Origin of the sequence: Blastomonas sp. AAP53 (assembly GCF_000331245.1) — a bacterium.
Lineage (GTDB): Bacteria > Pseudomonadota > Alphaproteobacteria > Sphingomonadales > Sphingomonadaceae > Blastomonas.
Window position 1 is genome coordinate 113433 of the sequence record NZ_ANFZ01000011.1, and the last position, 55838, is coordinate 169270.

Here is a 55838-nt window from a genome sequence, read left to right on the forward strand (position 1 = left end):
CGGTGTCGGGGTCGGCGAGGATGTAGCGCGAATTGAAGATGTTGAGACCCTTGTTCTCCATCGCCCCCATGTTGAAATCGCTGACCGCAACGATGTTGAACACCGGCAGGTCGTATTCGAGACCATAGACCTGTTCGTCCCACGCCATCGAGGCTTTCAGCGCCTGCATCGCATGCGCGGTGCGGCCCTCGTCGCCGGCGCGGACATAGATGGCGAGGTCCACCGGCGCGCCGCTCTTGGTGGTGAAATGGTCGCGCGTCGCCACCAGATCGCCCGCGACCAGCGCGAACAGATAGCTCGGCTTGGGGTGCGGATCGTGCCAGCGCGCATAATGGCGGCCATCGTCCAGATCGCCTGTATCGACCAGTGCGCCGTTGGCGAGCAGCACCGGGAAGCGTGCCTTGTCGGCGCGCAGCAGCACCTCATACACCGCCATGTTGTCGGGTCGGTCGATGAACGGGATGATCCGGCGGAAGCCTTCGGCCTCGCATTGGGTGCACAGCATGCCGTTCGAAGCGAACAGCCCCATCAACTGCGTGTTGGTATCGGGCGCGATCTGCGTGGTGAGAGTCAGCGTGGCGGAGGGCTGGCCCACGTCGAACGCGATCTGGCTGCCCTCGCTGCGCCAGAGGACCGGTGCGCCATCCACCTCCAGCGTCAGCGGCAGCGCGCCATCGCAATCGAGTCGGACGGGCCGGTCATGCTCGCCGTTCCGGACCAGGGCCAGCGCTGCGGTGACATGCGTCGCGGACAGGTCGAGGTCGAACTCCAGATGCACCGTTTCCACCCGCCAGTCGGGCGGCAGATAGTCCGCGCGGCGGATCACCGGGGTTTCTTGGTGTGCCGGGGTGGCGGTTGCGGTCTGGATGTCGGCCATGGGGGGACACTAATGCGCGGGCAGGGATTGCACAATGCGGGCTGTGGCTTGGGAAGTCGAGGGCGGTTCGGCGCATGCGTCCCTCGACTTCGCTCGGGAACGCGGAGAGTTTTGGCTTGATCTACTAGTTTGCCAGCCCGTCAAAGGGATCGGGACCGCGGAAAAAGAAGAACCACCTTCCTCCACCGCCTGTCCCGAGCGAAGTCGAGGGACCTGCGCACGCTATCAGCCCCATATGCCAACCGCCTTGCATCCCCCCGGCCCGCCGCTAGGTTCGCGAAAATGAGCAACCTCTTCATCTTCGGCATGGGTTACACCGCCTCTCATCTCGCCCGGCGGCTTCGTTCGCAAGGCTGGCAGGTGCGCGGAACGGGCCGGGCGGGCGATGTCGACTTTGCCGATGGCGCTGCCGTGCACGCCGCGCTGGCCGACGCCACGCATGTCCTCTCCAGTGTGCCGCCCGACCGGGCGAGCGGGCTCGATCCGGTGCTGACGCACTATGGCGAGATCCTGCGCGCCACGCCTGCGCGCTGGATCGGGTATCTCTCGTCCACCGGCGTCTATGGCGATGCGGGCGGGGCGTGGGTGGATGAGGCATCGGTGGTCGGCACCGGGCGGCGCAATGCGCGGACCGAGGCCGATCTCGTCTGGCAGGCGCTCGACAACCGGGTGCGCGTGCTGCGCCTGCCGGGGATCTACGGCCCGGGCCGCAGCGCGCTCGACCGGGTGCGCGATGGTGGCGCAAAGCGGATCGACATGTCGAACCAGGTCTTCAGCCGCGTGCATGTCGAGGATATCGCCGGCGGCATCATCGCGTCGTTCGATGGCCCGGCGGGGGTCTACAACCTCGCCGACGACCTGCCCTGCTCGCAGAACCGCGTGATCGAGGCCGCGTGCCGCCTGCTGAGCGCGCCGCTGCCGCCGCTGCAGTCGCTGGAGGACGCGAACCTGTCGCCGATGGCGCTGGGATTCTATGCAGAGAACCGGCGGGTCGCCAACGGCAAGGCCAAGCGGCTGCTCGGCTGGACCTTGCGCTACCCCGATTACGAGGCCGGACTGTCCGCCATCCTCGCCCAGGGCGGCTGACGCGCCTCAGCGCTCGAAGCGCTCGATGACCCAGGGTTCGGCCTCAGCGGCGGCTGTCCAGTCGGCCATCCATTCATGCTCCATGATGGCATCACTATAGGCGCGGGCAAAGCCGGGCAGCGTGATGCCGTAGGTCTGGAAGCGCGTGATGACCGGCGCGAACATGATGTCCGCCGCGCCAAAGCTGCCGAACAGGAACGGCCCGCCACGTCCCCAGCGCGCGCGCGCCTCTGCCCAGAGCGAGAGGATGCGCATGACATCCTGATGCACTTCGGGGCTGACCGAGAAATCGGTGTAGCGCTGGCGCATGTTCATCCCGCATTCGCGGCGCAGCGGCATGTATCCGGCATGCATTTCCGCTGCCATGGAGCGGGCGAGCGCGGCTGCGACCGGGTCCTTGGGCCAGAAGCGATCACGGTGCGTCCGGTCGGCCAGCCAGTCGATGATGGCCAGCGAATCCCACACCACCGCCTCGCCATCCCACAACACCGGCACCTTGCCCGCAGAGGGCTGGAACTCGGGCTGCTGGCGCGCTTCGGGCCAGGCCTCGTCATACAGCGGCACGACGATCTCTTCGAACGGCAGGCCCGATTGCTTGCACGCCAGCCAGCCGCGCAGCGACCAGCTCGAATAGTTCTTGTTGCCAATGTACAGTTTCATAGCTGCCCCTCGGAAGACTGCGCAGAAAGGCTCTGCAAGGTCCTTCGCGTCTTCGTGTCTTCGCGTGAACCAAAATGAGATGTCACACGAAGACACGAAGGCACGAAGAAGAAGGTGTTCGCGCCTTCGCCTGCATGGTGTCCAGCGCGAACCTTATTCGCTGATCGAATCCATCACAAAGCCGCGCAGTTCGTCAATGCCCATGCGCTTTTCGGACGAGGTGATGATCACATCGGGGAAGGCCGCAGCGTGCTTGCGCGCTTCGGCGCGGGTCGCATTGGCCACCTTTTCCAGATCGCTCGCCTTGATCTTGTCCGCCTTGGTCAGCACCAGCCGGTAGCTCACGGCCGCCTCGTCGAGCATCTTCATGACGTCGAGGTCGACCTCCTTGATGCCGTGGCGGCTGTCGATCAGCACCAGGGTGCGCTTGAGCACCGCGCGACCGCGCAGGTAATCGTTGATCAGGAAGCGCCATTTCTTGACGACATCCTTGGGCGCCTTGGCATAGCCATAGCCCGGCATGTCGACCACGCGGAAGCGCGGCGGATCGCCGATGTCGAAGAAGTTCAGCTCTTGCGTGCGCCCCGGCGTCACCGAGGTGCGCGCGATCGCCCTGCGCCCGACAAGCGCGTTGAGCAGCGAGGACTTGCCCACGTTCGAGCGCCCGGCAAACGCGATTTCGGGCACGCTGGGCGGCGGCAGGAATTCGAGCGCAGGCGCGGACTTGAGGAAGGTCACCGAACCGGAGAACAGCCGGTTGGCCTCCTGCAGCAGCGGGTGGATGATCGGCTGGTCTTCTTCGGTCACGCCTTGCTCTTGTCTTTCTCGGCCTTGGCCGCCTTGGCTGCCGCCTCTTGCGCGGCCAGCTCCTTCAATTGCGGATGGCGGCTGTAGAGCCACTTCTGCTGCGCGATGGTGAGCACGTTCGACATCGCCCAGTACAGCTGCAAGCCGGCGGCAAACGGTGCCATCACGAACATCAGCACCCAGGGCATGATCGAGAAGACCTGCTGCTGGACCGGGTCCATCGGCGCGGGATTGAGCTTGAACTGCAGCCACATCGTGACGCCCAGGATGATCGGCAGGATGCCGATGGCGATCATGCTCGGCGGATCGAAGGGCAGCAGGCCGAACAGGTTGACCGGGGTCAGCGGATCGGGCGCGGACAGATCCTTGATCCACAAAACGAACGGCTGGTGCCGCATTTCGATCGCCAGCAGCAGCACCTTGTAGAGCGCGAAGAATACGGGGATCTGCAGGAACATCGGCAGGCATCCGGCGAGCGGATTGACCTTTTCCTTGCGGTACAGCTCCATCATCTCGGTCTGGAGCTTCTGTTTGTCGTCCTTGTAGCGTTCCTGCAGCGCCTTCATCTTGGGCTGCACCGCGCGCATCTGCGCCATCGATGCGAACTGCTTCTGCGCGATCGGGAACATCAGGCCGCGGATGATGATGGTCAAAAGGATGATCGCGACGCCGAAATTGCCGACCTGTTCGAACAGCCAGTTGAGCAGCTTGAAGATCGGCTTTTCGAACCAGATGAACCAGCCCCAGTCGACCGCACGGTCGAGCAGCTTGATATCCTTGGCATCGACATAATCGTCGAGCAGTTCGGTTTCCTTGGCCCCTGCAAACAGCATCGACCTGGTCTCGATCTGCTTGCCCGGCGCGACCACAGTCGTGTCGAACAGCAGTTCGGACTGATACAGCTTGCCGCCCAGGCTGCGGAAATTGCCCGCCATCGCGCCCTTGGCACCCGGTGCGGGGATCAGCGCTGACAGCCAGTAATGGTCGGTGAAGCCCAGCCAGTCGATGTTGCCGGTATATTCGACCAGCTTCTTGGGGTTCTCGTCGAGGTCGTCATAATGCACGTCGAAATCGGCGACATCGTCAAACACGCCGAGCGGTCCGTTGCGGACGGTCCAGGTGCTGGGGTCGGCATTGGCGCTGGTTCGGTTGATCAGGCCCAAAGGCCGCACGATCGCAGGCGTGGTACCGGCATTGACGAAGCGCTGGGTGACGGTGATCAGGTAGTTGGCGTCGATCGCATAGACGATCTCGAAACGCTGGCCTGCCGCATTGGTCCAGCTCAGCGTCACCGGCGTCGCGGGTGTCAGCTTCGTTCCATTGGGCGTCCACACGGTCTGGCTGGTGGGGGTGACGACACCCTCGCCGATCCAGCCGAACTGCGCGAAATACTGGTCCTCGGTGCCGGCGGGCGAGAACAGGTGTACAAGGTCGCTGTCCTTGTCGAGCTTCTCGCGATAATCCTTGAGCACGATGTCGTCGAGACGCGCACCGGTGAGGTTGATCGATCCGGCGACGCGCGGTGCGTCGATGGCGACGCGCGCAGAGCTTGCGAGCACCACCTTGCGGGTGCGGATCACCTTGGGCGCGGTGCCGGTGTCGGGCACCGCATTGCGGTTGTCGAGACCGGGGCGTGGCGCTTCGATCGCATCCTCGATCGTCGCCGGGCGCGCTGGATACAGGATCTCCAGCGCATAGGGCCATCCGAACAGAACCAGAGCCATCAAACCGATGGCCAGGATGACGTTACGCTGATTCTCCACGCTTCAAACCTCGTTCCGGTAATTCATATAGGGGGCGCATATGTGCATCAGGGCACTGGATCATGGCCGTGCCCGCCCCATGGGTGACAGCGCAATAGCCGCTTCATCGCCAGCCAGCCACCCTTAATCGCACCATGGCGTTTGAGCGCCTGGATGGCGTATTCCGAACAGCTGGGGCTGTACCGGCACATCGGCGGCAGGACGCGCGATGGGCCCAGCTGCCAGCCTCTGGCGATCAGGATCAGGATCTGGCGCATGGGGTTTCCATAGCCGCCAGGGAGATCACGGCAGCGCGCAGCGATCCAGTATCTTTGGACCGGCATCCGACAGCAGCCGACCAGATGCACATGTCAGCGGCGTTTCGGCTTGCCGCGCGGCGGGCGGCGGTCAGCGGAAGCCTTGCCATCGCGCACCCTGGCGAGCGCGCGTTCGAAATCGGCCCGCATCGCTGAAAAGTCGCGGGTCAGCGCCTCAGTCCGCCCGATCAGCACATGATCGGCTCCGGCCAGGCCATGCTCGCCCAGCACCTGATGGGCGAGCGCACGGAAGCGGCGCTTGATGCGGTTGCGCACCACCGCGTTGCCGGTCTTCTTGGTGACGGTATAGCCGATGCGCCGAGTCTCGTCGGCATCCTGGCGCTGCTTGACCAGCAGCACGAACGCCGGCGTTCCCACGCGCAGGCCACCGTTGGCCGCCAGAAAATCGGACCGCTGGCGCAGCACAACGGGCGTTCCGGATCGTTCCGGAACGCCCGTGTGTGGAATATCGCTGCTGTCGTCCGCGCCCGCAATCACGGGCGGCGGGCCGATCAGGCGCTCAGGCGCTTGCGGCCACGGGCGCGACGCGCACGCAGAACGGCGCGGCCGCCGACAGTCGCAGTACGCGAACGGAATCCGTGACGACGAGCGCGCACAAGGTTGCTGGGCTGAAATGTGCGCTTCATGCGGCACTCCTGAAAAATACGGGTTCAAATGATTCGCCGCGCACCTCGTCTGACACGAAGCCCGCGAAAGCAGGGCGCATACGGTCGAGGGGGGGCAAAGTCAAGCAACGAGCGGCTGGCGCCTGCCATTTAGGGCCGGGCCATGCCCGCGCCGGTCAGCTGGCGGCCGCCTCGCAGGCTTCCAGAACCTTCATCGGATTGCCCGCAGGGCCGATGTCTCGCAGCGAGCGTCCGAACTGGCGCTGCATCGCGTCGGGCTCGGTGATGCCTGCCGCCTTGGCGCGGTCTTCGGTCAGCCGTGCGGACAGCCTGTCTGCCAGCGCGCCGACACGCTGGCCGAACGGGCTTTCGCCTGCATCCTCCAGTTCGCTTTCCGCCATGCCGGCCAGATAGCTGGCCAGCGCAAAGCACTGCATGTCGCGGGTGAACGGATCGCTGGGCAAAGTGATGGCCCGCTTCGAGCTGATCTGCGGATAGCGCCCGGCGCACAGCGGCAGCAATTGGGGCGCATCGGCTGCCAGCGTATCGAGATTGGGCGGTGGCAGGCCCGCTACCTCTTCCAGCCGCTCGAAGAACGTGTCGGGTGCGGCCTCGGTCTTCTGCCGGGCGATCTCGAACAGAAACCAGCTGGCTTCGGCCAGGGCCTCGGTCTTGCCGCCGCCGGTGACGACCGCAGAATAGAAGCAGGTGAGCCCTGCCTCCTGCGGATCGACCGGCAATGCGACGGGTGCGGACGACGCTTGCGCTGCCGCCTGCGGGGCCGCGCCAAGGGCCATGGATGCGCCGATCAGCGCAGCCATGGCCGATGACAGGACCGGGTTCATGCAGCCAGTTTGCGCAGCACGTAGTGCAGGATGCCGCCGTTCATGAAATACTCGATTTCATTGGCGGTATCGATGCGACAAAGCGCTTCGAAGCTGAAGGTGGAGCCATCGGCGCGGGTCACCTTGACGGTGACCTGCTGGCGCGGCTTGAGGTCCGCCACGCCTTCGATGGTGAAGCTGTCGTCGCCGGTCAGGCCCAGGGTTTCGCGCGTGTCGCCGTTCTGGAACTGCAGCGGCAGAACGCCCATGCCGACCAGGTTCGAACGGTGGATACGCTCGAAGCTTTCGACGATCACCGCCTTGACGCCCAGCAGGTTGGTACCCTTGGCCGCCCAGTCGCGCGACGATCCGGTGCCGTATTCCTTGCCCGCGATGACCACCAGCGGCGTGCCATCGGCCTTGTGGCGCATCGCGGCGTCATAGATCGGCATCACTTCCTGGCCATAGCGGCTCATGCCGCCCTCGATGCCGGGGACCATTTCGTTCTTGATGCGGATGTTGGCAAAGGTGCCGCGCATCATCACGTCATGATGGCCACGGCGCGCGCCATAGCTGTTGAAGTCCGACTTGGCGACCTGATGCTCCATCAGCCATTTGCCTGCGGGGCTGTCAGCCTTGATCGAGCCTGCGGGCGAGATGTGGTCGGTGGTGATCGAATCGCCCAGGATCGCGAGCGGCTTGGCTTCGATGATGTCGCTCACCGGGGCAGGCGTCATGCTCATGCCCTCGAAATACGGCGGGTTGGCGACATAGGTGGAGCCTGCGCGCCAGCTGTAGGTGTCCGAACCTTCGACATTGATCGCCTGCCAATGCTCGTCGCCCAGATACACGTTGGCATAGCGCGCCTGGAACATTTCGCGGTCCATGCACGATGCCATCGTGTCGGCGACTTCGAGGTTGGTCGGCCAGATGTCCTTGAGGAACACGTCCTGCCCGGCGCTGCCGGTGCCGATCGGGGTGGTGGTGAAGTCTTCGATCACCGTGCCCTTGAGCGCATAGGCGACGACCAGCGGCGGCGAGGCAAGGAAGTTGGCGCGCACGTCGGGCGACACGCGGCCTTCGAAGTTGCGGTTGCCCGAGATCACGGCAGCGGCGACCAGGCCGTTCTCGTTGATCGCCTTGCTGATCGGCTCGGCGAGCGGGCCGGAGTTGCCGATGCAGGTGGTGCAGCCATAGCCGACCAGGTTGAAGCCGACGGCATCGAGATGCGTCTGCAGCCCGGCCTTGTTGAAATAGTCGGTGACCACCTGCGATCCGGGTGCGAGCGAGGTCTTGACCCAGGGCTTGGGCTTGAGGCCCAGCTCGTTCGCCTTCTTGGCGACGAGGCCGGCGGCGACCATCACGCCGGGGTTCGAGGTGTTGGTGCAGCTGGTGATCGCCGCGATCATCACATCGCCATCGCCGATGTCGAAGTCCTTGCCGTCCACCGCGACGCGGGTGTTGGCGCGCTTGTAGGTCTCGGCCATGTCCTTGGCGAAGACATCATCGACTTCCGTCAGATCGACGCGGTCCTGCGGACGCTTCGGGCCGGCGAGCGAGGGGACGACGGTCGACATGTCGAGTTCGAGCGTGCTGGTGAACACAGGGTCGACGGCATCGGCCTCGATCCAGAAGCCCTGCTCCTTGGCATAGGCTTCGACCAGGGCCAGCGCTTCTTCATCGCGGCCGGTGAGGCGCATGTAGTCGAGCGTCTTGTCGTCGATGCCGAAGAAGCCGCAGGTCGCGCCATATTCGGGTGCCATGTTGGCGAGCGTCGCGCGGTCGGCAAGGCTCAGCGAGGCGAGGCCCGGGCCGAAATACTCGACGAATCGGCCGACCACGCCGTGCTTGCGCAGCATGTTGGTGCAGGTCAGCACCAGATCGGTGGCGGTGACGCCCTCGTTCAGCGTGCCGGTGAGCTTGAAGCCGACGACTTCGGGGATCAGCATCGAGACCGGCTGGCCGAGCATCGCAGCTTCCGCCTCGATCCCGCCGACGCCCCAGCCCAGAACGCCCAGGCCGTTGATCATCGTGGTGTGGCTGTCGGTGCCGACGCAGGTGTCGGGATAGGCGACGGTCGCACCCGATGCATCGGTGCTGGTCCAAACCGCCTGTGCGATGTTCTCGAGGTTCACCTGATGGCAGATGCCGGTGCCCGGAGGAACCGCCTTGAAATTGTCGAGGCTCTTGGAGCCCCATTTCAGGAAGTCATAGCGCTCGCCGTTGCGGTAATATTCGATTTCCACATTCTGCTCGAACGCCTTGGGGTGGCCGAATTCGTCGACCATCACCGAGTGGTCGATGACGAGGTGGACGGGGACGAGCGGGTTGATCTTGCTGGTGTCACCGCCGAGCGTGGCGATGGCATCGCGCATCGCGGCGAGATCGACGACGCAAGGCACGCCGGTGAAATCCTGCAGCAGCACGCGCGCGGGGCGATACTGGATTTCCGCGTCCGACGAGGGGTTCTTCTGCCAGTCGACGATCGCCTGCGCATCGGCTACCGAAACGGTAAAGCCGCCGTCCTCGAAGCGCAGCATGTTTTCGAGCAGCACCTTCATGCTGAACGGCAACCGCGAGATATCGCCGAGCTTTTCGGCGGCCTTGGCGAGCGAATAATAAGCGATGGACTTGCCGCCCACCTCCATCGTCGCGCGGGTGCCGAGCGTGTCCTGTCCAACAGCGGTCATGTGGAGTCCCTTCCAGTAGTAACAGTTATGCGTGTAGCGCCGCAGCGACGCCGGGTGTGTGACGGTTCGCACCAAGGGCCGGAATGGGGACGCGCGCGACCATTTACTGCGCGAAACCGGCGGGCCGATGCGTAAACCGTTATGCCGGGGCAGGCCTTAGCGCAAGCTTGTGCGGGGGGGAAGGGGGGATGGGGGTGCGGCGGCGGTTGAATAACCCAGCCTGTTGGGTTTACGATGCTGTCGTCAAATCGACGCTTCGCTTCGGGAGTGAGTGACATGACGGCTGATCCCCATTGGTCCGATAGCCAGGCAGGCGTGGCCATTGAGCGCGGCAAGGCCAAGCTTATGGCCGAGCCTCGAGCGGTGGCCGCACGCTATGACGCTGCAGCAGGCCGCATCATCGTCGATCTGACCAGCGGCGCCACCTTCGCCTTCCCGCCCTCCTTGGTCGAGTTCCTGCAGGACGCCACCCTCGAGCAACTCACCGAGGTCGAGGTGCAGGGAGCGGGATTCGGTCTGCACTGGGAGACGCTAGGCGTGGACCATACCGTGCCCGGCTTGATGAACGGCATATTCGGCACGGCACGCTGGATGGCCGCGCGGGCGGGTCAGGCGACATCAAGCGCTAAGGCGCAGGCATCGCGTGAGAATGGGCAGAAGGGCGGGAAGCCGAGGAAGGCGGGGTAAGGGGTTAAGTACAACGTCTTCGGAATTCACTATTGCCTCATAATTCACCTCGGCGGAATATCGTTTATTGTAGTACCTCTTCTACCGATGGATGGTTTGCGCTTCTGGTCAGGCATGTGAAGGTCCGAACGGACTGGGAACGATGCGTCGTTGTACGAAAAAATCCACGGAGGAATTTTCGGTAGCTTTAATTTCTCGCCCAGATGTGTCGGCGAGCATACCTCAACCGAGATTCCAGCTGTCACAAGCTTACTGTGGTGCTGCTGGCAGAGATGAATGAATTTCTGATCCATCGTCAAAATGTATCTGCACCCATGCACCTGCGCCGTTCGCAGATGCCAAGCATCTTGGCTGTGCTTCTGGTACTTGAAGTAAGACATGATTACTTTGTACAATTCGTCACCGCTGGTCTCAATCCTCTCCTGCTGAGCGTCCTTTAATCCATGACTTTCTCCAAAAAGCTTACCCATGGTGATGAAATCATATCTCTCGCCATCGACCGAATCTATTTCGACCATGTCGAGTATGCTGTAATCGCTGTAGCCCACCGTCTGAAAGCGGGCGGGAGGGTGCCTTAGCTGTTCCGACATCAGTTCGGATGAAGTGAAAAATTTCATCGTTCCGAAGCGAGCGAGTGCGATCAGCGATCCGATATAGCAGATATCGCGATAGTCTTCCGAAGTGTTGCTCGCGGCGTGGACCGGGACACGCGCCATGTAGCCCGTGTTAATGGGATGAACGCCTCCCCAAAGCACCGTGCCCGTGTCGATCCAAGCCTCCTCATGTGTGACCGCGTGACGTCGAATACAGCTATCAATCAGAACGCCAACCGGCTTGGCCTCATCAGCCAACGAACCTTTGGCTGACATTGCTACACGCCGCATCATCCAATCTGCAAAGCGGGGCATATACTTGAAGGCGAGGCTTTCCCTTTTAGATCGGATCCTTTCCTTTGCTCGCTGCAACATTGGCATCGATTGCCTTCGATCTCCGCCATATGTTTACAGCCGTGTTCCACGCTAAGGCAATAAGTGTACGCAGGCAACGAAGTGCGAATTTTGGAGGCACGATACTCAAACCTGCAGGAGTGTGGCGGCCGCCCTCCAATCCCCACCATATGCCAGCTAATCAGCAAGCTCTGCTGACCCATGCCTATTGGCACACTTTGTCGTAGATCGCCGCATCTCCGACGACAGAACTGCGCCATTGACGTATATGCCATTGACGTATACAAAGTGCAAGTGAGTACCTTGCAGACCATCGTTGAACTTCCCGAGTTCCTCCGGCGCGCCAAGGCGATCATGAGTGATGCAGAGCGCATGGCACTGGTGGATTACGTCGCTGCCAACCCCGAAACCGGAATCTCGCTGGGCGGTGGGCTGCGCAAGGTTCGCATCCCACGCGAGGGTGGCGGGAAAAGCGGTGGTTATCGGACGATCTATGTGTTCGGTGGCAGGGAGATTCCGATCTTCCTCATCACTGTGTTCGCCAAGAACGAGAAAGACAATCTGACCAAAGCCGAGCAGGCCGCCGCCGTGGGCCTCGCAAAGACTTTGGTTGCAACCTATGGAGACAGCCGATGAGCGCTTATGACAGCATCATGCAGGGATTGAACGAGGCCCTCGCCCATGCGCAGGGCGAGGATGTTGGCGCGCGGGTGCATCAGATCGTAGTACCCACAGTCGATGTCGCCGCGATCCGGGCCAGCACCGGCCTATCGCAAAGTGCGTTTGCTCAGTCGATCGGCGTGGCCAAGGGAACTTTGCTCAACTGGGAGCATGGCCGCAGGCAGCCGACCGGTCCGGCACAGGTTTTGCTCGCGATGATCGCCAAGAAGCCCTCGCTGGTGCGCGAATTGCTGCAATAGGCGGAGGTTACCCCCCAGTCCCCCCAACCGTCAGCCCGCTGACCAGCAACGTCGGTTGCCCCACGCCTGCGGGTACGCCCTGGCCGCCCTTGCCGCACATGCCGACGCCTTCGTCGAGCGCGAAGTCGTTGCCGATGCCGGTGACCTTGGTGAGCACGGTGGGGCCGTCGCCGATCAAAGTGGCGCCCTTGATCGGCGCGCCGAGCTTGCCGTTTTCGACGCGGTACGCCTCGGTGCACGAGAAGACGAACTTGCCCGAAACGATATCGACCTGGCCGCCGCCGAAGCTCTTGGCGTAGATGCCGTTTTTCACGCGCGACAACAGTTCCGCTGGATCGTCATTGCCTGCGCGCATGAAAGTGTTGGTCATGCGCGGCATCGGGGCGTGGGCATAGGACTGGCGGCGGCCGTTGCCGGTGGGGGCGACCCCCATCAGCCGGGCGTTCAAGCGGTCCTGCATGTATCCGCGCAGGATGCCGTTTTCGATCAGCACGTTTTCCTGGGTCGGCGTGCCCTCGTCATCGATTGAGAGCGATCCGCGCCGGTCTTGAATCGAGCCATCGTCGACCACGGTGACGCCATCGGCGGCGACGCGCTGGCCGATGCGGCCCGAAAACGCGCTGGTGCCCTTGCGGTTGAAATCGCCCTCGAGCCCGTGCCCGATCGCCTCGTGCAGGATGATGCCGGGCCAGCCGGGGCCGAGCAGCACGGTCATTTCGCCGGCTGGCGCGGCGACGCTTTCGAGGTTGGTCAGCGCCTGTGCCAGCGCCTCGTCGATCGCGCGGTTCCAGGTCGCATCGTCGAACAGGCCATCATACAGATAGCGCCCGCCCATGCCGAAGCTGCCGACCTCGCGCCGCTCGCCGCTCTGCGCGACGATCGACACATTGAGGCGCACTAGAGGCCGCACATCGGTGGCGATGAAGCCGTCGGCGCGCACCACTTCGATTACCGACCAGCTGCCGATCAGGCTCGCGGTGACCTGCGCGACGCGCGGGTCGCGGGCGCGCGCGGCGGCATCGATCTTTTCGAGCAAGGCGATCTTGGTCTCGAACGGAATGCTCTCGAGCGGGTTGCCGTCGGTATAGAGGTGGCGGTTGTTCTGCCGGGGCGGCGGGGCTGCTTCGCCATTGGCGGGATCGAGCAGTTTCAGCGTCTCGGCGGCGCGGCGGATGCCGGCTTCGCTGACGTCGTTGGCATGCGCAAAGCCGGTCATCTCGCCCGAAACTCCGCGCAGCCCGAAGCCCGAATCGGTGGAGTAATCGGCGGTTTTCAGCCGACCATCGTCGAACACGAAGCTCTCGCTCGCAGCGTATTGCAGGTACAATTCGCCGTCATCGCACGCGCTGAGCGCATCGCGGGTAAGCCGCTGCGCGGCGTCGGGATCGAGCGCGTCGGGGCGATAGAGGAACGAACGGGGGTCTGCGGTGGCGATTTGTGTCATGCCAGACATATGCGCGTTCAAGGTGCATTATGGAAGGGCAAGCGTCGTGCATACGTCCCTCGACTTCGCTCGGGAACGCGGAGAGTTTTACCCTGGGCGGCTGGCTTGCCAGCCAGCCGAAGGGCTCAAGAACTCGAGAGGATGGACTGCCTCCCCTCACCGTCTGTCCCGAGCGAAGTCGAGGGACGTATGCGCAAACCTCAGCCCGCCAGCCGCTCCAGCGCCCGTTCGCGCCCGATCAAGGGCAGCAGCTCGCCCATGTCCGGGCCATGGTCCATCCCGGTGAGTGCACGGCGGAGCGGCAGGAACAGGCCCTTGCCCTTGCGCCCGGTGCTGGCCTTGAGCACCTCGGTCCAGTCCTTCCAGACCGTCGGCCCAAAGTCGATCGGCTCGAGCGCGGCACGGGCCTCTGCCAGAAACGCGGCATCCTCGGCTTCGGGCGCAGGCGCATGAACCGGCCCCTCGATGATCCGCCAGTAATCGGCAACCTCGCCGAGATGCGCGATGTTTGGGCGGATCGCGTGCCAGCCGGCCTCGTCGACCTGCGGCGGGAGTTGCTCTGCCACCATCGCGAAATCGGCGGTGTGGACCAGCTGGCGGTTAATCCGTTCCAGATCCTCCTCGGCAAAGCGCGCGGGCGCACGGCCGAAGCGGGCAAAGTCGAAGCTGTCGAGCAGCGCGGCGCGATCGTGCAATGGCTCGACCGGGTCGGACGTGCCCAATCGCGCCAGCAACGCGACAATCGCCTGCGGCAATATGTGCTTCTCGCGCAATTCGCCCACGCCCAGCGAGCCCAGCCGCTTGGAGAGCTTGCCCTCCGCGCCCACCAGCAGCGCCTCATGCGCGAAAGCGGGCGGCGGGCTGCCCAGCGCGGTGAACATTTGCAGCTGGACGGCGGTGTTCGAGACGTGATCCTCGCCGCGCACGACATGCGTGATTCCCATGTCGACGTCATCGATCGCCGAGGGCAGCATGTACAGCCAGCTGCCATCGGCGCGGCGGATGACGGGGTCGGACAGGCTCGACGCGTCGAACTTCTGCGGCCCCCGGATGAGGTCGTCCCAGGCGACCGGTTCGGCGTGGTCGAGTTTGAACCGCCAGTGCGGCTTGATCCCCTGTGCCTCCAATTCGGCGCGCTGGGCATCAGTGAGGTTGAGCGCGGCGCGGTCATACACCGGCGGCAGGCCGCGGCCCAGCGCGATCTTGCGCTTGAGATCGAGCTCCTGCGAGGTCTCATAACAGGCATAGACCCGGCCCGCGTCGCGCAGCTTTGCAAACGCCGCGTCATACAGCGCCGCGCGCTCCGACTGGCGATACTCGGCATCAGGCGCGAGCCCCAGCCAGGCGAGATCGGCGCGGATGCCCTCGACATACTCCTCCCGGCTGCGCTCGGCATCGGTGTCGTCGATCCGCAGGATGAAGCGCCCGCCGCTCTTTTTCGCCCACATCCAGTTGTGCAACGCGGTGCGGATGTTGCCGATGTGCAGATGCCCGGTGGGGGACGGGGCGAAACGGGTGGTGGTCATGGTTTACAATCTTGTTGGGGAACGCTGCAGGCTGAAAAGCACGTGCAGCTCGCTTTGGCGGGTTCACGCTGCTGTCTGCAACGGTTCCACAGCCGGTTGGCCGTGCTCGCGGGCCATGGCAAGATCATAGTTCGCCTGCAAGCCCATCCAGAACCGGGCGGTGCTCACCCCTGCGCTTTCCAACCGGATAGCAAGGTCAGGGCTGATCGCTGCACGGCCATTGATAACGCGCGACAAAGCCACCCGCGACATGCCCAGCTTGCGGGCTGTTTCGGTTACGCCAAGGCCGAGCGGGACGATAACGTCATCGCGCAGCATGGTTCCGGGGTGGGGAGGGGCTTTCATCATCTCAATCTGCCTCAATGATAATCCTGATAATCGACGAGTTCCACATCCGACCCGACAAACCGAAATGTCACGCGCCAGTTGCCGTTTACCCATATCGACCAATGACCTGCCATATCGCCCTTGAGCGGATGCAGCCGGTACGACGGCAAAGAGAGTTCGTTCGGCGACATCGCAACATCCAGCGCAGCCAGAATGCTCAGCAACTTCGCCTTGTGCGCCGCCTGAACCCCTTTGGTCGATGCGGTCTCGTAAAGCAGGCGCAGGCACTTGTGGCGGAGCTGATGATCCCGAGCCACCTTGTATCGCGTAACGATACGAGATGCAAATGGTCTACCCCGTCCGGAACCGATTGGTGATCGGATAGCGCCGGTCGCGGCCGAAGTTGCGGATGCCCAGTTTCACGCCCGGCGGGGCCTGGCGGCGCTTGTATTCGGCGAGGTACAGCAGCCGCTCGATGCGTGCGACGGTATCGTGCTCGAAGCCGCGCGCGACGATCTGGGCGACGCTCAGCTCCTCCTCGATCAGCGCGTGCAGGATCGGGTCGAGGATTTCGTATGGCGGCAGGCTGTCGTCGTCGCGCTGGTCGGGGCGTAGTTCGGCGCTCGGCGGCTTGGTAATGACGCTTTCGGGCATCACCGGGCCATCGGGGCCGAGCCCCAGCGGCGGCTTGTGCGCATTGCGCCAGCGCGACAGGTCGAACACGGTGAGCTTGTAGGCGTCTTTCAGCACATTGTAGCCGCCCGACATGTCGCCATAGATGGTGGCATAGCCGACGCTCATCTCGCTCTTGTTGCCGGTGGTGAGCAGCATCGGTCCGAACTTGTTGCTCAGCCCCATCAGCGTCACCGCGCGGATGCGCGACTGGATGTTTTCTTCGGCAATGTCCGGCGCGCGTTCGGCAAAGCTGGGGGCGAGCATCGCATCGAACGCCTCGACCGCGGGCTGGATGGGGATGCTGTCGAGCCTGCAGTTCAACAGGCGCGCGCATTCCGCCGCATCGTCGAGGCTCTCCTGGCTGGTATAGCGGCTGGGCAGCATGACGCACCACACCCGGTCGGCCCCCAGCGCGTCGACGGCCACGGCAGCCGACAGCGCGCTGTCGATGCCGCCCGACAAGCCCAGCACCACGCCGGGAAAGCCGTTGGCGTTCACATAATCGCGCAAGGCAACGATCATCGCGTGATAGACATCCTGCGGTTCGGGATCGAGCGCGTGGATATCGCCGGGCGCGCAGCTCCAGCCGCGTTCGCCCCTGGTCCACTCGGTGCGAACGGTGGCTGCCTCCCAATCGGGCAGCTGATGCGCCAGCGAGCCATCGGCGTTGACCACGAACGAGGCGCCATCGAACACCAGTTCGTCCTGCCCGCCGATGCGGTTGAGGAAGACAAGCGGCAGCCCGGTTTCGGCGACGCGGGCGCGTGCGACCGTATGCAGGCGGCGGTCATCCTTCGCGATCTCGTAAGGGCTGCCGTGCGGCGCGATCAGCAGCTGCGCCCCCATCGCCTTGAGGTGTCCGCACACGGTGGGGAACCAGATATCCTCGCACAAAGGCAGACCCAGCATCGTTCCCCGGAACGGCACCGGCGGCTGCAGCGGGGCCGAGGCGAACAGGCGCTTTTCATCGAACGTGCCGTAATTGGGCAATTCGTGCTTCAGGCGGATGGCGGTGATCTGGCCGCCGTCGAGCAAGGCCAGCCCGTTATACAGCGCCCCCTCGCGCTGGAAGACGCTGCCCACCAGCATCGCCGGACCGCCATCGCCGGTCGCGGCCGCCATCCGCTCCAGCTCGGCTCCGGCGCGCGCGATCAATGCGGGTTTCAGCACCAGATCCTCGGGCGGATAGCCGATCAGTTGCAGCTCGGGAAAGACGATCAGGTCGCTGTCGGTCGCCGCCGCGCGCGCGGCGAGCATGGCATCGGCATTGCCGGACAGGTCGCCAATGGTCTGCGAACACTGGACGAGGGTGATGATAAGCCGGTCGGTCATCGCTGCGGAATAGGGGCTGGCCACAGGGGCGGCAACCAATTTTGCCTTGGCTGACGGTCACTTGGGCCTTTCATCAAAGTTTCATCTTCCGGTTTGCGGGGCATCTGGCTAAGGCGACCCCGTTCGAGCAGGGCAAGGGGAAGCACGGTCACATGAAAATTCTTTCTGGCAACAGCAATCTGCCGCTGGCACGCGCCGTGGGCGCCTATCTTGAAATTCCGCTCACCGATGCCTCTGTGCGGCGGTTTGCCGATGAGGAAATCTTCGTCGAAATCCACGAAAATGTGCGCGGCGAAGATGTGTTCGTCATCCAGTCGACCGGTTATCCGGCCAATGACAACCTGATGGAACTGCTGATCTGCATCGATGCACTGAAGCGCGCCTCGGCTCGCCGCATCACCGCAGTGATCCCCTATTTCGGCTATGCCCGGCAGGACCGCAAGCCCGGCCCGCGCACGCCGATCTCAGCCAAGCTGGTCGCCAACCTGATCACCACCGCGGGCGCCGATCGCGTGCTGTCGGTCGATCTGCATGCCGGCCAGATCCAGGGCTTTTTCGATATTCCGACCGACAACCTCTATGCTGCGCCGGTAATGGCTGCGGACATCCAGGCGCGCTTCGGCGAGCACCAGCTGATGGTCGTCTCGCCCGATGTCGGCGGCGTGGTGCGCGCGCGCGCGCTGGCCAAGCGGCTCGACAACGCTCCGCTGGCCATCGTCGACAAGCGTCGCGAACGGCCCGGCGAATCGGAAGTGATGAACATCATCGGCAATGTCGAAGGCCGATTCTGCATCCTGATCGATGATATCGTCGATTCGGGCGGCACCCTGTGCAACGCGGCTGAGGCGCTGAAGAATGCCGGCGCGGTCGATGTCGTATCCTATGTCACGCATGGCGTGCTGTCGGGCGGCGCGGTGGCGCGGGTCAACAACAGCGCGCTCAAGGAACTGGTGATCACCGATTCGATCCAGTCGACCGATGCTGTGGCGTCATCCGACCGGATCCGCACGCTGCCGATGGCGGCGCTGATCGGTGAAGCCATCCGCCGCATCGCTGATGAAAGCTCGGTCTCCAGCCTGTTCGATTGACGACCAGCCTTGGCCGGCTTTCTGGAACGCTATCTGGCGCGGGTTGGACTGTCCGAAAGGCCGGATGCCAACCTCGCCGGATTGAACGCGCTGCTATGGGCGCAGCGGCTCGCGATCCCCTATGATGCGCTCGACCCCCGGCTCGGGCGCGGAGTCGACATCGAACCGGATGCCGTTGCCGACAAGCTGCTTTCGGGTACGCGCGGCGGCTATTGCTTCGAGCTCAACCAGATTTTCGCTCGCGCGCTGACCGACACCGGTTTCCAGGTCGAGCCGCTGCTTGCGCGGGTCTGGTTCCGGCAGCAACCGGACGATCCGGTGCCGCCGCGGACTCACATCGTGCTGGCGGTCCTCATCGATGGCGAACGCTGGCTGGCCGATGCCGGGTTCGGTGGCGGGCATGTCCCGGCGATGAGGTTGGCCGAGGGCACGCAAGCTGCGGGCAATGACGGTGCGGTCCACCGCCTGCGCCGCGACCCTGCATTCGGCTGGATGCTCGAACGGCATTTTAACGGTCAATGCCGCGCGCAATACAGCTTTACCGATGATGTGGCGATGCCAGCCGATATCGCCATGTCGAACCACTGGACGGCCACCGCCCCGCAATCCCGCTTCATCCAGAACGTGCTGGTCAGCCAGGTCGTGCGCGATGGCCTGAAATCGATCACCAACGACCTGTTCAGCATCCAGCGCGCGGACGGGACCGAAAAGGTGCAGATTGCAGGGCCGGAGGCGATGCGCACATTGCTGGCCGATGCTTTCGGCATCGTGCTGTCGGCGCAAGAGGTCAGGGCGCTCGCCGCATTCCGACCCTGATCAGTCTGGCCAATCGCGCTGCGACGCGATAGCACCGCAGCCATGATTCACAGCAAAGACATAGCGCTGGCCGAACGGCTGGCCGAAGCGGCGGGGGAGGCGATACGGCCCTTCTACCGTTCCAGTTTCACGACCGACCGCAAGGCCGATGCCTCGCCGGTGACCGAGGCGGATCGCGCGGCGGAAGCGGCGATGCGCGCGATCCTCGACGCCGAAGCGCCGCGCGACGGCGTGATCGGTGAGGAATATGGCGAAAAGCCGGGCTCGACGGGCCGCGTGTGGGTGCTCGATCCGATCGACGGCACCACCAGCTTCATCGCCGGGCGGCCGATCTTCGGAACGCTGATCGCGCTGATCGCCGAGGAATGGCCGGTATTGGGCGTGATCGACCAGCCGATCGGGCGCGAACGCTGGGTCGGCGCGACGGGGCGCGGCACCACCTTCAATGGCCAGCCGGTCAAGGCGCGGCTCTGCCCCGATATCGAGGATGCCGTGCTCGCCACCACCAGCCCGCATTTGTTCAGCGATCATGACGCGATGCACTTCATGGCGCTGGCCAAGCAGTGCGACACGCGCCGTCTGATCTGGGGCGGGGATTGCTACAATTACGCGCTGGTCGCGCAAGGCTCGGTCGATCTGGTGTGCGAGAGCGGCCTGAAGCTGCATGATTTTGCGGCGCTGGTTCCCGTCGTCGAGGGCGCGGGCGGGCATATGTGCGACTGGAACGGTGATCCGCTGCACAAGGGCAGCGATGGCCGCGTCATTGCGATGGGTGATCCGGCGCGGCTGGAGGATGTGCTCGCCGCACTCGCACAGCACGATCATTGAACCATCATCCCCTGCCCTGCCATGTCCAGTGAACAGGGCAGGGGAATGACGGCGCTCCGCCCGGCAATTGGCGGAGCGCCGACCCTTATTGACCGGTGCTCGCGACCCGCCGTGCACCTGCCATCCGGGTATTTTCGTCGATCAGTTTGAGCGCTTCGGCCGTTGCCTTGCCTACCGTCAGTCTGCCCTCGACAATCTCGTCGGCCATGGTCAGCAGGCGGGCGCTGATGACCGTCCCGGCCTGCGCCTCTTCCTGGATCGCAATGCCTCCCTTGCTGGTGGCCACCCTGTCCCACGCCGCGCGCACGGCCGCCCAATAGTCGTTGGTCGCGGCCCAGTAATCATCCGCCGCCTTGACGTTGTAGCCATCGAACTTGACGTAGCTGTTGAGCACATATTCCTGCACGATCGGCTGGAGCGCGCCGTCCTTCAGGCCCATCTTGATATTGTCCTGCCAATGGACCCAGCCATCGGGCGTGGGCTGGTGGCGGTTGATCGCGTAATAGCGGTCGTACGCGGGGTTGCGAACCGCATCGCGCCGGGCGAGCGGACGCCAGGTCCAGTTGGACCGCCAGCGGCGCAGGCCGCCCTGCTGCTCGAACTGGCCCCAACCGGCATAGCGCGGGCTGTCATCGACCTGCCACACGGTCTGCGACCAGCGGCCGCGCCGCATCTTTTCGGGCACGTCCTCCCAGGTCCAGGCATTGCGATCGGAATAGACCAGCACCTTGGCGGGCTCATATTCCCAATCCTGCCGCCAGTGTTTGGTGATGTGCGGCTTGCCCTCGTGCTCGGACACCAGAATGTGCTGCAGCACGATCCGGCGACCGGTGTCCTCGATCACGCGGACGACCTCGTGACCGCCGGAGATCTTGCGGTCGAGCGGGGTATAGTCCGGCTGCCAGGGCGTTGCTTCCTGCATGTCGAACCGCACCTTGAAATTGCCTGCCATCGCCAGAATGTCGGCGCGGTCGGCTGCGAAGGCGGCATCCTCTTCCTGCGCGGGGCGCTCGGCGATTGGCGGGTGAGCGAGGGCGGCGGTGGAGGCCAGGGCGAACAGGCTGGCGGTGGCAAGCGAGACGATCTTCAGGTTCATGTCAAAACCTCTCCTTGTATTGCTAACAGTTTTGCGAATCAAAAGCGATAAGTCAACGAAACACTTCCGTTGCGCCCCGGCTGGGTGAAGGCGTCGGCAATCGTGGTGGTGCTGGCAAGGCCGCGCACATCGGCCCACCAGGCGTATGTGGCGTTGGTGAGGTTGAACAGGCCCGCGCGCAGCGTCACCGGTCCGAGGGTTACGAAGGCGGTGGCATCGAGGATGGTGAACGCATCGGGACGCAAGCACGATGGCGTGCAGACGCCTGCGCTGCGCGCTTCGGACTTGCGGGCGCTGTGCGTGGCGATCAGCTGTCCGCCAAAGCGCCCCTGCGGGTCGCGCCAGCCGATCCCGGCGACAAGCTTGAACGGATCGACCGTGGCCAGCGGCACCTGTGTCCCCGCCTGCGGATCGATGACATCGCCCTTGGCGTAGGACAGTGCCACCTGACCGTTGAGGCCGCTTGCATCACGCAGTTCCAGCCGAGCCTCGGCGCCTTCGACCTTCACCCGGTCGAGATTGATGAATTGGAAGATCGCCGGATTGGCGGGGGTGAAGGCGCCGCCGACCACTTCCTGACTGATGAAATCCTTGTAGCGCGCGCTGAATGCCGTGGCGCTGAGACTGACGGAATCGCTGACAAACCGGATGCCGCCCTCGATGCTCTCGCTGCGCTCCGGCCCCAGATCGGCATTGGGGCGCGAGGTATAGCCCTGCGCGAGATTCTCGAAGAACTGGTTGATCTGGCTGGGCTCGGGCGCGCGGAAGCCCTGGGCATAATTGGCAAACAGCCGCACCTCTGGCGTCAGGTTGAGCACTGCGCCCATCTTGGGGCTGACCCGCTCACCCGACTGGCCGGTGGTGACAAAGCTTGCGGGCAGCAGCGCATCGGCCTGCGGGCTCAGCGTATAATGGTCAAAGCGCAGCGCTGGAAACAGCGTGAGCGGCCCGACGCTGATTTCATCACCCACGAACAGCCCGGCCAGCGTATAATCGGTCACCGGAAAGGCGCTGGAGGGAAAGGTCTCACCGGCAGGCGGGACCGTACCATCGCGCACACCCTGCTGCCGGGTCCAGCTGGCATCGCCGCCGAACACCAGCTTGTGCTGCAAGGGCCCGGTGGCGAAGCGCAGCCGGGCCTCGGCGGCGAGGCCATAGACGCGGTTGTCGAAGCTGTTGTCGCGGGTGCGGTCGGCCAGCGGCGTGCGGTCTTCCTGGGTGAACTGGCGGTCCTTGGCCGATTGCCAATAGGCATTGACCCGCGCCATCTCGAGCGCGCCGGTTCCCTCCCAGATCCAGTCGCCCGCGATGCGCCAGCGCTTGCCAGTATCGCGCGCCACCAGATTGTCGATGGTGGCAGACCGGCCCGAAAGCAGATCGGTCACCATCGCATTGTCGAGATATTCGCCGGTCAGTCGCAGCTTGTGGCCACCGGCGGGATCCCAGACGATGCGCGCGGTGGCGGCATTGCTGTGCCCGTCCTGCGGATTGGGGGTCGTGCGATTGGCGCCCAGCACGTCGTTGGTGCCCCGGTTTTCCAGCTCCTGGAAATCGCGGCGGCTGTAAGAGACGAGAGCGGACACGTCGTCCGTGCGGCCCGCCAGAATCGCAGTCTGGGCGAATTCCTCGTCCGCGCTCGAATATTGGCTGCGCACCAGCCCTGCGACCTGCTGGCCCTTGAGGATGTCCTCGGGGTCGCTCAGCGTGAAGCTGACGGCCCCGGCAAGGCCATCGCTGCCATACAGTGCCGAAGCTGGGCCGCGAAGGATCTCGACCGACTTGACCAGGCCGATATCGACCGAATCGCCCCGGCCCACGCTTTGGGCGCCGAAATTGAAGCCCATGGGGACGCGCACGCCATCGACCTGGATCAGCACGCGGTTGCCGCCGATTCCGCGGATGGTGAAATCCTCGTTGCCCGCCCGGCCTGTCGTTCCCAGCGCCGCGCCAAAGCGCGCCGGCTGGCGGCGAACGCTGACCCCCGGCTCGAACCGCACCAGATCCTTGATGTCGGTCGCCAGTTCGTCGGCAATCTCCTCGTCGGTCTTTGCAGACACAGTGGCGGGAGCATCGTCGATGGTGATCGGGGTGCGCGTTGCCGAGACGATGATGGTTCGCCCGTCGGCCCCGGCGGCATCGTCCAGCGCTTCGGTTTCGGCGCGCGGCATGGTCTGTGCGCCGACCGAAACCTGCGCCGCGCACAAGCCGATCACGGCTGCCGAACTCAACCAACGTGTCATGGCATCCCCTCTAATGATAATGCAAGCGATTCGCATTAGCCTATGGGGCGTTTTTTCTGTGCGGTCAACTGCCTGCACGCGCACAGGCCGTGTCGATTACGCGATCCCGAGCGCGGCCCTGCGCGCATGTTGGCCCGATGGGCCAAAGCCAGGGGGAGGGGTTGAGAGGGCGCGAGCGATGCTGGCTGCGCGATGAAACTCAGCGCGCCTTGAACGGCTCGCCGCTGCTCCGCCGTTTGTCGCCGCCACCAAATTCATGCATGTCGACATCGGGATAATGGCACGGGCCATTAACGCTCTGGCCGATGACGACAAACACGCAGTCGGCATCGCTTTCGTTGATCAGGCAGTGGCCGTTGCCGTCGTTCTTGGGAAAGGCGGCGATATCGCCTGCAACGAGCGGCGTGCGGCCCGAATCGTCGACCAGCACCGCGCTGCCCGAGACGATCACCAGCAGTTCGTCCTCGCGTTCGTGCCAGTGGCGGTGCGCCGACCATGCGCCCGGCTTCAGCACGACATGGCTGGCGGCGAAGTCGGTGAGGCCCGTGGCGGGGGCAAGGCGGCGGTACCAGCGGTTCTCCACGACATCGGCGAGGTGCTCGGGATAGCCGGTGGCGTTGGTCTGGGGCACGGCTTGCAGGTCGACTTTGGGCATGTCGCGATGCTAATGCGCTACGAACCGAATGGAAAGCTGCCATGACCGATACCGCACTCCTCGCCGCATCCCCTCTCGACTTCGCCAGCCGCCTGATCGCCTGCGAAAGCGTGACGCCTGCCACTGGCAGCGTGTTCGCCTGCCTGGAGGCGATGCTGGAACCGCTGGGCTTTGCGGTGACGCGCTTCGTCTGTGGCGAGGCGCCCGATGGGCCGGTGGAGAACCTGCACGCCATCCGGCGGCCTGCGGGCGATCCGGGGCGGCACTTCGCCTTTGCCGGGCATCTGGATGTCGTGCCGCCGGGCCTGGGCTGGGCGAGCGATCCGTTCGAACCGCAAGTGCGTGGGGACCTGCTGCACGGCCGCGGCGCGGTCGACATGAAGGGTTCGATCGCGAGCTTCGTTGCAGCCGTCGCCGACATTCCGCGCGAGGCCGGCACGATCAGCCTGATCATCACCGGCGACGAGGAAGGCCCCGCGATCTACGGCACGCGCGCGCTGATCGACCTGATGCAGGCGCAGGGCCATGTGCCCGACCTGTGCCTGGTGGGCGAGCCGACATCGGTCGCGCGGCTGGGCGACATGGTCAAGATCGGGCGGCGTGGCAGCGTCAACATGTGGATTCGCGTGGCAGGCCAGCAGGGCCATGTCGCCTATCCGCATCTGGCCGACAACCCGATCCCGAAGCTGGTCGCGATCCTGTCCGAGATCGAACGAATCACATTGGACACGGGCACCGACTGGTTCCAGCCGAGCAACATCGAGATCACCGATCTGGCGGTGGGCAACCCTGCGCACAACGTCATCCCCGCTGCGGCCGAAGCGCGGATTTCGATCCGCTTCAACGACCTGCACAGCGGTGCATCGCTGACCGAGCTGATCAGCAGCGTTGCCGAAGCGATGGGGGGCACGGTGGAGGCGAAAATCTCGGGCGAGGCGTTCCTCACCCCGCCGGGCGAGCTATCTGCGATGATCGTGGACGCCATCCGCGCCGAAACCGGGCTGGAGGCAGAGCTTTCGACCACCGGCGGCACGTCCGACGCGCGCTTCCTCTCGCGGATATGCCCGGTGGTGGAATTCGGCCTGTGCAACGCGACGATGCATAAGCTCGATGAGGCTGTGGCGATTGCGGACCTTGATGCCCTCGCGCGAATTTATCGGCGCGTGGTGCTGGGGGCTTTGGTGGGGACGAGCTGACTTAGGGCGCGCGCGACGTCCCTCGACTTCGCTCGGGAACTCGGGGAGGTAGGCGCAAGTCTGCCCAATGGTCGGAGAGCTTTACACTTCCGTCTGTCCCGAGCGAAGTCGAGGGACGTGTGCGCCAACCTTGGTGTCTAGCGCAAACCCTCAATGCGCGGCGTCGCCGCTCACCCATTCGACCCATTCGGGGAAGAACACCGGTGCGCGCAGCGACCAGCCCGGAGCGGTGGCGGCAGCCTCGCTGATCGACTGGAGCAGGATCTTGCGGCGATCGGGCTGGATTTGCGGCAGTGCAGCAGCGGCGCAATAGGCCGACGGCAGCCAGGGGCGCACGTCCGCGCCCAACAGGCGTTCGTATAGAAAACGGAAGGTCGAGAAGCTCTCGATCCGTCCTTGCGCCAGATCGAAGGCGGCGAGCCTTACGAGCAGCGCCATGAAATGTTCGAAGCCGTCCTCGTGCGGCGCATCGGGCACATTGCCGCGCAGCAGCTTCAGGTCCTGATAGACCAGATAGTGCATACGGATCGAGGCGGTTTCCTCGGCATTGCGCGCCCAGCGCTTGAAAGCATCCTCGCGCGCGAGGCCAATGTCGAGCGCGCGCTTGATGTAACGCTGCGCTGCGGGCGAGAAGCTCGCAAATTCACGAAGTTCTGCGAGCGTCAATGCCGCTGCGGAATTGCCGGACGCTGCGCTGGGATGGCTGGCCATGCCCCATTCTCCTTGCCTTCCCGCGACGGAGGACCCGCAGCGGAATGGGGAAGGATGGTCACAATAGGGTTATCATCCGGTTAACCATAAGCCGCGTGTCGAACCCGCTGACACGCCGGAGAGCGGATTGTGCGTTATTCCACCTGTCCGGAAAGCGCATCGAGCATCGGGCGGATGGGGCTGAGGTCATAGCCGGCATTGGCCGCCACCTTCGTCAGCTCGGCAGGGTTAGCGCCCTGCTTGGCCTGGGCCAGCGACCACAACAGCGTCGAGCGCGTGCCCGAGCGGCAATAGGCCAGCACCTTTCCGCCATCGGCCTCAGCCTTGTCCAGCGCCGCGATCATCGCGGTCACCTGCGGGGCGGAAAATCCTGCGTGCGTGACGGGAATGGACACATAATCGATGCCCGCCGCCTTGGCGGCCGCCTCGATCTCGTCACCCTGCGGTGCGCTGGGATCTTCGCCATCGGGGCGGTTGTTGATAATCAGCGTCACGCCCTGCGCCTTGGCAACGGCAATCTGGTCGACCGAAATCTGCGGAGAAACCTGAATATCGTCGGTGAGCGGTGTGAACATGGGCTTCTCTTTCGTGGTCATTGAGGCAGGGGTCAGGGGAGCAGATGCGGACGATGCCAGGATGGGCGGCATCTGCACGGGGGATCGTTCGGACTGGCTGCGGTCCTTGCAGCCGCCCAGCGCCAGCGCGACACCGGCCAGCGTCCATGCCATCCATCGCGGTTCAATCACGCAAAGGCTCCCAGTGTCGTTCGACCAGCGCGCGCGAGAGCGCATCGGTCGCAGGATCGGCCAGGATCGCGCGATAGCGTTGCTCCAGACCGGCGCATGTCTCGTCCATCATGGCATTGAGGAACGCCGCGCGCTGTGCGTCATACGCCTCTTCGCCGGCAAAATGAAGACAGGCCTGCGCGGCATGCACGAACAGCCGCACCCGGTAGGACGCGCCGGGGTGCTGGGCATCGCCGTACATGTCGGTCCACGCGCCGGTGGGTGCAGGGCCCCGCGGCTCGCTGCCATCGCCCTGCGACGACGCGAACAGCAGCGCCGCAGCGGCAATCGATGCGGCCAGGCCCGTCATGACACGACCGCCTCTTCCTTTTCCTTTTCGCGCTCCTGTGCCTGGCGTTCCCACATGGCGGCATACAGCCCGCCGCGCCGCAGCAGTTCGCGGTGCGAGCCCTGTTCGGCAACGCGGCCCTGCTCCAGCACGAGGATGCTGTCGGCATGCGTCACGGTGGACAGGCGGTGCGCAATGACCAGCGTGGTGCGGCCTTCCGCCAGCGTCCCCAGGGTGCCCAGGATTTCGGCCTCCGTGGCGCTATCCAGCGCCGAGGTGGCTTCGTCAAAGATCGTCAGCGGCGGGTTCTTGAGCAACGTGCGCGCAATCGCGACGCGCTGCTTTTCGCCGCCCGAAAGCTTGAGCCCGCGTTCGCCGACCTCGGTATCATAGCCGCGCGGCAGCGATTCGATGAAGGTGCCGATCGCCGCGCCGTGCGCCGCACGCACGATCTCTTCCTGGCTCGCACCTTCGCGGCCATAGCCGATATTATAGCCGATGGTGTCGTTGAACAGCACCGTGTCCTGCGGAACGATGCCCAGCGATTTGCGCAGCGAGGCCTGGCTGACCTTGGCGATATCCTGCCCGCCGATCAGGATGCGCCCGCCCTGCGGATCGTAGAAGCGGAACAGCAACCGCGCGATCGTCGATTTGCCCGCGCCCGAGGGCCCAACCAGCGCCAGCGTCTGGCCCGGTTCGACCTTGAAGCTCAGTCCGTGCAGGATCTGCCGGTCGGGATCATAGCCGAAGTCGACATTCTGGAATTCGACCGAGGGGAGCGCAATGTTGAGCGCGGGGGCACCGGGTATGTCGACGATCTCGGCGGGCGTGTCGATCAGGTCGAACATCGCGGCCATGTCGACTAGGCCCTGGCGGATGGTGCGGTACACCATGCCCAGCAGATCGAGCGGGCGAAACAGCTGCATCAGCAAAGTGTTGACCAGCACCAGGTCGCCCACGGTGAACTGGCCGCGGCTCCAGCCCCAGATGGTATAGGCCATTGCGCCGGCCATCATCAGGTTGGTGATCAGCGACTGGCCGACGTTGAGCAGCGCCAGCGAGTTTTCGGATTTCACCGCCGCATTGGCATAGGTGCGCGCGGCATCGCCATAGCGCTTGGCTTCGCGCTCCTCGGCGGTGAAATATTTCACCGTCTCGTAGTTCAGCAGCGAATCGACCGCGCGCGCCAGCTGCTTGCCGTCGAGCGTGTTCATCGTCTCGCGCAGATGGTTGCGCCAGTCGGTCACGATCCGCGTGAACGCGATATAGGCTGCGACCATCGCGATCGTCGCCAGCACCAGCCCGACGCCGAAGTTGATCCAGAAGATCACCAGCACCGCGATCAGCTCGAGCACGGTCGGGGCGATGTTGAACAGCAGGAAATACAGCATCACATCGATGCTCTTGGTGCCGCGCTCGATCACCTTGGTGACCTCGCCGGTGCGCCGCGCCAGATGGAAGCGCAGCGACAGCTTGTGCAGCTGCACGAACACGTTCTCGGCCAGCGTGCGTGTCGCTTCCTGGCCGACCCGTTCGAACACCACGTTGCGCAGATTATCAAACAGCACCGATCCCAGCCGGGCCGCGCCATAGGCCAGCACCGCGATCATTGCCGCCATCGCCATCGTGGTGCCGTCGATCGTCATCCGGTCGACGGCGGCCTTGTAGGCAAAGGGCATGGACAGCACGGCTGCCTTGCCGAGCAGCACCATCACCATCGCCCCGCAGATGCGCAGCTTCAGGTCGGGTCGATCCGCCGGCCATAGATAGGGCAGAAACCGCGCCAGGGTCTGCCGCATCGCGGGCTGGGTGGCGCTCGCCGCTGGGGGCGGGTGATGGGGGGAATGCATGATCCACCCTCGATAGGGTGGAAGGCGCAAGGTTCCAAGCCCCCTTGGCAAAAACCCGGAAGCTTCATTCTGCCGAAATGTTACGGGTAAAATGCAGGGTTTGTCGCAAGAATTTGTATTTTCATGTCACGTTTGATTGCAATGTTACATTGGTGTCTATATCTTTATACATATCACAGACGGATAGGATAACGGTTCCGGGCGCTTCATCCGTTGCTGTCTACGAGCAGCCAACCCTGAAGGGATTTGAACCAGGTGAGCGCGCCACCCGATAGAAGCGCATTGCATGACGAACTCGCCCTGGTGATGGTATCGCCGGAATTCGTTCGTTCACCCGTGCTGCGGCGGTTGCTCGAATATCTGGTCGAGCAGACGCTGGCGGGGAACGGCGATCGGCTGAAGGCCTATCAGATCGCGGTCGAGGGTCTGGGTCGTGATGACAGCTTCGATCCCCAAAGCGACAGCTATCCCCGCGTTCAGGTCGGGCGCCTGCGCAAGATGCTCGACCTGCATTATGCCGGACTGTCACCGGAACAGGCATCGGGTCGCCAGCGGATCGTCATTCCCGTCGGCCATTACAACGTCACGCTTGAAGCCCTTGCCAGCGAGCCGGTTGCGGCCGTTGACGTGGCTGCGCATTCGGATGCATCGCAGCAGCCGCCGCGCGCTGACACCGACACTGGCAACGATCCTGCACAACGGGCTCAACTTCCCGCACCCGGCCTGTCTGCGTCCGGCCCAGCAGCCGGCGCGGTGCCGCCCATGGCGGGCAGTCGTGGGTGGATCATCGGGGCAGCGGGCGTGCTGGTGCTGCTTGGCCTTGCCTATGTACTCTGGCAATTCTTGGCATCGAATTCCAGCGAAGAGGCCGCGCGGCGCGACATGCGGACGCAACTGGCGCATGTGAGCATCATCACCGATCCTGCGGGGGGCAGTGACGATCTAAACACGGCCGCGCAGATGGCCGAAATGCATCTGCAGCGGTTCGAGATGCTGGCTGTCAGCACCGGCGGGCACAATGACATCGAAAATGGCAATGGTCCGCGCGAATATCAGTTGCTGGTGCGCGGTGGTCGCCGCGACGGCGAGCGGCCAGGCGGGCCCATCTACATGACGCTTCGCCATATCGGTAGTGGCACCACATTATGGTCCTACGAGATCGCCCAGAGCGGCAGCAACATCGCGGCGCCCGATATCGAGCAGGCGATCGGCAACGGCATCTCCATCATCGCCCGCTCCGGCGGGGTCATCGTGCAGCATCAGCGCAAGCTGATCGGGCAGGACATGTCGGCCGGCTATCCCTGCCTGATCCATTACGACGGCTTTCGGCAGCGTCGCGAAGCCGAAAGACGCCCGGCGCTGCGGCAGTGCCTCGCCCGCTCGCTGAAGATGTATCCCAACGAGCCGCTGCTGCTGCAGGCGCTGTCGTATATGGAACTGTCCAATCCCGAACGCGGACGACGGGCGCCGCTGGTGGCGACGCAACGTGGACGCGAACTGGCGGAGGCGGCGCTGGAGTTCGACAGCAAGTCCTCGCTGGCCCAGATCGCTGTCGCGCGCTCGGCGCTGGTGCGCGGCAATTGCCCCCGGTCGCTCGCCTTTTCGCGCCGCGCGGTGGAGAGCAATCCGCTGGAACCCGACACACTGGGGCTGGCGGGCACGTTCCTGTTGTCGTGTGGCGATTATGCCGGTGCAGAACCGGTGCTGGAACGGGCGCGGGAGCTCAACGAACAACCCGGTGGCTATCAGACCGCATCGCTCGTGATTGCCCGGGTGATCAACGGGAAGCCCAAGGAAGCGCTGGACCTCGCGCAGCGGGCGGATTCGCCCGAACTTGACCTGCAGCCCAATTTCCTGCTCGCCAAGGCCCTGGCGTTTGGTGCCAACGGCCGCCTGGGCGAGGCGCGCCAGACCTGGCGGGCGCTGGAGCAGGCGGTCGGTGCACAGCCCGGTACTGCTCCGGTAGACGTGCTGGAAAGCTTCACCATTTCGCCGTTTTTCACACGCCGCATGTTGGCTGAAGTCGAAGCGACGGGAATCGTGCCCCTCCCCAACTGACCTGAAGGTCTCACCTGCGAAGTACGGATGCTGATTAATGGGATATTTTCCCAATAGTCAGCATCTGTTCATATGGGTGTTTGCGCCCCAACAATGCAAGCTACTGAAAATAAGCGTTTTTTCAAATTGGCACGCCCTGTGCAGTGCTTCTGGCATCTCCGGACACACGGTTCGGAACTAACAGAAACACTTGAAAGGACCCTGCCATGACCATGTTCTCGAACGTTCAGAGCCAGCTCTTCGCCGCCGCTCTCGCCATCCTGACCTCCAGCGTCTTCATCGCTGCCAGCGTCGCTCCCGGCACGATCGTCTGATCACGCCCAGCCCAACCAACCCCAATTCGAAAGGACCACCATCATGAACATTCTCGCCACCGCCCTCGCCACCGTCTGCTCGGTCATCGTGATCGCCACCAGCGTCGTTCCCGGCATCATCGTCTGATCCACCGCTCATCCATTTCCAGCCACTGATTCAACAAAGGACCCAAGACATGAACTTCGTAGCTTCCGCACTCGCCGCCATCTCGTCGATCGTTCTGGTCGCCGCCAGTGTCCTGCCCGGCGTGATCGTCTGATCGCTGCACTCTCCAACCCCGAGCATCCAGAAAGACAAGACCATGTTCGTCCAGCTCTACAGCCAGATCGGTGCCGCCGCTCTTGCCATCATGACCTCGGCGTTGTTCATCGCCGCCAGCGTTGCCCCAGGCACGATTGTCTGATCAACGCTCGACAATCGCTGCCGCGAGCGCCCGGCCAGAGGCCCAGGCGCTCTCGATCCGGGGCCCGATGAGCCAGTCACCGCACACCCCGAGTTTCGCCTCTGAATCCCACATCACCGACTGCCCCGCCGCGCCCGACAGCGCATAGCGCCAGCGATGCGCCTGCACGACAAGCGTTGGCGGCAGTGCCGATCCGATGGCGGTTTCCAGTGCTTCCATCAGCGCCGCGATCACCATATCGGCCTCGTCTTCCAGATGCGCCTGCGACCAGGCAGGCGACCCCTGGATCACCCAGCTTTCAGGCCCGCTGCGCCCCGGCTTGGCGCTATTGCGCGCAGCCCAGCCGATCGCGCCCGTATCCCGCAGGCAGTCTGCACCATGGCCGACAGGCTCGGCAAACGCCGCCATCACCGTCCAGCACGGCTGCGAGAGGGTGGCTGCTGCACAATCGGCCCAGGTGGGAGCAATGTCCGCCAGCAGCGGCGCGACTTGTTCTGCCGGAACCGCGACCAGCACCGCATCGAAGCTGTCTGCGCCATCGGCATAAGTCAGCTGCCAGCCTGCGCCGTCATGGGCGATGTGTTCGATCCGGCAATTCCAGCGCACGTCGAGGTCGGCCGCCTGCGCCTTGATGATCGCGTTCATGCCGGGGGTGCCGACCCAGGCATTGTCGCCGGCGGCGGGCCAGCGCGCGGCTGCACCCAGCGCCTCCCATCGGGCGACATCCTGCGCGAACGCCGGATCGCGGACGTTGAAATACTGCGCGCCATGGTCGAAGAACGCCATGCCCTGCGTGGTCTCCACGCGCCGGGTCGACATGCGCCCGCCGGGCCCGCGCGCCTTGTCGTACAGCGCGATCGTGTGCCCCGCTGCAGCCAGCGCCCGCGCCGCCGTGAGCCCGGCCAGGCCCGCTCCGATGATACCGATCCTCATGAGTTGGCCTTTCAACGCCGCAGCAGGAATACCGCGTGCTCGGCCAGCAGATTGGCGAGGCCACGCGAGGTGGGCTTGCCGCCCGAAAGAAACCATTCGCCATCGCAGGTCCAGCCGCGCTGCGCGATCAGGTCTCGGAAATCGTCGATGCTGACATGGTGGATGTTGGGCGTGTTGTACCAGTTTTCAGGCAGCAGCCTGGTCACCGGCATCCGCCCGCGCGTCAGCAGCGACGCGCGGATGCGCCAATGCGCGAAATTCGGAAAGCTGACAAACGCCTGCCGCCCGATGCGCAACAGCTCTTCCAGCACCAGATGCGGCGCGCGCGTCGTCTGCAGCGTCTGGCTGAGGATCGCGTAATCGACGCTGTCCGATGGATAATCGGCAAGATCGGTATCGGCATCGCCCTGGATGACCGAAAGCCCGCGCGTCACGGCGGCGCTGACATTGCCGGGGTTCAGCTCCAGCCCGCGCGCGCGCACCTGGCGGCCGTCGCGCAATGCCGCCATCAACGCACCATCGCCGCAGCCGACATCGAGCACGCGCGCGCCATGCGACACGTTTTCGGCAATGATCTGCAGGTCGGGGCGCAGCGTGGTCAAGCGTTCGACCCCGCGCGCAGGAACCCATCGACGATGCGGTTCATCTCGGGGCATTCCAGCAGAAAGGCGTCATGGCCGAACGGCGAGGACAGTTCGACAAAGCTGACTTCGGCGCCTGCGGCATTGAGCGCATGGACGATCCTGCGGGATTCTGCCGTAGGATACAGCCAGTCGGTATCGAAGCTGATCAGGCAGAAACGCGTCTTCGTGCCCATGAACGCGTTGGCCAGCACGCCGTCATACGGTTGCGCCAGGTCGAAATAGTCCATCGCGCGGGTGATATACAGATAGCTGTTGGCATCGAACCGGTCGACGAAGCTGATCCCCTGGTGACGCAGATAGCTCTGAATCTGGAAGTCGGCATCGAAGCCGAAGCTGCTGCCGTCACAGTCTGCCCCGCTCTTGTCCTGCAGGCGGCGTCCGAATTTCTCGGTCAGCCCTGCTTCGGACAGATAGGTGATGTGCGCGGCCATGCGCGCGACGGCCAGGCCCGATGCGGGAACCTCGCCATCGGCGTAATACGCCCCCTTGCGCCAGCGCGGATCGGCCATGATCGCCTGGCGTCCGACCTCGTGAAACGCGATGTTCTGCGCCGAATGCCGCGCGGTCGAGGCGATGATCAGCGCGGCGCGCACCCGGTCGGGATACAGCACCGGCCAGCTCAGCGCCTGCATGCCGCCCATCGACCCGCCGATGACCGCCGCCAGCGTGCCGATGCCCAGATAATCGAGCAGAAGTGCCTGTGCGCGCACCATGTCGGCGATCGACAGCACCGGAAAGTCCATGCCCCAGGCCTCGCCTGTGGCAGGGTTGATCGTCGCCGGACCCGAAGAGCCCATGCAGCTGCCGATCACATTGGCGCAGATGATGAAGTCGCGGTCCGGATCGACCGGCTTGCCCTGGCCCACCAGCCGCTGCCACCAGCCCGGCTTGCCGGTGATCGGGTGGGTGGAGGCGACATACTGGTCGCCGGTCAGCGCATGGCAGATCAGCACCGCGTTGCTCTTGTCGGCGTTCAGGCTGCCATAGGTCTCGTACGCGATCTGCACCGGAGCGAGCGCCGCGCCGCAATCGAGCGGCAATGGCCCGAGCAGCGTGATCCTGCGGTCCAGCCCGAAGCGTTCATCAGAGTGAGGGGCGATTGCGCTGGCCATGGGCGGTCGGATTGGCGGCAAGCCGTGCGGCTGTCAATGGGGGCACGATTTGCGCGCCGTCACCCTGCGAAGAAATTGAGCTCCAGCAGTACGCCATCGGGGTCCAGCGTGAAGATCTGCCTGAGGCCATTCGCTTTGATGTCGCTGGCCGAATAGTCCGCACCGCGCGCCTTGAGCTTGGCCTCCATGGCCTCGAAGCCCTGGCAGCGGAATGCGACATGATGGATCGCCCCGGTGGGGCCGGGCGATACATCGCGGTCGAACCGGCGCGGGCAATCGACACTGTTGATATGGATCACCGCCTGACCATTGCGGTCGAACGCCCATCGCGCGTTCTGCGGCGTCAGCGGCGGCGGCGCATCGCGAATGTCGAGGTCGAGTAGCTCGGCATAAAACGCGGCGGTGGCGGCCAGATCCTGCGCGATGATGTTGACATGATCGAGCCGCTCCACCGTCACCGGGCGATTACTCCCACACCGCTTCGGGCGGCAGGCTCATCAGGATGGCGTCGATATTGCCGCCGGTCTTGAGGCCGAACAAGGTGCCGCGATCGTGGATCAGGTTGAATTCGGCATAGCGGCCGCGCCACACCAGCTGCTGGTGCTTTTCTTGCGGAGTGAACTCCTGGCCCATCCGCCGCCGCACCAGCGCGGGGAAAATGTCCAGAAACGCGCGGCCGACGTCCTGCGTAAAAGCGAAATTCGCATCGAATGTCGCCTGATCGGTGCACTCGAGATGATCGTAGAAAATGCCGCCAACGCCGCGATGCACGCCGCGATGCGGGATATAGAAATACTCGTCGGCCCATTTCTTGAACCTGGCGTGATAGTCCGGATTATGCGCATCGCATGCCGCCTGCATCCGGGCATGAAAATCGTCCGTATCTTGATCGTAAGGCAGCGGCGGGTTGAGATCGGCTCCCCCGCCGAACCATGCCTTGGTGGTCACTAGAAAACGGGTGTTCATATGCACCGCAGGAACGTGCGGATTGGCCATATGTGCGACCAGGCTTATTCCGGTTGCAAAGAAGCGCGGGTCTTCCCCTGCGCCATTGATCGATTTGGCGAACTCCTCGCTGAATCGACCCTCGACGGTCGACACGTTGACGCCCGCCTTTTCGAACACCTTGCCCTTGATCAGCCCGCGAACGCCGCCGCCGCCATGCGATCCATCGGCTTCGGTCCGTTCCCAGGGGCTGTATTCGAAGCTCGCATCGCTGCCCGCTTCGCGCTCGATTGCGGTGAATTCGGCGCAGATCGCATCGCGCAGGCTTTCGAACCAGGCCCTTGCGGCAGGCTTCTGTTCACTCCAATCGGTCATCATGCTCCCCTTGTAGGTGGCAGGCCTTCAAGCCTCGCCCAGATATCGTGTCTGCCGCAGCGCCTCGCCAAGCGCAATCCCGGTGGCGACCGATATGTTCAGCGATCGAACGCCAGGCGCCATCGGAATGGTCGTCAAAAGGTCGCAGGCATCGCGCACATGCGCCGGAACGCCGGCACTTTCCGACCCCATCAGCAAAATGTCATTATCGGCAAAAGCGGTGCGATAGACGCTCTCGGTCGCCTTGGAGCTCATCAGCACCAGCCGCGCGCCCTGTTCCTGTACGAACGCCTGAAACGCCGCCCAGTCGGCATGGCGCCGCATTTCGGCGAGCGCACCATAATCCATCGCGGCACGTTTGAGGCGCTTGTCGTCAAAAACGAAGCCGCACGGTTCGATGATCTCCACCGGAACCGCCATGCAGGCGGCAAGGCGCAGGATCGCGCCGACGTTTCCGGCAATTTCGGGCTGATAAAGGGCAATACGCATGGCGCTGCTTTAGCGCGCCGTACGGTCAAGTCACCCGGGCAATGGCATGGACAGGCAATTTTGCCGGAGGCCTGCGCGGCCATTCGAAAAAACTATGCTGCGACGCGCCAATTTCGTTGTTGGCAAAATGACGGTTTTGCGTCTATCAGGCGCGCAATCATGCGGACGGGCCAGGGGCAAAGCCGTGCCATGCCGCTTCCAAAATCTAAAATAAGCTTTTATTTTTCAATAGCTTGAGGGTCAGGTTAGCGACATGGCAGAACAAGTCACGATGAATCAGGATGGCACTGCAGCGATCGAATCCGATGGCGTGCGTCGCCGCGATTTCATCAACATCGCCGCAGTCAGCTTCGCGGGCGTGGGCGGCGCCACGGTACTCATCCCGCTCATCACGCAGATGGCGCCCAGCAAGGACGTTCTGGCGCAGGCCTCGACCGAAGTCGATGTGTCGGCGGTTGAACCGGGCCAGGCGATCAAGACCGTATGGCGCAAACAGCCGATGTTCATCCGCAACCTGACGCCGGCGGAAATCGACGCTGCCAACAAGGTGGACGTGGGCTCGCTGCGCGATCCGCAGACGCTGGCTGAACGTACGCTGGAAGGCAAGACCAACTGGCTGGTTACCCTGGGCGTCTGCACCCATCTGGGCTGCGTGCCCCTGGGTGCGGCACAGGGCGAAGTGAAAGGCGAATTCGGGGGCTATTTCTGCCCCTGCCACGGTTCGCATTACGATACCGCTGCACGGATCCGCAAAGGTCCGGCCCCGACCAACCTTGTCGTGCCGGAATATGAATTCCTGTCAGACACTGTCATCAAGATCGGTTGAGGAGCATAGAATATGAGCTTTTCCTGGGCCAAGCATTACGAACCGAAGTCCGATCTGACCAAATGGCTGGATCAACGCCTGCCGCTGCCGCGGCTGGTCTACGGGGCTATCGGCGGCGGTTATCCCGTACCGCGCAACCTGAACTATTTCTGGAACTTCGGCGTTCTCGCCGGGGTCGCGCTGGTCATGCAGATCGTGACCGGCATCATCATGGCGATGCACTATGCGCCCAACGCATTGGTCGCCTTTGATTCGACCGAACATATCATGCGCGATGTGAACTGGGGCTGGATGCTGCGCTATGCGCATGCCAATGGCGCCAGCTTCTTCTTCATCGTCGTCTATATCCACATCTTCCGAGGGCTGTATTTCAGCTCGTACAAGGCGCCGCGCGAAATGATCTGGCTGCTCGGCCTGGTCATCTTCCTGCTGATGATGGCAACCGCCTTCATGGGCTATGTGCTTCCCTGGGGCCAGATGAGCTTCTGGGGTGCCAAGGTGATCACCGGCCTGTTCGGCGCCATTCCCCTGGTCGGCGAGCCGATCCAGACTTGGCTGCTGGGCGGATTTGCGCCGGACAACGCCGCGCTGAACCGCTTCTTCTCGCTCCACTATCTGCTGCCGTTCGTGACTGCCGGTGTCATCATCCTGCACATCTGGGCGCTGCACATCCCCGGCTCGTCGAACCCGACCGGCGTGGAAGTGAAGTCGGAATCGGACACCGTGCCGTTCCACCCCTATTACACCGCCAAGGACGGCTTCGGCCTGGGCGTGTTCCTGATCCTGTTCTGCTCGGTGCTGTTCTTCGCGCCGAACTTCCTGGGCCATGCGGACAACTACATCCCCGCCAACCCGCTCTCGACGCCCGCACACATCGTTCCCGAATGGTACTTCTGGCCGTTCTACGCGATCCTGCGCGCCTTCACCTTCGACTTCTTCATCGTGCCTGCCAAGCTGCTGGGCGTGCTGGCGATGTTCGCTTCGATCCTGCTGCTGTTCTTCCTGCCCTGGCTGGACCGTTCACCGGTGCGTTCGGGCAACTATCGTCCGCTGTTCAAGATCTTCTTCGGCATTCTGGTCGCAGACGTTCTGCTGCTCGGCTATCTGGGCGGTGCACCGGCTGAAGAACCCTATGTGATGCTCAGCCAGCTGGGTTCGGCTTATTATTTCGCCCACTTCCTGATCATCCTGCCGATCATCTCGAAGATCGAAAAGCCCAAGCCGCTGCCTTACTCGATCACCGAAAGCGTGCTCGGCAAGGACAGCTCCGGCATGGCAGGCGGCCCCGTGCTGCAGCCCGCCGAGTAACGCCAGAACCCATAAGGAAAGTCATTCGACATGATTCGCATTGGTGCATTTTTGGTGGGGCTGTTCTTCAGCGGCTGGCTCATCGTTTCGTTTGGCGTAGGCGCAGTCGCCTATGTCAGCGAGCCGCCGCAGGAAACGGCGGAGCACGCCTTCCACCTCGAACCCAAGAAACTGTCGCTCGCCAGCGATGGCCCGATGGGCAAGTTCGACCGCCAGCAGCTGCAGCGTGGCTTCCAGGTGTACAAGGAAGTGTGCTCGGCCTGCCACTCGATGCGGCTGGTCTCGTTCCGCAACCTGGCGGAACTGGGCTATACCGAAGACGAAGTGAAGGCGATTGCTGCCAACTGGCCCGCGCAGACCCCGTCGATCGATCCGGCTACCGGAGAGGCGACGACGCGCAAGCCGCTGCCCGCCGACTACATCCCTTCGCCGCATGCCAACGAAACCGCAGCGCGCGCAGCCAACAACAACGCCCTGCCGCCTGATCTTTCGCTGATCACCAAGGCGCGTCATGGCGGTGCACCCTATGTGTACTCGCTGCTGACCGGCTATCAGGAACCGCCGGCAGAACTCGCCAAGCGCTTCCCCGATGCGATGCCGGGACCGGGCCTCAACTATAACCCGTACTTCGCGAACCTGAACATCGCGATGGCAAACCCCTTGGGCAGCGATGGCATCGTTACCTATTCGGATGGCACCAACGCCACCACCGACCAGATGGCCAAGGACGTTTCGGCGTTTCTGGTGTGGACCGCAGAGCCCACGCTGGAAAAGCGCCACCAGACCGGCTGGGCCGTGCTGATCTTCCTGATCATCGCAACGGGCCTGGGCTATATGGCCTATCGCAACGTCTGGGCGGGCGTGAAGCACTAAGCTTCCAGCCTCTCAGGACCTGACACACGATCCGGCCCGGAAGTGCGAACTTCCGGGCCGGAATGCGTTTGGGGGTCGCAGGCCTGATCACGCCTGGCTGGCGCGAGGTTCGTGCAGGACCGCCGTCATTGCTGCACGGTCAGGCCCGGCACGAGCGGCACCGGTCCTGCAGGCACGACGCCGGTCGGGTTGATGTGCCGGTGGCTTTCATAATAATGACGCCGGATGTGTTCGAAATTCACCGTTTCGGACAGATCGTCCAGCGCATAGAGCCGCCGGGTGAAGGCGGAGAGGTTGGGATAATCGGCGATCCGGCGGATGTTGCATTTGAAATGCCCGTGATAGACCGGATCGAAGCGAATAAGGGTCGTCCAGAGCCGGATATCGGCTTCGGTGAGCTGATCGCCCACCAGCCAGTCGTGACCCACCAACCGCTCTTCCAGTTCATCCAGCATGGCGAACAGCGGAACCACCGCTTCGTCATACGCCTCTTGCGACGTGCCAAACCCGGCCCTGTATACGCCGTTGTTGACGGCATCGTAGACCCGGTCGTTCAGAGCATCGATCTCCCTGCGAAACGCTGCGGGATACAGATCGAGTTCCTTGGCGCCGCAGTCATCGAACGAACTGCCCAGCATGCGCAGGATATCGGCACTTTCGTTGTTCACGATTGTGCCGGTCTTGGTATCCCACAGCACCGGTACGGTGACATGGCCGGAATAGTCGGGCTTGGCCACAGTATAGACCTGATGCAGATTGTCTGCGCCGCACAGCGGATCGGGCGTGACGCACTCGCCTTCCCGGAACGACCAGCCTCCCTCCCGCATCAGCCAGTGGACCACCACCAGTTCGATCGCGCCGGTCAGACCTTTCAGATGTCGCGCAATATTGGCGCGGTGTGCCCAAGGACAGGCCAGGCTGATGTAAAGCCGATACCGGCCGGGTTCTGCTGCAAAACCGCCGTCGCCGGTAGGTCCCGGCGCACCATCGGGCGTTACCCAATTGCGAAAGGCGCTCTCGTCGCGCTCGAACGCGCCGCTCTCGTCGTCGTTATAATCCCATCCGTCATGCCATTTGCCGTCTTTCAGAAAACCCATGGTCGCGTGCTCCTTTCGCATTGTGTATCCACACAGAGCGAAGCGCACGCGTTTGCGTTCCCGCCCGGGCGCGGCTTTCGCGCTGTGCCGGGCGGCGAACAGAACGGACATGGCTGACTTCAGCCCCGCAGGAGCTTGCGCCTGCGGAGCAGGCAGACGCGCGGTAGCCCATTGCCCCTCGGTCCGCATCATTGCAAGGCGTTGGCGTGCAGTGTATGCCCGGCAGATGAGTTGGTCTAACCGTGTCCGCCTCGCGCCCATCATTCTTGCGGCCGGACTTGCCACGTCTGCAGATGCCTCCAGCATCGAAGTTTCTGCAGGCCACACGTTTCTGATCACGAAGCGATACGAGACGCGCCAGCAGTCCAGCAATGGCAATAGTGGCAGCTCGAACGGAACCGACAGGATAGTCGAAAAAGTGATCGCGGTGCGCGATGATGGCATCGAGCTTGAATATGATCTGCCAAACGATGCGGACGCCGGAGCTCGCGCACGTGAGTGGACCATGCCGGCAAGAGTCTTCTTGGCAAGCAGGGCGGAATGCGCCTGATCAACGGTAGCGAGTTGAATGCTCGGCTAGATCGTTGGCTGACCTCGGCCAACTGGGACCGGACGGTTTGCGGGCGTTGGATATTCACATGGAATGCGTTCAAGATCGAATGCGATCCCGAAACTGTGCTCAAGACGATCGATTCCTATGAACTCAGATCAATCGAAGCGATTGAAGGCGCGGAACTCCACGATTCCGCCGCTTCCGCCCCAGCACGCCTTGAACGCAAGACATCGGGCGCTGGCAACCAGATGTTTGAGGCTCGGCTGGTCATCGACCCAGTCAAATTTCATCGCGCCGAGGCGGAATCAGAGGTGGTTGCTGGCGAAATCACCGGCCACCCCATCCCCTTCGACGAGGCACTGGCCAAGAGCTCCAAAGACAAGGTGGAAGGGACAATCCGCGTCGTGCTAAATACGAACGCTGCTGGCGAGGTGATTGAAAAAGCCCGCACAACCAAGGTCAAGATCACGCATCACGACGGAACTACACAAGTCCGAGAGGCCGTTGAAACCGTTCAACGCACCAGAGTCACCGGCGCAGCAAGTTCAAGCGATACCGTCTAACCCAGACGACTCTGGCGCCCCGGTAGAGGTAGCTGGCTGGGGACCAGGAAGTCCCCCTAAGATTCAGTTCTGTTCTTCGTCCCGCAACCCCGGTGCAAAGCGCTGTTCCTGGGGATTGGGTGGCGGTCTGCGCACCGGCGGGCGGGGTTCGGCCTGGCGGACCTGCGGGCGCTGAGGTTGCGTGTCCCGGCCCAGCGCGCGATCGATGAAATTCTCGTCGAGCCGTTCGGGCTGTTGCGGGTCCGCAGGCGGCAGGCCGATCGGCGGAGGTCCGCCCGCACCCTGGTCGACCGGATTGCCGTTCTCGTCGATGAAGATCACATCATCGGGTGAGCCGAAATAGGCCTCGTCATCGGGTTCCAGCTGCCATTCGGGCAGCTTCAATTCGGTATCGAACGGCTCGACCTTGCGCTTGGCGACCGCCACCTTCATGAACGACGCGAACGCGCGGGCGGGCGCGGTGCCGCCCTGCAGTCCGCCCACGGCGCGGGCATCGTCGCGGCCCATCCAAACGCCGGTGGTGATGCCGCTGGAAAAGCCCAGGAACCAGCCATCCTTGTTGCTGTTGGTGGTGCCGGTCTTGCCCGCAACCGGCCTGCCGATCTGCGCCGCGCGGCCGGTGCCGACATTCACCGCAGTCTGCAGCAGGTCGGTCATGCCGGCCGTCACGTAGGGCGGTACCAGCACCTGGCTCATGTCCGCCTCGTGCTGGTAGAGCAGCTCGCCCTTGCTGGTCGTCACTTTGGTGATGCCATAAGGCGCAATGGCGACGCCGCCGGCGCTCACTCCGGCAAAGGCGCGGACCATGTCGATCACGCGCACCTCGGACGATCCCAGCACCATCGAGGGCAGGGTGGTGATCGGGGTGGTGATGCCGAAGCGGCGTGCCATGTTGGCGATCGTGCTGGTGCCGACATCCTCGCCGATGCGCGCGGCGACGGTGTTCTTCGAATAGGCAAAGGCGGTGCGCAGCGAAATGTCGCCGGCATAGCTTCCGCCGCTGTTGCGCGGGGTCCAGCCGGCGATGGTTACAGGCGCATCGGTGACGATGTCCTCGGGGGTGTAGCCTGCCTCGAGCGCTGCGAGATAGACGAACAGCTTCCAGGCCGATCCCGGCTGGCGCAGCGCGCTGGTCGCGCGGTTATAGTTCGAGGTGACGTAATCGGTGCCGCCGACCATCGCGCGCACCGCGCCGTCGCGGTCGAGCGCGACCAGCGCGCCTTGCGCGCCGCCGGGCACATGCGCCTGGATGGCGTTGGTGCCAGCGCGCTGCATATTGAGGTCGAGCGTCGTCCACACCACGATCGGCTCGCCATTGTCCTCGATCAGCGTGTCGAGCTGCGGCAGCGCCCAGTCGGTGAAATAGCGCACCGAATTCTGCGCCTTTTCAGGGGCGAACTCGACGCCCTTGAGATTGGCCTCGGCGGCCTGGGCCGGGGTGATCGTGCCGACATCCTGCATCACCATCAGGACCACGCCGGCGCGGCCGATGGCGGCCTCGCTGTCGGCGGTGGGCGAATAGCGCGAGGGCGCCTTGACCAGCCCGGCGATGATGGCGGCCTCGGCCAGCGAGAGCGTGGTGCCATCATGGTTGAAGAACTTGCGCGCGGCCGAATCCACGCCATAGGCGCCGCCGCCGAAATAGACCTTGTTGAGGTACAGCTCGAGAATCTGGTCCTTGCTGAACTTCTGTTCGAGCGCCAGCGCGAGCACGCCTTCGCGAATCTTGCGGGTGTACGAGCGGCTGTTGGTGAGGAAGATGTTGCGCGCGAGCTGCTGGGTGATCGTCGATGTCGCGCGCACGCGGCCACCGCCTGCAAAGCTGTTGTAGATCGCGCGACCGATGCCGATCGGATCTACGCCGGGGTGATACTGGTAGCGCCGGTCCTCGACCGAGACCATCGCGTCCTTCATCACCTGCGGGATATCCTCGATATCCAGCCATTCGCCGAAGCTGGGGCCCAGCTGCATGATCTCGGTGCCGTCCGCCGCGCGCACCAGGATCATCTGGCCGTTGGGGGACGATTTCATGTCCTGGAAGCTGGGCAGCGAGCCCATCACGGTGACCACCGCGACAACCAGCGCGATGATGCCGAACACCGACACAGCCGCGCCGATCTTGACGATCCGCCAGAACCACAGGCGCGCGCCGCCCTGGGCTCCGGCCTTGCCGCCCTTGTCTTTCACCGCCATGCCTTATGGGCCCCTGTCATCCCTGCCACGTCATCTGTGCCACGCACTGGTCAGTCCCTCTCGTGGCAAAGTGCCGCGTCTTGCAGTCTGCGGCTTTCGCTATGCTGAATATCGTGTCCACCCCGCTGCGCCAAGCCGTTTCACTTCTGCCCTGCGGCGCGCCGCTGCGCCTCGGCCAGATCGTTCGGCGTGTTGACGTTCATCAGCGCGTCGGGATCGTCGAACGCGATGCGCACAACGCCCACCGCCTCGCCCAGCCGTTGCAGCGACCAGCGTTCGCCGCAGCGGTCTGCCGGTAGTGCCGCCAGCACGGCGTGCGCGCGCCACAGCGCGAACACCGGTTGCAGCGCGCCGCCCGCCTCGGCCATCGCTGACACAGGCGAGGCGGTCAGCCGCGCGACGAGATCGAGCGGCACGAACGGCGCATCGACCGGGCAGGTGACAAAGCGGTCATCGCCGCCCGCAGGAATCGTTGTCGCCAGCTGCGCTGCGATGGCGCGGATAGCGCCGACCGGCCCCTGGGGTCCCAGGGGACCATCGGCGATGGCGACGAGCCCGGTCGCATAATCGTGCGGGGCCGACAGCATGACCGCACCGGCCTGTGGGTGCAGCCGTTCGAGCACCCGGTCGATCATCCGCTCTCCGCCGATATCGGCAAGCGCCTTGTCCTGCCCCGCCATCCGCCGCGACTGGCCGCCGGCCAGCAGCACGACGAGCGGCAGCGGCGGGGGTATCAGACTCAAGGTCGGTTCAGTTCGCGCCTGGCTGGGACGAAAGCGGAGAGGGCTGGCCGATCATCTGGCCATTGGCATCGCGCAGGCCGCGCGGTTCGAGGATGGCGGCGCTTTCGATGATGTCGAGCGCGCGCCGCGCCTCGGCATACAACCGGGCCTTCGCCACCCAGGCAGCGGCCTTGTCGCGGCCCGGCAGCCGTTCGATCTCGCCCAGCGCAGCCTCGACCCGGCCTGCTTCCAGATAGCGCTTGGCGCGCTGCATCCGCTGCGTCGGCGTCTGCGATACGGTGCCTTCCTGCTCGATGACGAACAGCTCGCTCGCCTCGCGGGTCAGCGTATCCCAGAACCCCTCGCCATCGGCACTGCCCGAGACGATCGTCGGGCCGATATCTTCCAGCTGGGTGCGCAGCTGGTCCATCGTCACCGGGCTTTTGGAGGCGCGGATGATCGTTGCCACCGCATTCGGCTGTGCCGCACCGAAGCGAAGCTGCAACTGGCCTTCCAGATAGCCCAGCGCCGATGCCCGGTCGAGCGCGCGGCGCGCGGCAAAGGCGATCAGCAGCCCTTCGGCACGCCCGGCATTGCCCGATGCGGCCTGCGCCTGCACGTTGATCAGCGACAGCCGGTTTTCCAGCTCTGCCACCCGGTCGTTCAGCGCGGAGTTGGGCACTGGCCCGGCCAGCATCCCGGCCGCCATCTGCGGCGGAGGCGCGCCCGGCGGGGGGGTAGCGGGGTCGACGGTAATGACGTTGCTGTCCAGCGCGGCCTGAGGCGAGGAAGCGGGTTCGTCGAACCAGCCCGAACGCGTGATCAGCCAGCCCGACAGCGTCGCTCCGCCGACAAAGGCCAGCGCTAGCATGATCAGCAGCGTTTTGCCGCTGGCCCCGCGCGATTCGCGTGTATCAACGTTCATCATGTCTCCGGCGTTGCTGCCTGTTGCGTTGCCCCGCCATGCTGACACAGCGCGGCTGCGGCGTCCAGCAAGGCACGGTCGTCGGTCGTTGCGGCCACGCGGACCGCAGCCCAGCCCTCGCCCGCTGCATCGACCAGCGCCGGGGCGAACAGCGCCAGGCTGATATGCGCGCGGCTGATGCCTGCGGCATCGACCAGCTGCGCGAAATGCTGCGCCGCGCGCGCCGAATGCAGCAGCACGATTCCGGGCGTTTGCAGCGCCCCTGCCAGCGCCTCGGGCATCGGCAGCGCACGCGATCGGTAGACGATCCTGGTATCGATGGCGAGCGGGGTCGCAGGCAGGTCGACATGATCTTCGCCTGCCAGCCGCAGGATGTGCAGATGTCCATCCTCGGCCAGCATCGGCAGCAGCGCGGCAAGGCCTCCCTGGCCCTGGCCGCGCACGCGAAAGCCCAGGTCCATCGCCATCCGCGCGGTCTTGCCGCCCACGGCATAGACCGGCAGGCCCTTGAGATCGGCGAGCGCCGGGCCGCCGTGGCGAAACACATTGGCACTGCCCACCAGCAGCGCATCATAGGCATTGGCGTCGGCGGGCGACCAGGCGACCTGCTCGATGGTGAACAGGGGGCAGATCAGCGGATCATGGCCTGCCGCGCGCAAGGCTTGCGCGGTGGCGGTTGCTCCCGGCTGGGGGCGCAGCACGATGATCCGCGGCTGCGTCATCAGCCGGCTTTGAACAGCCGCGTGATCGTTTCGGGCGCTCTGCCGAGCAGATCGGCGGCGAGCTGCGCAGGGGCGCCCGGATCGCTCGCTTCAAACCGGATCTCGCCTGCGACATGCTCAGCGCCGTCTTCCGAATACAGCACCGCGCGCAGGTGGATCGTCCGGTCCGCAATGCGCGCCAGCGCCGCGATCGCCGAGTGGCAATCGCCGCCCAGCGCTTCGAGCAGAGCGCGCTCGGCCATTACGCAGGCCGATGTCGGCGCGTCGTCGATCCCGGCGATCAGCGCACGCATCGGCGCATCGTCCCTGCGCACCTCGATGCCCACCGCGCCCTGCGATGGGGCAGGCAGCCATAGGTCAGTATCGAGGTGCACCGAGGCTATCCCCGGCAAGGTCTCGCCCAGCCGGTCGAGCCCGGCGGCGGCAAGCAAGGTCGCATCCGCCTCGCCGCTCTGCAGCTTGCCGATGCGCGTGGCAACATTGCCGCGAAACAGCACGGGCACGACATCGGGCCGGATCTGGCGGATCTGCGCGGCGCGGCGCGGCGAACTGGTTCCGAAGCGCGCGCCGTGCGGCAGCGCATCGATGCTGGTGGCGCCCAGCAGCACATCGCGCACATCAGCGCGTGGCAGCATCGCGGCGAGCACGAAGGCCTCGGGGCGGATCGTCTCGACATCCTTCATCGAATGCACCGACAGGTCGATCGTGCCGCCACCCAGCGACCAGTCGAGCTCGCGCGTCCACAGCGCCTTGCCGCCGACATCGGCAAGCGGACGGTCGGTGATCCGGTCGCCGCTGGCCACGACGGGCGAAAGCTCGACCTGTTCATCGGTCAGCCCCCAGCGCGCGCGCAGCGCGGCGGCGGTCATATGTGCCTGCGCCATCGCCAGCGGTGAGGCGCGGGTGCCCAGCCGGATCGGCCGTTCGGCCAGTATGTCGGAAATCCCCTCGGGCAGGCCGGTCGAGGCTATCGTGTGCGTGTTATCAGCCATGCACCTTGTGCTAGCGGCGTATGGCGATAAGGGAAAGCCCCATGGCAATCATCCTGGGCATCGAATCGAGCTGCGATGAAAGCGCAGCTGCACTCATCGGGTCGGACCGGACCATCCTGGCGCACCGGCTGGCGGGGCAGGAGGACGCGCACCGCCCCTATGGCGGCGTTGTGCCCGAGATCGCGGCGCGCGCGCATGTGCAGATCCTCTCGCCGCTGATCGAGGCGGCGCTGAAGGATGCCAAGCTGACGCTCGACGATGTCGATGCCATCGCGGCGACGGCGGGGCCGGGGCTGATCGGCGGGGTGATGGTCGGGCTGGTCACCGCCAAGGCGCTGGCGATGGCGGCGGGCAAGCCGCTCATTGCGGTCAACCATCTCGAAGGCCATGCGCTCTCGCCGCGGCTGGCCGATGCGAGTCTCGAATTCCCCTATCTGCTGCTGCTGGTCTCGGGCGGGCACTGCCAGATATTGCGCGTTGACGGCGTGGGGCAATATCGGCGGCTGGCGACGACCATTGACGACGCGGCGGGCGAGGCGTTCGACAAGACCGCCAAGATCCTGGGGCTGGGCTATCCCGGAGGGCCCAAAGTGGAGGCGCTGGCGAAGACCGGCGATGCCAAGGCGGTCCCGCTGCCCAGGCCGCTGCTGGGGAGCGCGGAGCCGCATTTTTCGTTCGCCGGGCTGAAGAGCGCGGTGCTGCGCGCAAGCCAGAGCGGGACCTACCGGCGAGAGGATATCGCTGCGAGCTTTCAGCAGGCAGTGGTGGATTGCCTGATCGACCGGCTGGAAAAGGCTCTTTCCGCATCCGCTCAAGAGAGTGAAATGCCTCGCACCCTCGTGGTCGCAGGCGGTGTGGCCGCGAATGGCGCGATCCGTGCGGCGCTGGAGGCGCTCGCCAGCCGCCATGCCATGGGCTTTGTCGCTCCGCCCTTGTGGCTGTGCACCGATAATGCCGCGATGATCGGCTGGGCGGGCGCAGAGCGGTTTGCTCTGGGGCTCACCGATCCGCTCGATATCGCAGCGCGTCCGCGCTGGCCGCTCGATCCTGCGGCAGAGGCGGCGCGCGGCGCGGGGGTGAAGGCATGAGCGCGACCCGTGCCACGCTCGGCGTCATCGGCGGCGGCGCCTGGGGCACTGCGCTGGCGCAGATGCTGGCGAGCGATGGCAGCGCGGTAACGCTCTGGGCGTTCGAACAACCCGTGGTCGAAGAGATCAACGGCCACCACCGCAACAGCGCCTATCTCGCGGGGATCGACCTCAACCCCGGTATCACGGCGACCACCGATCTGGCAGACCTAGCCGATTGCGCGCTGCTGCTGGTGGTCACGCCCGCGCAGCACATGCGCCGGGTGCTGGCGCAACTGCCGCCGGGCAGCGCCGATCTGGTTTTGTGCTGCAAGGGGATCGAAGAGGCGAGCGGCGACCTGATGGTCGATGCCGCGCGCGCCGCCGCACCGGGCAGGCCGCTGGCGGTGCTGTCTGGACCCACGTTCGCGCATGAGGTCGCCAACGGCCTGCCGACTGCGGTCACGCTCGCCTGTCAGGAAGGCGCGCAATGGGAGCGGATTGCGCCGCGCATCGCGCGCGCCACGTTTCGCCCGTACTTCACGACCGACATTACCGGCGCGGAGATTGGCGGTGCGGTCAAGAATGTGCTCGCCATCGCCTGCGGCGTGGTCGACGGACTGGGGCTGGGCCAGAACGCGCGCGCCGCATTGATCGCACGCGGCTTTGCCGAGATGACGCGCTTCGGCCTGGCGTGCGGCGCGCAGGCGGAAACCTTGTCGGGCCTGTCGGGGCTGGGCGATCTGGTGCTGACCTGCTCGTCGGTGAGCTCGCGCAACTTCTCGCTCGGCAAGGCGCTGGGCGAGGGGCGCAAGGCCGCTGACATACTGGCCGACCGCGCGACCGTGGCCGAAGGGGCGTTCACCGCGCCGGTGCTGCAGCGGGTGGCGCGCGCGCGGGGCGTCGCGATGCCGATCGTCGATACCGTCTGCGCGCTGCTGGCGGGCGAGGTTGCCGCAGGTGACGCCGTCGCCGCCCTGCTTGCCCGCCCGCTCACGTCGGAGTGACCCTCAGGGCGGAGTGACCCTCAGGGCGTGACCACCGCGAACGCCGGGTCGAACGGCGGGTGCAGCATCAGCCAGCGCAGGAACAGCCCCGAATCGCCATCGATTTTCATCGCGCCCGATTTCATCAGCGTCGGGAAATCGGTTTCGCCCAACACGATCGCGTCGAAATCCTTGCGGTTGAGCGTCACCGTGGCGTTGGCATCGGCCAGCGTCGCGCCATAGCGCGGGATCTCGACATCGCCATTGACCATGATGCCCAGAGTTTCGCTGGTATCGGGCAGGATGAAGTTGATCTTTGCTCGCATGTTGCCCGATCGTTCGGCCGCAAAGCGCGTGGCGAGCGCGTCGAAGAATTCCGCCGTCGGGATGGCGCTGATGAAGCTGCGGCTCTGCGTGCTCGCGCCGTTGCGGGGCAGCTCCGTGCCGCGCAACGTCGCGGCGCCTGCAAGATAGTAATTGCGCCAGATGCCCGATTCGGCGGCAAAGCCAAGCGCCTCGTAGCTGTCGGCAAGCGCGGCCTTGGCGGCGGCATTGTTCGGCTCGGCGAAGACCAGGTGGTTGAGCAGCTCGGCGGCCCAGCGGTGGTTGCCCGCACCTTGCGCCTTTCTGCCCGCCGCGAGCAGCGCCTCGCCGCCGCCTGCCAGCTCGACATAACCCTTGCCCGCCGCCACCGGGGGCAGGGGATTGAAATTGGCGGGCACCCCATCCCACCAGCCATAATAGCGCTGATAGGTCGCCTTCATGTTGTGGTTGATCGTGCCGTAATAGCCGCGCGAGGCATAGGCCTGCTGCTGCGCGGAGGGTTCGGCGATGCCTTCGGCGACCTCGTGCAGAGTCATCCCCGCATTCGCCCGGCCCAAAGTGCGGTCGTGGACATAGCGATAGGCGTCGCGCTGGTTTTCCAGATAGCTGGCGACGCGCGCCTGGCCCCAGGTCGGCCAGTTGTGCGAGGCGATCTGGATATCGGCCTCACCGCCCCATTTGACCAGCGCCTTGTCGATGATCTTCGACCAGCGCAGTGCATCGCGCACCTGCGCGCCGCGCAACGTCAGGATGTTGTGCAGCGTCTTCACCGACACCTCGGTGGTGTGCAGCACCTTGAAATCGGGCAGATAGAACAGGAACTCGGCCGGCGCCTCGGTGCCGGCGGCATCCATGAAGTCGAACTTCACCCCGTCGATCACTTTCAGCCCGCCTTTGGGTCCGATCAGCATGTTGGGGGCGAGATAGCCGGTGGTGCCGATCGACAGCCCGGTGCCCAGGCCGTTGTCGACGCGGCCCTCGGCTCCCGGCGCCAGCGCGGTGCCGAACATATAGGCGCTGCGCCGCGTCATCGCGTTGCCCGCCAGCACATTCTCGCTCACCGCTTCCTCGGCAAAGCCATGTGGGGCTACGATCGGCACCTTGCGCTGCTTGACCTCATCGGCAGAGATGATGCCGCCGACGCCGCCGAAATGGTCGGCATGGCTGTGGCTGAACAGCACGGCAGAGATCGGGCGCTTGCCGATCTTGCCTTCTGCCAGCTGCATCGCGGCGGCAGCGGCCTCTTCGGTGAGCAGCGGATCGACGATGATCCAGCCGGTCTTGCCGGAGATGATCGTCATCACGGCAAGGTCATAGCCGCGCACCTGCCAGACCTTGCCGGGCACGATCTCGAACAGGCCGTGGATGTGGTTCAGCCGCGCATGCCGCCACAGCGAGGGATGGACGGTCGCAGGCGCGGTCTCGGCCTTGAGGAAATCAAACGCGCCTGCGTCCCACACCGTCTTGCCATCGGCCGACGTGATCAGGCCGCCGGGAATTTCGGCCACCTTGCCGCGCGTCGCATCGGCAAGGTCGCTGCCGTCATCGGCGGGCAGTCGTGCCAGCATCGCGGCACGCTCGGCATCGCTCAATTGCGCCTGCGCTGCCAGCGGGGTTGCAAGCGCGAGCGCCATCACGCCTGTTTTCCAGATCCGTTTCATCGTCATCCTCCATCCTGAGCCCATGGCACTGGAGTGCCTATCTATTGGCAGTCATGCTGCCATAACGAATCGTCAGTGTCAGCACCTGATCGCGGGCTGTGCGCACAGCCCGCTGTCGCGGGGGACGGAGGTCGAGGCAAAAGGCCGATATTCGGTTGACTTGGAGGTGCGCCGCCGCTCTTAAAGCGCGATGATAGAACTGTATCTCATCCCCATATTGCTGGGAATCGTCGAAGGCCTGACCGAGTTTCTGCCGGTCTCCTCCACCGGCCACCTGATCCTGGCGACCGAGCTGCTGGGCTTCGATGCGCAGGCCTGGGCGGTGTTCAACATCGCAATCCAGCCGGGCGCAATCCTGGCGATCGTGGTGCTCTACTGGCGCACCTTCATGGATGTGCTCAAGGGGCTGGTGCAGTGGGAGCCGTCGGCTGTCGCGTTTACCCGCAACCTGTTGATCGCGTTCTTTCCCGCCGTTGTGCTGGGCCTCGCGTTTGGTGACCAGATCGACATGCTGCTGGAAAACGCGGTGGTCGTCGCCTGGGCGCTGATCATCGGCGGCGTGGCGATCCTCATCGTGGAAAAGCTGGCGAAGACGAGCGATGCCGGCGGCGTGGCAGGCGTGCCGTTCAAGACCGCGATCGGCATTGGCCTGGTTCAGTGCATCGCGATGATCCCGGGCGTCAGCCGTTCGGGCGCGACGATCCTCGGCGCGATGGCGATGGGGGTGGATCGCAAGACCGCCGCAGAATTCAGCTTCTTCCTCGCCCTGCCCACGCTCACCGGTGCCACGGCGCTGCAGCTCTACAAGAACCGCGACCTGCTAACCCCCGACGACTTCGGCGCCATCGCGATCGGCTTTGTCGTCTCGTTCGTCGTGGCGCTGGTCGTGGTCAAGGCCTTCCTCAAGGTCATCACCCGCTATGGCTTTGCGCCTTTCGCCTGGTACCGAATCGTCGCAGGCGCAGCCGCGCTGGTATGGCTGGCCAACCGATAGGTCCGATTCGGTCCTTACGAGGGTTTAAAAAGGCCTGAGAGGGCAAGTGCTAACCAGCTGGACAAATATAAAAGGCAATAACCCTTACCTATTATCACAAAAGTGCGTGACTCGCGGGCCGCAATGTCTTAATGCTGCGTGCGACGCGGCGGGCGCTTGCCTGTGCCGCACATTCAACTTGCAGCAGGAAACAGGTGGGGCATGGCTGATCACCAGCGCGAACAGGGTTTTGTCGACGGAGCGGCAATGGCGGCGGAAAAGCTGGCGATGCTGAAATTCGTCGATCTGGGCCAGTCCTATCCGCCCAAGCGCGCTGCCGATGCGCGCGCCGAGGATTTCGACGAGATTTCCGACCGGTTCGACGGCAAGGCGGCGCAAGCCCAGTCCGCGCGCTGCTCGCAATGCGGCGTGCCCTATTGCTCGACGCACTGCCCCTTGCACAACCACATCCCCGACTGGCTGCGGCTGACGGCGGAAGGCCGGTTGCGCGAAGCATACGAGATGTCGAACCTCACTTCGACGATGCCCGAGATCTGCGGTCGCATCTGCCCGCAGGACCGTCTGTGCGAGGGCAATTGCGTCATCGAGTTTTCGGGTCACGGCGCGGTCACCATCGGTTCGGTCGAAAAGTACATCACCGATACCGCCTGGGAACAGGGCTGGGTCGAACCGGTGGCGGTCGGCAAGCCCCGCGGCCAGTCGGTCGGCATCATCGGTGCGGGGCCTGCGGGCCTGACTGCGGCGGAATATCTGCGCATGGGCGGCTATGACGTGCACGTCTATGATCGCTATGACCGCGCCGGCGGTCTGCTGACCTATGGCATCCCCGGTTTCAAGCTGGAAAAGGATGTGGTCATGCGCCGCGTCGCCCGGCTGGAGGAGGCCGGTATCGTGTTCCATTGCGGCTTCGATGTCGGACGCGACGCCAGCATGGAAGAGCTGCGCGACAAGCACGACGCGGTGCTGATCGCCACCGGCGTGTACAAGGCGCGCGACATCAAGGTTCCCGGCATCGGTGCCGATGGCGTGGTGCCCGCGCTCGATTATCTCGTCGCCTCGAACCGCAAGGGCTTTGGCGATGATGTGCCCGCCTTCGATAGCGGCGCGCTCAATGCACACGGCAAGAACGTCGTCGTCATCGGCGGCGGCGATACCGCGATGGATTGCGTCCGCACCGCCGTCCGCCAGGGCGCGTCGTCGGTCAAGTGCCTCTACCGGCGCGACCGGATCAACATGCCCGGATCGCAGCGCGAAGTGCTCAACGCCGAGGAAGAGGGCGTCGAGTTCGTCTGGCTCTCGGGCCCCGTGGCGGTCGAAGGCACGCCGCATGCCAGCGCCGTGCGCGCCAGCCGCATGCGGCTGGGCGCGCCCGATGCCTCGGGCCGCAGCGCGCCCGAGCCCGATCCCGACAGCGATTTTTCGGTTCCCGCCGATCTGGTGATCAAGGCTCTGGGCTTTGATCCGGAAGACTTGCCGGGCGCGTTCGGCTGCGATGACCTGTCGGTCAACCGCTGGGGCACGCTGCGCGTCGATCACAAGTCGATGATGACCAGCCTCGATGGCGTGTTTGCCGCAGGCGACATCGTGCGCGGTGCCTCGCTCGTCGTCTGGGCGATCCGCGATGGCCGCGATGTTGCCGAGCACATGCACAAGTATCTAAAAGCCAAGGCACGGGTGGGCGCTGAAAAGGTCGCTGCCTGACCCTTGCCGCGTCGCTTTCTGGCTCCGTTTCGTCAAACCGGATTTGAATGATGATCCATCGTCCATCCATGTCGCTGCCCCGTCGTGCGCGCCTTGCCCTTGCCGGGGTGGCGCTCGCCGCTCTCGCGCCCACTCCGGCCGTGGCGCAGGCCGAACCTGCTGCGACCTTGGAGCCTGGCGATCAGGCGCCGGTCGATCCGGCCCGGCTCGCCGCCGCGCGTCCGGTGGTGGAAAAGCTCTGGCCGCTCGGCACCTATCGCCGGATGATGGACAGCGTCATGAACGGCATGATGCAGCAGGTCATGAACCAGATGTTCGACATGCGCGCGGGCGACTTTGCCAAGGCGGCAGGGGCGAGCGAGGGCGATGCCGATGCCACCGGCGACAAGACATTGGGTGAACTGGCCAGCGAGGCGGACCCGCATTTTCGCGAGCGCACCCGCATCGCCACCGATGTCATGATGCGCGAGATGATCCCGCTGGTCGAAAAGCTGGAGCCTGGCATCCGCGATGCACTGGCCACGGTCTATGCCCGCAAGTTTTCGGCAGAGCAGCTCGCCGACATGGACCGGTTCTTTGCCACGCCATCGGGCCAGGCCTTTGCGGCCGAGTTCATGATGACCTTCGTCAACCCCGAGCTGATGGGCCAGATGCAGTCGTTCGTGCCCGAGCTGATGGCCGCGATGCCCGCGATCGCCGCCAAGGTCGAGGCAGCGACCGCGCATCTGCCGCCGCCGCTCAAACCGGGCGGGGCTGGCCCCTCCAGCAGTTCAGCAACACCCGAATGATCCGGGCCGCCCCTCCTGCGGGGCAGCCCAGCGAAGAAAGACCTTCCCGATGACCCACTTTCCCACCCCCGAGCACGAACGCCTCGCCCGCGAGGGCATGTACCGGCCCGATACCGAATCCGATGCCTGCGGCGTTGGTCTGGTCGCCGCGACCGATGGCAAGCCCTCGCGCCGGGTGGTCGAAAGCGCGATCGATGCGCTGAAGGCGGTGTGGCATCGCGGCGCGGTCGATGCCGATGGCATGACCGGCGATGGCGCGGGCCTGCATGTCGATCTGCCGGTGCGCTTCTTCGACGATGCGATCGCCGATTCGGGCCACAAGGTGCGCCCCAACAAGCTCGCCGTCGGCATGATCTTCCTGCCGCGCACCGACCTGCAGGCGCAGGAAACCTGCCGCACGATCGTCGAGAGCGAGATCATCGAGGCGGGCTATACCATCTATGGCTGGCGGCAGGTGCCGGTGAACATTTCGGTCATCGGCGACAAGGCGCAGCGCACCCGGCCCGAGATCGAGCAGATCATGATCGCCGGACCCATGCCCGACGAACAGAGTGTCGCCGAGTTCGAAAAGCAGCTGTATCTCGTCCGCCGCCGGATCGAGAACAAGGTGATCGCCGCGCAGATCAACGATTTCTACATCTGCTCGCTGTCGTGCCGGTCGATCATCTACAAGGGGCTGTTCCTCGCCGAGAGCCTTTCGGTCTTCTACCCCGACCTCACCGATCCGCGCTTCGAAAGCCGCATCGCGATCTTCCACCAGCGCTATTCGACCAACACCTTCCCGCAATGGTGGCTGGCGCAGCCTTTCCGCTGCCTCGCGCACAATGGCGAGATCAACACCATTCGCGGCAACAAGAACTGGATGAAGAGCCACGAGATCAAGATGGCGAGCCTGGCGTTCGGCGAGAACAGCGAGGACATCAAGCCGGTGATCCCCGCCGGCGCGTCAGATACGGCCGCGCTTGATGCAGTGTTCGAGGCGATCTGCCGTTCGGGCCGCGAGGCGCCGACCGCCAAGCTGATGCTGGTGCCCGAGGCCTGGCAGGGCGACCAGGTTCTGCCGCCCGAACACAAGGCGATGTACGAGTACATGGCCAGCGTCATGGAGCCGTGGGACGGCCCCGCAGCGCTCGCGATGACCGATGGCCGCTGGGCGGTGGCGGGCGTCGACCGCAATGCGCTGCGTCCGCTCCGCTACAGCCTGACCAACGACAACCTGCTCGTCATC

Annotated in this window: 56 protein-coding genes (2 of these 56 cut by a window edge); 20 read left to right on the forward strand and 36 right to left on the reverse strand. The window is 64.5% G+C overall.

The genetic code is table 11. From position 1 onward, the window contains the following. Positions 1 to 877, reverse strand: the start of a protein-coding gene (pepN, locus tag D618_RS0111765) for an aminopeptidase N (protein WP_017671720.1). Its footprint begins 1754 nt before the window's first position; 877 of the gene's 2631 nt are visible here — the first part of the coding sequence; its start codon is at positions 875 to 877; its stop codon lies off the left edge, out of view. 282 nt (positions 878 to 1159) lie between these two features. Here pepN and D618_RS0111770 point away from each other — a divergent pair, with 282 nt between their 5' ends. Beyond that, positions 1160 to 1963, forward strand: coding sequence for a hypothetical protein (locus tag D618_RS0111770; RefSeq protein ID WP_017671721.1), 804 nt, complete (start codon positions 1160 to 1162; stop codon positions 1961 to 1963). Between the two features lie 6 nt (positions 1964 to 1969). Here D618_RS0111770 and D618_RS0111775 read toward each other — a convergent pair whose 3' ends face one another. The 8 genes from D618_RS0111775 to acnA all read right to left on the reverse strand — a co-directional run bounded on the left by D618_RS0111775 (position 1970) and on the right by acnA (position 9629). Continuing rightward, positions 1970 to 2623: a glutathione S-transferase family protein gene (locus tag D618_RS0111775; RefSeq protein ID WP_017671722.1), complete on the reverse strand. Its 654-nt coding sequence runs from the start codon at positions 2621 to 2623 to the stop codon at positions 1970 to 1972. A 153-nt stretch (positions 2624 to 2776) separates the two neighbouring features. Then, entirely contained in the window at positions 2777 to 3430 is a 654-nt protein-coding gene (yihA, locus tag D618_RS20045) for a ribosome biogenesis GTP-binding protein YihA/YsxC (RefSeq protein ID WP_017671723.1), read from the reverse strand. Continuing rightward, positions 3427 to 5193, reverse strand: coding sequence for a membrane protein insertase YidC (gene yidC, locus D618_RS20050; RefSeq protein ID WP_017671724.1), 1767 nt, complete (start codon positions 5191 to 5193; stop codon positions 3427 to 3429). Before yidC ends, yihA begins: the two co-directional genes overlap by 4 nt. Positions 5194 to 5240: 47 nt before the next feature. Then, complete coding sequence (gene yidD, locus D618_RS19410) at positions 5241 to 5450, reverse strand: membrane protein insertion efficiency factor YidD (protein WP_026091599.1); 210 nt, start codon at positions 5448 to 5450, stop codon at positions 5241 to 5243. A 93-nt stretch (positions 5451 to 5543) separates the two neighbouring features. Then, positions 5544 to 5915, reverse strand: a complete 372-nt coding sequence (gene rnpA, locus D618_RS0111795; RefSeq protein ID WP_152414678.1) for a ribonuclease P protein component — start codon at positions 5913 to 5915, stop codon at positions 5544 to 5546. Positions 5916 to 6001: 86 nt separating this feature from the next. Further along, on the reverse strand, positions 6002 to 6136 hold the full coding sequence (gene rpmH, locus D618_RS19415) for a 50S ribosomal protein L34 (RefSeq protein ID WP_081590500.1): 135 nt from the start codon (positions 6134 to 6136) through the stop codon (positions 6002 to 6004). A 155-nt stretch (positions 6137 to 6291) separates the two neighbouring features. Then, positions 6292 to 6936 (reverse strand): hypothetical protein, encoded by a 645-nt coding sequence (locus D618_RS0111800; protein WP_152414680.1) that lies wholly within the window; start codon positions 6934 to 6936, stop codon positions 6292 to 6294. Positions 6937 to 6956: 20 nt separating this feature from the next. Further along, the gene (gene acnA, locus D618_RS0111805) at positions 6957 to 9629 is read right to left on the reverse strand and encodes an aconitate hydratase AcnA (RefSeq protein ID WP_017671728.1); all 2673 of its coding nucleotides are present in this window, start codon (positions 9627 to 9629) and stop codon (positions 6957 to 6959) included. Positions 9630 to 9905: 276 nt separating this feature from the next. Between acnA and D618_RS0111810 the strand changes: the two genes are divergently transcribed. Next, positions 9906 to 10316, forward strand: a complete 411-nt coding sequence (locus tag D618_RS0111810) for a DUF2442 domain-containing protein (RefSeq protein WP_017671729.1) — start codon at positions 9906 to 9908, stop codon at positions 10314 to 10316. A 44-nt stretch (positions 10317 to 10360) separates the two neighbouring features. Here the strand turns inward: D618_RS0111810 and D618_RS0111815 are convergent, their stop codons facing one another. Then, a complete protein-coding gene (locus tag D618_RS0111815) occupies positions 10361 to 11203 on the reverse strand; it encodes a hypothetical protein (protein WP_152414682.1) in 843 nt (280 codons plus the stop codon). Between the two features lie 354 nt (positions 11204 to 11557). Between D618_RS0111815 and D618_RS0111820 the strand changes: the two genes are divergently transcribed. Together D618_RS0111820 and D618_RS0111825 are read left to right on the forward strand one after the other, a co-directional pair. Next, complete coding sequence (locus tag D618_RS0111820) at positions 11558 to 11899, forward strand: type II toxin-antitoxin system RelE/ParE family toxin (RefSeq protein WP_026091601.1); 342 nt, start codon at positions 11558 to 11560, stop codon at positions 11897 to 11899. Further along, complete coding sequence (locus tag D618_RS0111825; RefSeq protein ID WP_017671732.1) at positions 11896 to 12183, forward strand: helix-turn-helix domain-containing protein; 288 nt, start codon at positions 11896 to 11898, stop codon at positions 12181 to 12183. Before D618_RS0111820 ends, D618_RS0111825 begins: the two co-directional genes overlap by 4 nt. Positions 12184 to 12190: 7 nt before the next feature. Here the strand turns inward: D618_RS0111825 and tldD are convergent, their stop codons facing one another. The 5 genes from tldD to D618_RS0111850 all read right to left on the reverse strand — a co-directional run bounded on the left by tldD (position 12191) and on the right by D618_RS0111850 (position 17487). Then, positions 12191 to 13627, reverse strand: coding sequence for a metalloprotease TldD (tldD, locus tag D618_RS0111830; protein WP_026091602.1), 1437 nt, complete (start codon positions 13625 to 13627; stop codon positions 12191 to 12193). Positions 13628 to 13827: 200 nt separating this feature from the next. Then, positions 13828 to 15153, reverse strand: a complete 1326-nt coding sequence (gltX, locus tag D618_RS0111835) for a glutamate--tRNA ligase (RefSeq protein WP_017671734.1) — start codon at positions 15151 to 15153, stop codon at positions 13828 to 13830. A 63-nt stretch (positions 15154 to 15216) separates the two neighbouring features. Beyond that, complete coding sequence (locus D618_RS0111840) at positions 15217 to 15498, reverse strand: HigA family addiction module antitoxin (protein WP_238550663.1); 282 nt, start codon at positions 15496 to 15498, stop codon at positions 15217 to 15219. Between the two features lie 14 nt (positions 15499 to 15512). Beyond that, positions 15513 to 15797, reverse strand: a complete 285-nt coding sequence (locus D618_RS0111845; protein ID WP_017671736.1) for a type II toxin-antitoxin system RelE/ParE family toxin — start codon at positions 15795 to 15797, stop codon at positions 15513 to 15515. Positions 15798 to 15831: 34 nt separating this feature from the next. Beyond that, complete coding sequence (locus tag D618_RS0111850) at positions 15832 to 17487, reverse strand: NAD+ synthase (protein WP_026091604.1); 1656 nt, start codon at positions 17485 to 17487, stop codon at positions 15832 to 15834. 152 nt (positions 17488 to 17639) lie between these two features. Here D618_RS0111850 and D618_RS0111855 point away from each other — a divergent pair, with 152 nt between their 5' ends. Genes D618_RS0111855 through hisN form a run of 3 tightly spaced genes read left to right on the forward strand, consistent with a single transcriptional unit; the run spans position 17640 to position 20219 of the window. Continuing rightward, positions 17640 to 18575: a ribose-phosphate pyrophosphokinase gene (locus tag D618_RS0111855; RefSeq protein WP_017671738.1), complete on the forward strand. Its 936-nt coding sequence runs from the start codon at positions 17640 to 17642 to the stop codon at positions 18573 to 18575. 9 nt (positions 18576 to 18584) lie between these two features. Further along, positions 18585 to 19391 carry an arylamine N-acetyltransferase gene (locus D618_RS0111860; protein ID WP_017671739.1) on the forward strand — a complete coding sequence of 269 codons (807 nt, stop codon included), beginning with the start codon at positions 18585 to 18587 and terminating at the stop codon, positions 19389 to 19391. Between the two features lie 42 nt (positions 19392 to 19433). Further along, positions 19434 to 20219, forward strand: a complete 786-nt coding sequence (gene hisN / locus D618_RS0111865) for a histidinol-phosphatase (protein WP_017671740.1) — start codon at positions 19434 to 19436, stop codon at positions 20217 to 20219. Between the two features lie 85 nt (positions 20220 to 20304). Here hisN and D618_RS0111870 read toward each other — a convergent pair whose 3' ends face one another. From D618_RS0111870 to D618_RS0111880, 3 genes are all read right to left on the reverse strand, one after another. Then, the gene (locus tag D618_RS0111870; protein WP_017671741.1) at positions 20305 to 21315 is read right to left on the reverse strand and encodes a DUF6607 family protein; all 1011 of its coding nucleotides are present in this window, start codon (positions 21313 to 21315) and stop codon (positions 20305 to 20307) included. A 38-nt stretch (positions 21316 to 21353) separates the two neighbouring features. Then, positions 21354 to 23555, reverse strand: coding sequence for a TonB-dependent hemoglobin/transferrin/lactoferrin family receptor (locus D618_RS0111875; RefSeq protein ID WP_026091605.1), 2202 nt, complete (start codon positions 23553 to 23555; stop codon positions 21354 to 21356). Positions 23556 to 23754: 199 nt separating this feature from the next. Beyond that, entirely contained in the window at positions 23755 to 24210 is a 456-nt protein-coding gene (locus D618_RS0111880) for a cupin domain-containing protein (protein ID WP_017671743.1), read from the reverse strand. 41 nt (positions 24211 to 24251) lie between these two features. Here D618_RS0111880 and dapE point away from each other — a divergent pair, with 41 nt between their 5' ends. Beyond that, positions 24252 to 25406: a succinyl-diaminopimelate desuccinylase gene (dapE, locus tag D618_RS0111885; protein WP_017671744.1), complete on the forward strand. Its 1155-nt coding sequence runs from the start codon at positions 24252 to 24254 to the stop codon at positions 25404 to 25406. 150 nt (positions 25407 to 25556) lie between these two features. On the opposite strand, the gene D618_RS0111890 is transcribed toward dapE, so the two are convergent. The 4 genes from D618_RS0111890 to D618_RS0111905 form a co-directional block, all read right to left on the reverse strand. Beyond that, on the reverse strand, positions 25557 to 26117 hold the full coding sequence (locus D618_RS0111890; RefSeq protein WP_017671745.1) for a hypothetical protein: 561 nt from the start codon (positions 26115 to 26117) through the stop codon (positions 25557 to 25559). 134 nt (positions 26118 to 26251) lie between these two features. Beyond that, on the reverse strand, positions 26252 to 26692 hold the full coding sequence (locus D618_RS0111895) for a TIGR01244 family sulfur transferase (RefSeq protein ID WP_026091607.1): 441 nt from the start codon (positions 26690 to 26692) through the stop codon (positions 26252 to 26254). Positions 26693 to 26855: 163 nt separating this feature from the next. Beyond that, a complete protein-coding gene (locus tag D618_RS0111900) occupies positions 26856 to 27212 on the reverse strand; it encodes a hypothetical protein (protein ID WP_017671747.1) in 357 nt (118 codons plus the stop codon). Next, positions 27209 to 29041, reverse strand: coding sequence for an ABC transporter ATP-binding protein/permease (locus D618_RS0111905; protein ID WP_040370641.1), 1833 nt, complete (start codon positions 29039 to 29041; stop codon positions 27209 to 27211). Before D618_RS0111905 ends, D618_RS0111900 begins: the two co-directional genes overlap by 4 nt. Positions 29042 to 29323: 282 nt before the next feature. Here D618_RS0111905 and D618_RS0111910 point away from each other — a divergent pair, with 282 nt between their 5' ends. After that, a complete protein-coding gene (locus tag D618_RS0111910) occupies positions 29324 to 31099 on the forward strand; it encodes a hypothetical protein (protein ID WP_017671749.1) in 1776 nt (591 codons plus the stop codon). A gap of 314 nt (positions 31100 to 31413) precedes the next feature. Here the strand turns inward: D618_RS0111910 and D618_RS20125 are convergent, their stop codons facing one another. The 7 genes from D618_RS20125 to D618_RS0111960 all read right to left on the reverse strand — a co-directional run bounded on the left by D618_RS20125 (position 31414) and on the right by D618_RS0111960 (position 36315). Further along, positions 31414 to 31545 (reverse strand): hypothetical protein, encoded by a 132-nt coding sequence (locus tag D618_RS20125; protein WP_017671751.1) that lies wholly within the window; start codon positions 31543 to 31545, stop codon positions 31414 to 31416. A gap of 272 nt (positions 31546 to 31817) precedes the next feature. Further along, on the reverse strand, positions 31818 to 32750 hold the full coding sequence (locus D618_RS0111935; RefSeq protein WP_017671754.1) for an NAD/FAD-dependent oxidoreductase: 933 nt from the start codon (positions 32748 to 32750) through the stop codon (positions 31818 to 31820). Between the two features lie 11 nt (positions 32751 to 32761). Continuing rightward, positions 32762 to 33406: a methionine biosynthesis protein MetW gene (gene metW / locus D618_RS0111940; protein WP_081590501.1), complete on the reverse strand. Its 645-nt coding sequence runs from the start codon at positions 33404 to 33406 to the stop codon at positions 32762 to 32764. Further along, the gene (locus D618_RS0111945; RefSeq protein ID WP_017671756.1) at positions 33349 to 34506 is read right to left on the reverse strand and encodes a homoserine O-acetyltransferase; all 1158 of its coding nucleotides are present in this window, start codon (positions 34504 to 34506) and stop codon (positions 33349 to 33351) included. Before D618_RS0111945 ends, metW begins: the two co-directional genes overlap by 58 nt. 59 nt (positions 34507 to 34565) lie before the next feature. Then, a complete protein-coding gene (locus D618_RS0111950; RefSeq protein ID WP_017671757.1) occupies positions 34566 to 34964 on the reverse strand; it encodes a VOC family protein in 399 nt (132 codons plus the stop codon). Between the two features lie 7 nt (positions 34965 to 34971). Next, positions 34972 to 35826: an oxygen-dependent coproporphyrinogen oxidase gene (gene hemF / locus D618_RS0111955; RefSeq protein ID WP_026091608.1), complete on the reverse strand. Its 855-nt coding sequence runs from the start codon at positions 35824 to 35826 to the stop codon at positions 34972 to 34974. A gap of 27 nt (positions 35827 to 35853) precedes the next feature. Continuing rightward, positions 35854 to 36315: a tRNA (cytidine(34)-2'-O)-methyltransferase gene (locus D618_RS0111960; RefSeq protein ID WP_017671759.1), complete on the reverse strand. Its 462-nt coding sequence runs from the start codon at positions 36313 to 36315 to the stop codon at positions 35854 to 35856. Between the two features lie 253 nt (positions 36316 to 36568). On the opposite strand from D618_RS0111960, the gene petA reads away from it, so the two are divergent. From petA to D618_RS0111975, 3 genes are read left to right on the forward strand one after another with little or no spacing between them, the layout of a single operon-like run. Further along, on the forward strand, positions 36569 to 37141 hold the full coding sequence (gene petA / locus D618_RS0111965) for a ubiquinol-cytochrome c reductase iron-sulfur subunit (protein ID WP_017671760.1): 573 nt from the start codon (positions 36569 to 36571) through the stop codon (positions 37139 to 37141). A gap of 12 nt (positions 37142 to 37153) precedes the next feature. After that, positions 37154 to 38449: a cytochrome b/b6 gene (locus tag D618_RS0111970; RefSeq protein WP_017671761.1), complete on the forward strand. Its 1296-nt coding sequence runs from the start codon at positions 37154 to 37156 to the stop codon at positions 38447 to 38449. A gap of 30 nt (positions 38450 to 38479) precedes the next feature. Then, the gene (locus D618_RS0111975) at positions 38480 to 39322 is read left to right on the forward strand and encodes a cytochrome c1 (RefSeq protein WP_017671762.1); all 843 of its coding nucleotides are present in this window, start codon (positions 38480 to 38482) and stop codon (positions 39320 to 39322) included. Between the two features lie 125 nt (positions 39323 to 39447). On the opposite strand, the gene D618_RS0111980 is transcribed toward D618_RS0111975, so the two are convergent. Continuing rightward, positions 39448 to 40419 (reverse strand): glutathione S-transferase family protein, encoded by a 972-nt coding sequence (locus D618_RS0111980; protein ID WP_040370681.1) that lies wholly within the window; start codon positions 40417 to 40419, stop codon positions 39448 to 39450. 226 nt (positions 40420 to 40645) lie between these two features. Here D618_RS0111980 and D618_RS19060 point away from each other — a divergent pair, with 226 nt between their 5' ends. Then, positions 40646 to 40969, forward strand: a complete 324-nt coding sequence (locus tag D618_RS19060; protein WP_017671764.1) for a hypothetical protein — start codon at positions 40646 to 40648, stop codon at positions 40967 to 40969. Beyond that, the gene (locus D618_RS18270) at positions 40960 to 41535 is read left to right on the forward strand and encodes a hypothetical protein (RefSeq protein ID WP_017671765.1); all 576 of its coding nucleotides are present in this window, start codon (positions 40960 to 40962) and stop codon (positions 41533 to 41535) included. The genes D618_RS19060 and D618_RS18270 overlap by 10 nt, the downstream gene beginning before the upstream one ends. Positions 41536 to 41598: 63 nt before the next feature. On the opposite strand, the gene D618_RS0111995 is transcribed toward D618_RS18270, so the two are convergent. The 5 genes from D618_RS0111995 to hemC all read right to left on the reverse strand — a co-directional run bounded on the left by D618_RS0111995 (position 41599) and on the right by hemC (position 47089). Next, positions 41599 to 43728, reverse strand: coding sequence for a PBP1A family penicillin-binding protein (locus tag D618_RS0111995; RefSeq protein ID WP_017671766.1), 2130 nt, complete (start codon positions 43726 to 43728; stop codon positions 41599 to 41601). Between the two features lie 140 nt (positions 43729 to 43868). Beyond that, entirely contained in the window at positions 43869 to 44471 is a 603-nt protein-coding gene (locus tag D618_RS18275) for an NTP transferase domain-containing protein (protein ID WP_017671767.1), read from the reverse strand. Positions 44472 to 44478: 7 nt separating this feature from the next. Beyond that, the gene (locus D618_RS0112005; protein ID WP_152414684.1) at positions 44479 to 45375 is read right to left on the reverse strand and encodes a hypothetical protein; all 897 of its coding nucleotides are present in this window, start codon (positions 45373 to 45375) and stop codon (positions 44479 to 44481) included. Continuing rightward, positions 45375 to 46097: a uroporphyrinogen-III synthase gene (locus D618_RS0112010; protein ID WP_017671769.1), complete on the reverse strand. Its 723-nt coding sequence runs from the start codon at positions 46095 to 46097 to the stop codon at positions 45375 to 45377. Before D618_RS0112010 ends, D618_RS0112005 begins: the two co-directional genes overlap by 1 nt. Next, the gene (gene hemC, locus D618_RS0112015; RefSeq protein WP_017671770.1) at positions 46097 to 47089 is read right to left on the reverse strand and encodes a hydroxymethylbilane synthase; all 993 of its coding nucleotides are present in this window, start codon (positions 47087 to 47089) and stop codon (positions 46097 to 46099) included. The genes D618_RS0112010 and hemC overlap by 1 nt, the downstream gene beginning before the upstream one ends. Before the next feature lie 41 nt (positions 47090 to 47130). On the opposite strand from hemC, the gene tsaD reads away from it, so the two are divergent. Continuing rightward, the gene (gene tsaD / locus D618_RS0112020; protein ID WP_017671771.1) at positions 47131 to 48177 is read left to right on the forward strand and encodes a tRNA (adenosine(37)-N6)-threonylcarbamoyltransferase complex transferase subunit TsaD; all 1047 of its coding nucleotides are present in this window, start codon (positions 47131 to 47133) and stop codon (positions 48175 to 48177) included. Further along, the gene (locus D618_RS0112025; RefSeq protein ID WP_017671772.1) at positions 48174 to 49163 is read left to right on the forward strand and encodes an NAD(P)H-dependent glycerol-3-phosphate dehydrogenase; all 990 of its coding nucleotides are present in this window, start codon (positions 48174 to 48176) and stop codon (positions 49161 to 49163) included. The genes tsaD and D618_RS0112025 overlap by 4 nt, the downstream gene beginning before the upstream one ends. A gap of 20 nt (positions 49164 to 49183) precedes the next feature. Here D618_RS0112025 and D618_RS0112030 read toward each other — a convergent pair whose 3' ends face one another. Then, positions 49184 to 51127, reverse strand: coding sequence for an alkyl sulfatase dimerization domain-containing protein (locus tag D618_RS0112030; protein ID WP_152414686.1), 1944 nt, complete (start codon positions 51125 to 51127; stop codon positions 49184 to 49186). A gap of 190 nt (positions 51128 to 51317) precedes the next feature. On the opposite strand from D618_RS0112030, the gene D618_RS0112035 reads away from it, so the two are divergent. The 4 genes from D618_RS0112035 to gltB all read left to right on the forward strand — a co-directional run. Continuing rightward, positions 51318 to 52121, forward strand: coding sequence for an undecaprenyl-diphosphate phosphatase (locus D618_RS0112035; protein ID WP_017671774.1), 804 nt, complete (start codon positions 51318 to 51320; stop codon positions 52119 to 52121). Between the two features lie 246 nt (positions 52122 to 52367). Further along, positions 52368 to 53822 carry an NAD(P)-dependent oxidoreductase gene (locus D618_RS0112040; RefSeq protein ID WP_026091611.1) on the forward strand — a complete coding sequence of 485 codons (1455 nt, stop codon included), beginning with the start codon at positions 52368 to 52370 and terminating at the stop codon, positions 53820 to 53822. Positions 53823 to 53890: 68 nt separating this feature from the next. Further along, positions 53891 to 54610 (forward strand): DUF2059 domain-containing protein, encoded by a 720-nt coding sequence (locus D618_RS18280; RefSeq protein WP_017671776.1) that lies wholly within the window; start codon positions 53891 to 53893, stop codon positions 54608 to 54610. Positions 54611 to 54659: 49 nt separating this feature from the next. Beyond that, on the forward strand, positions 54660 to 55838 hold the beginning of the coding sequence (gene gltB / locus D618_RS0112050) for a glutamate synthase large subunit (RefSeq protein ID WP_026091612.1). It continues 3345 nt past the right edge of the window; only the first 1179 of its 4524 coding nucleotides appear in the window; the start codon lies at positions 54660 to 54662; the stop codon falls past the right edge of the window.

Excerpts from the sequence above, each read along its gene's own strand:
- D618_RS0111935 (WP_017671754.1), bottom strand. The coding sequence starts at position 32,750 with ATGAGGATCGGTATCATCGGAGCGGGCCTGGCCGGGCTCACGGCGGCG.
- D618_RS0111995 (WP_017671766.1), bottom strand. The coding sequence starts at position 43,728 with ATGGCGGTGAAAGACAAGGGCGGCAAGGCCGGAGCCCAGGGCGGCGCG.
- D618_RS0111975 (WP_017671762.1), top strand. The coding sequence starts at position 38,480 with ATGATTCGCATTGGTGCATTTTTGGTGGGGCTGTTCTTCAGCGGCTGG.
- D618_RS0111810 (WP_017671729.1), top strand. The coding sequence starts at position 9,906 with ATGACGGCTGATCCCCATTGGTCCGATAGCCAGGCAGGCGTGGCCATT.
- yidD (WP_026091599.1), bottom strand. The coding sequence starts at position 5,450 with ATGCGCCAGATCCTGATCCTGATCGCCAGAGGCTGGCAGCTGGGCCCA.
- petA (WP_017671760.1), top strand. The coding sequence starts at position 36,569 with ATGGCAGAACAAGTCACGATGAATCAGGATGGCACTGCAGCGATCGAA.
- acnA (WP_017671728.1), bottom strand. The coding sequence starts at position 9,629 with ATGACCGCTGTTGGACAGGACACGCTCGGCACCCGCGCGACGATGGAG.
- D618_RS0111825 (WP_017671732.1), top strand. The coding sequence starts at position 11,896 with ATGAGCGCTTATGACAGCATCATGCAGGGATTGAACGAGGCCCTCGCC.
- tldD (WP_026091602.1), bottom strand. The coding sequence starts at position 13,627 with ATGACACAAATCGCCACCGCAGACCCCCGTTCGTTCCTCTATCGCCCC.
- D618_RS0111815 (WP_152414682.1), bottom strand. The coding sequence starts at position 11,203 with ATGATGCGGCGTGTAGCAATGTCAGCCAAAGGTTCGTTGGCTGATGAG.
- D618_RS0111890 (WP_017671745.1), bottom strand. The coding sequence starts at position 26,117 with ATGGCCAGCCATCCCAGCGCAGCGTCCGGCAATTCCGCAGCGGCATTG.
- D618_RS0111960 (WP_017671759.1), bottom strand. The coding sequence starts at position 36,315 with ATGCGTATTGCCCTTTATCAGCCCGAAATTGCCGGAAACGTCGGCGCG.
- D618_RS0111970 (WP_017671761.1), top strand. The coding sequence starts at position 37,154 with ATGAGCTTTTCCTGGGCCAAGCATTACGAACCGAAGTCCGATCTGACC.
- hemC (WP_017671770.1), bottom strand. The coding sequence starts at position 47,089 with ATGGCTGATAACACGCACACGATAGCCTCGACCGGCCTGCCCGAGGGG.
- D618_RS0111945 (WP_017671756.1), bottom strand. The coding sequence starts at position 34,506 with ATGGCCAGCGCAATCGCCCCTCACTCTGATGAACGCTTCGGGCTGGAC.
- D618_RS0112010 (WP_017671769.1), bottom strand. The coding sequence starts at position 46,097 with ATGACGCAGCCGCGGATCATCGTGCTGCGCCCCCAGCCGGGAGCAACC.
- D618_RS0111980 (WP_040370681.1), bottom strand. The coding sequence starts at position 40,419 with ATGGGTTTTCTGAAAGACGGCAAATGGCATGACGGATGGGATTATAAC.
- D618_RS0111880 (WP_017671743.1), bottom strand. The coding sequence starts at position 24,210 with ATGCCCAAAGTCGACCTGCAAGCCGTGCCCCAGACCAACGCCACCGGC.
- hemF (WP_026091608.1), bottom strand. The coding sequence starts at position 35,826 with ATGACCGATTGGAGTGAACAGAAGCCTGCCGCAAGGGCCTGGTTCGAA.
- gltX (WP_017671734.1), bottom strand. The coding sequence starts at position 15,153 with ATGACCACCACCCGTTTCGCCCCGTCCCCCACCGGGCATCTGCACATC.
- D618_RS18270 (WP_017671765.1), top strand. The coding sequence starts at position 40,960 with ATGCGCCTGATCAACGGTAGCGAGTTGAATGCTCGGCTAGATCGTTGG.
- D618_RS0111850 (WP_026091604.1), bottom strand. The coding sequence starts at position 17,487 with ATGACCGACCGGCTTATCATCACCCTCGTCCAGTGTTCGCAGACCATT.
- D618_RS0112040 (WP_026091611.1), top strand. The coding sequence starts at position 52,368 with ATGGCGGCGGAAAAGCTGGCGATGCTGAAATTCGTCGATCTGGGCCAG.
- D618_RS18280 (WP_017671776.1), top strand. The coding sequence starts at position 53,891 with ATGTCGCTGCCCCGTCGTGCGCGCCTTGCCCTTGCCGGGGTGGCGCTC.
- D618_RS0111870 (WP_017671741.1), bottom strand. The coding sequence starts at position 21,315 with ATGAACCTGAAGATCGTCTCGCTTGCCACCGCCAGCCTGTTCGCCCTG.
- dapE (WP_017671744.1), top strand. The coding sequence starts at position 24,252 with ATGACCGATACCGCACTCCTCGCCGCATCCCCTCTCGACTTCGCCAGC.
- D618_RS0111800 (WP_152414680.1), bottom strand. The coding sequence starts at position 6,936 with ATGGCTGCGCTGATCGGCGCATCCATGGCCCTTGGCGCGGCCCCGCAG.
- D618_RS0111895 (WP_026091607.1), bottom strand. The coding sequence starts at position 26,692 with ATGTTCACACCGCTCACCGACGATATTCAGGTTTCTCCGCAGATTTCG.
- D618_RS0111770 (WP_017671721.1), top strand. The coding sequence starts at position 1,160 with ATGAGCAACCTCTTCATCTTCGGCATGGGTTACACCGCCTCTCATCTC.
- D618_RS0112005 (WP_152414684.1), bottom strand. The coding sequence starts at position 45,375 with ATGAACGTTGATACACGCGAATCGCGCGGGGCCAGCGGCAAAACGCTG.
- D618_RS19060 (WP_017671764.1), top strand. The coding sequence starts at position 40,646 with ATGAGTTGGTCTAACCGTGTCCGCCTCGCGCCCATCATTCTTGCGGCC.
- D618_RS0112030 (WP_152414686.1), bottom strand. The coding sequence starts at position 51,127 with ATGAAACGGATCTGGAAAACAGGCGTGATGGCGCTCGCGCTTGCAACC.
- tsaD (WP_017671771.1), top strand. The coding sequence starts at position 47,131 with ATGGCAATCATCCTGGGCATCGAATCGAGCTGCGATGAAAGCGCAGCT.
- D618_RS0112025 (WP_017671772.1), top strand. The coding sequence starts at position 48,174 with ATGAGCGCGACCCGTGCCACGCTCGGCGTCATCGGCGGCGGCGCCTGG.
- metW (WP_081590501.1), bottom strand. The coding sequence starts at position 33,406 with ATGCCCCGAGATGAACCGCATCGTCGATGGGTTCCTGCGCGCGGGGTC.
- hisN (WP_017671740.1), top strand. The coding sequence starts at position 19,434 with ATGATTCACAGCAAAGACATAGCGCTGGCCGAACGGCTGGCCGAAGCG.
- D618_RS0111840 (WP_238550663.1), bottom strand. The coding sequence starts at position 15,498 with ATGAAAGCCCCTCCCCACCCCGGAACCATGCTGCGCGATGACGTTATC.
- D618_RS0112035 (WP_017671774.1), top strand. The coding sequence starts at position 51,318 with ATGATAGAACTGTATCTCATCCCCATATTGCTGGGAATCGTCGAAGGC.
- D618_RS0111905 (WP_040370641.1), bottom strand. The coding sequence starts at position 29,041 with ATGCATTCCCCCCATCACCCGCCCCCAGCGGCGAGCGCCACCCAGCCC.
- D618_RS0111875 (WP_026091605.1), bottom strand. The coding sequence starts at position 23,555 with ATGACACGTTGGTTGAGTTCGGCAGCCGTGATCGGCTTGTGCGCGGCG.
- D618_RS0111775 (WP_017671722.1), bottom strand. The coding sequence starts at position 2,623 with ATGAAACTGTACATTGGCAACAAGAACTATTCGAGCTGGTCGCTGCGC.
- D618_RS0111900 (WP_017671747.1), bottom strand. The coding sequence starts at position 27,212 with ATGACGGGCCTGGCCGCATCGATTGCCGCTGCGGCGCTGCTGTTCGCG.
- rpmH (WP_081590500.1), bottom strand. The coding sequence starts at position 6,136 with ATGAAGCGCACATTTCAGCCCAGCAACCTTGTGCGCGCTCGTCGTCAC.
- D618_RS0111855 (WP_017671738.1), top strand. The coding sequence starts at position 17,640 with ATGAAAATTCTTTCTGGCAACAGCAATCTGCCGCTGGCACGCGCCGTG.